This window comes from Nocardioides sp. Root151 (assembly GCF_001427925.1).
Taxonomy (GTDB): domain Bacteria; phylum Actinomycetota; class Actinomycetes; order Propionibacteriales; family Nocardioidaceae; genus Nocardioides.
On record NZ_LMGG01000001.1, the window covers coordinates 1 to 54,322 of the forward strand.

Genomic DNA, 54,322 nt, shown 5'->3' on the forward strand with positions numbered 1-54,322 from the left:
CGCACCCAGCCTCACGACCAAGCCCCGGGGCAACCTGACAAAACTTACCGGAGTGAGATTCGCACAGTCAAACTGAGCGGATCCAGCTTCGGTTCCTGATCCGGCGCACGAAGTGAGACTGATTTCTTTGGCCTCTCGGCACCTGGAAACCAGTCTCACGCAGACGTAGATCAGGGGGTGGCCGCCCGGTCCGGAGCCTCGCCTCTCGGCTTTGCTTCCCGGCGCTCGCTGGCGACAAAGAGAACATTATGCGAGGGCCAACAGACGGTCAAATCGAGACGACGTGACGGCGACCACATTAGCGTTTGTGCAGGTCAGAGGCCCTTTGGCGAAATAGGCGCTGCGGCGTCGACCGCTTCTGCCGGCGTACGGGCTCCCGCCAGGCGCAGCGCTTCGACCAGTTGCTCGGTCAGCGCCTCGTGCATCCGGTGCAGTTGTTCGGTGCCGCCGACCAGCGCCCACAGCGGCAGCCGACCGAGGAACGCACAGTCGGCGCCGAGCGAGAGGGCACCCATGATGTCGAGCCCGGAATGGACTCCCCCGTCGACGTACACCTGGGCGGAGCCGTCGCCGGCGGACCGCACGGCACGGGCGACGGCCGGCAGGGCCTGGGCCGTACTCACGGCTCGGTCCAGCTGGCGCCCACCATGGTTGGAGACCCAGACCGCGGCCGCTCCCGCCTCCACGCACGCCACCGCGTCGTCGGGGTGCAGCACGCCCTTGACCACCACCGGCAGCCCGGTCAGCTCACGTACGTGGGCGATGTCGTCGGTGCCGAGATTGCGGGCCTTGGCCGCGGCGGCCGCTTCATCCTGTCCGTCGGAGAAGTTCACCCGGAGCAGGGAGGGATCGAGTTCGTACCAGACCGTGGGTCCGTCGTCGTACTTCGTGCCGACCACCGGGGTGTCCAGGGTGAGCACGACCGCGGAGGCACCGGCGGAGACCGCGCGGGTCAGCAGCGGCTCCGCGAGCGCACGGTCCTCGGGCACGTACGCCTGCAGCCACCAACGCACCCCGGTCGCGCCGATGTCGTCGAACGGTGTACCGGCGTTGCTCGACACGACCATCAGGGAGCCGGCCTCGGCGGCGGCGCGTGCCATCGCCAGCTCACCGTCGGGATGCGCCGCGCGTTGCAGGGTTGTCGGTGCGACGGCGTACGGCACTGCGAGGTCAGCGCCGAGCACCGAGGTCGTCAGGTCGACCTCGCGGACGTCGCGCAGCACCCGTGGGACGAACCGGATCGACCGCCAGGCCTCCCGGGCCTCCGAGGCGGTCAGGCCCTCCCCCGCCCCTTGCTGGAAATAGCGGAAGACCGGAGCGGGCAGCGCCTGCCGTGCCGTCTCCTCGAGTCCGTCCAGCCAGCGCGCGTCCACTCCGGTCTCCATCAGCCGGGCCTCAGTCCCGCGCCTCGACGCCGACCATGGTCTTCTTGCCCCGTCGCAGGACCAGCCACGAGCCCCCGATGAAGTCGGACTCCACAGGGACGTAGTCGGGGTCCTCGATGCGCACGTTGTTGAGGTAGGCACCACCCTCGCCGATCGTGCGGCGCGCGTCCCCGTTGCTCTTGGCCAGCCCCGAGGTGACCATCAGCGCCACGACGTCTGGGACACCGTCTGCCCTCGAGAAGGAACCGGCCCCTGCCTCGCGCAACGCCGCGCCCAGCGTGGAAGGGCTCAGTGTCGTCAGGTCGCCGCGCCCGAACAGCGCCTGGGCCGCCGCCTTGGCGTGCTCGGTCTCCTCCGCACCGTGCACGAGGGTGGTGACTGCGTCGGCGAGGGCCTTCTGACCGGCGCGCAGGAACGGCTTCTCGGCCGTCTGCGCCTCGAGGTCCTCGATCTCCTGGCGGCTGAGGAAGGTGAAGATGCGCAGCAGCTCGCCGACCTTCTCGTCCTCGACGTTGAGCCAGAACTGGTGGAAGGCGTAGGGCGACATCATCGCCGGGTCGAGCCACAGGGCCCCACCCTCGGTCTTGCCGTATTTCGTGCCGTCGGCCTTGGTGATCAACGGCGTCGCGAAGGCGTGGGCGGTGGCCCCGTCGGAGCGGCGGATCAGCTCGACGCCGCCGGTGAGGTTGCCCCACTGGTCGGACCCGCCGAACTGGAGGGTGACGCCGTGCTGGCGGTGAAGGGTCAGGAAGTCCATCGACTGCAACAGGATGTAACTGAACTCGGTGTAGCTGATGCCCGACTCGAGGCGCCGCTTCACCGTCTCACGGGCCAGCATCCGGTTCACCGGGAAGTGCTTGCCGATGTCGCGCAGGAAGTCGATCACCGACATCGACTCGGTCCAGTCGTGGTTGTTCACCATCGTCGCTGCGTTCTCACCGTCGAAGGCGAGGAACGGCTCGATCTGGCGGCGTACCCGCTCGACCCACTCCTTGACGGTGTCGGCCGAGTTGAGGGTGCGCTCCCCCGAGTCGCGCGGGTCACCGATCATGCCGGTCGCGCCACCGACCAGGGCGTACGGCGTGTGGCCGGCGTCCTGGAGTCGCTTGGCAGTGATGATCTGCACCAGGTTGCCCATGTGGAGGCTCGGCGCGGTCGGGTCGAAGCCCACGTAGAACTTCACGCTCCCCGCGGAGAGCGCTTCACGCAGCGCGTCCGGGTCCGTCGAGTGGGCGATCAGTCCGCGCCACTCGAGGTCGTCGAGGAGGTTCGGGTCGGTGGGCAACGTGGTTCCTTCCGCAGGAAGTCGAGAAGTGGTCCGGGGCCAAGCCTGCCCCATCACCGGTGTCGTGGGGTAGCCGGTTTCACTCGTCGGTCCCTGCCCCCTCCTCGGAGGTGGAGCCTGCGCGCAGGTGTGCCACGGCCGCACGGTCGCCAGGCCCGTCGCGCTGCGCCAGCGCGTCGGCGATGCCCTGTCGTTGGGCGGCCGGCTTGTTGCCGCCGTACTTCTGCTTGGCCCGGACGTGGTCGATCCGGATTCGGAGCCCGCGGATTCCGGGCAGCTGCCGGCGGTCGGACTCGATCGTCGGGCTGGGCGTGACCCGCGTCGAGCCCGGCGGTTCGAAGTGCGCCAGCTGTCGGGCGAGGATGTCTGCCTTCGCCTCGGGGTCGTCGATCACCGTCGCATGCCCGTGCAGCTGGAGAGCCGAGTAGTAGGACGTCGGCACGCCGAGCGCGGGATCGTCGCCCGGGTCGGAGTTCATCGCGGCGTCGACGTAGGTCCAGTCGCCGATCAACGAGAGGACCACACGGTCATCGGACTCCAACGCCCGCCAGACCGGGTTCGGCCGGGCGAGGTGGAGCAGGACCTCGTCGCCCTCGACGATGAAGTGGGTCGGCACGATGACGGGCCAGCCGTCGACATGGCCGGCGGTGACGAGCTGGCCGAAGTCGTTGCCGGGCACGAGTCGGTGCCAGTCGTCGACGGAGTCCCAAGGATGGATCAGCATGGCTCGATCATGCCTTCCGTGCGCGGGGCTTGGCGGGGCGGTAGGCAGAGACGGTCGGATCGTCGGTCAACCAGAAGCGCCAGGGCCAGTCGGGGGCGAGCCGCAGCCCCACCCGAGGACCGGTGCTGATCGCCGAGGTCGGCGCGGCTGCTGACAGGGCCAGCGTGATCGGGCCGGTGGACAGGTCGTTGCCGTCGTCGTCCAGGCCGATGCCGAGCGCCGTGCACAGGCGGGCCGGTCCCCGGGCCAGGTCGCGGTCGCTGCTCCTCGGACGACGCGACCTCGCCACCTCGACACCACTGACCACCTCGCCGGCCCGCAACAGCACGGCCCCGGCGGTGCCCTCCTCACGACACACGACGTTGGCGCACACGTGCATGCCGTAGGTGAAGGAGCAGTAGAGGTGACCGGGTGGGCCGAACATCACCCCGTTGCGACGCGTCCGACCACCATAGGCGTGCGAGCCCGGGTCGTTCGCACCGTCGTACGCCTCGACCTCGGTGAGCCGCACGGCGACGTCGCCGTGCGAGACCACGGCGCCGAGCAGCAGCGGGGCCACCTCGAGCGGTGCCCCCGCGAGTACGTCGAGACCGGTCGGTCGGGACACGTTCCCGCGCTGCCCCTCAGGACTCGCCGAGCCGGCCGCGGTGCGCCGCCGCGGCCGCACCGAGCTCGGCCAGCTGCTCGCGCACCCGGTCGGGTGCGGTGCCGCCGCGGCCGTTGCGCGAGGCCACGGATCCCCCGGCGGTCAGCACGTCGCGGACCGCGGGAGTGAGGGTCGGGTGGATCTCGGCGAACTGCTCGTCGCTGAGCTCGTGCAGCTCGATGCCGAGCTCCTCGCAGCGGCGCACGCAGGCCCCTGCGACCTCGTGGGCGATGCGGAACGCAACGCCCTCCCGCACCAGCCACTCGGCGATGTCGGTGGCCAGCGAGAAGCCCTGCGGGGCCAGCTCGGCCATCCGCTCGGTGTTGAAGGTGAGCGTGGCGACCATGCCGGTGAAGGCCGGCAGCAGCACCTCGAGGGTGTCGACGGAGTCGAAGACAGGCTCTTTGTCCTCCTGCAGGTCGCGGTTGTAGGCCAGGGGCAGCGCCTTCAGCGTGGCCAGGAGCCCGCCCACGTTGCCGATCAGGCGACCGGCCTTGCCGCGCGCCAGCTCGGCGATGTCGGGGTTCTTCTTCTGCGGCATGATGCTCGACCCGGTCGACCACGAGTCGTGGAGCTTGACGAACTCGAACTCGCGCGTCGACCAGAGGATGACCTCCTCGGCCAGGCGGCTGACGTCGACCCCGATCATCGCGGTGAAGAAGGCGAACTCGGCCACGAAGTCGCGGGCCGCCGTGCCGTCGATCGAGTTGGCGGTGGAACCGCTGAAGCCCAGCTCCGCGGCCACGCGTTCGGGGTCGAGGCCCAGGCTCTGGCCGGCCAGTGCCCCCGAGCCGTACGGCGAGTCGGCGGCGACCCGGGCGTCCCAGTCGCGGATCCGCTCGACGTCGCGCAGCAGCGGCCAGGCGTGGGCCAGCAGGTGGTGGCTGAGCAGCACCGGCTGGGCGTGCTGGAGGTGCGTGCGGCCGGGCATGATCGCGCCCAGGTGGGCGTCGGCCTGGGCCTGCAGCGCGTCGACCAGGTCGAGCACCTGACCAGCGATCACCTTCGCGTGGTCACGGAGGAACACCTTGAACAGGGTGGCGATCTGGTCGTTGCGGGAGCGTCCGGCGCGCAGTCGTCCGCCGACGTCCGGCCCGACCTCTTCGAGCAGGAGCCGCTCGAGGGCGCCGTGCACGTCCTCGTCGCCGGGGTCGGGGGCGAGGTCGCCGGCGGCGTACTTCTCCCCGAGGGCGCCGAGTCCGCGCAGGAGCTCGGCGTGGTCGGCGTCGGTGAGGAACCCGGCGGCGTGCAGCACGTTGGCGTGCGCGCGCGACCCGGCCAGGTCATAGGGCGTCAGGCGCCAGTCGAAGTGGGTGGAGCGGGACAGGGCGTCGAGCTCGGGGCTCGGACCGCTCCCGAAGCGTCCGCCCCAGAGCTTGCCGGTGTTGGTGGTGCTGTCCTGGGTCACGGGAGTCCTCGGTGTCGGTCGGGGTGGGTGGCGGATGGGCGCGCAGTGTCTGTGGAGGTGGGCGGCGGTCACGCCGTACGGCTGTTGGCGAAGCCCAGGAAGCGTTGCGCCAGCGCATCGCCCCCGGTGGGGGTGCGGCCGATCACCAGCACGGTGTCGTCGCCGGCGATGGTGCCGAGCACGTCGCCGATCTCGGCCTTGTCGAACGCGGAGGCGAGGAACTGCGCGGCCCCCGGTGGGGTGCGAAGGACGACCAGGTTGGCGCTCGCCTCGGCACTGACCAGGAGCTCGGCGCACAGGCGTGCCAGTCGGGCGTTGGCCGCCGAGCTGTCGCGCGGGCTGGTCGGAGTGCGGTCGCCACCCTCGGCGGGCACGGCATAGACCAGGCCACCGTCGCGAGCGCGGACCTTGACCGCGTCGAGCTCGACGAGGTCGCGCGACAGCGTCGCCTGGGTCGCGTTGACGCCGCGGGCCGCGAGGAACTCGGCCAGCTCGACCTGGGACTTGACCTCCTGGTGTGCGAGCAGCTCGATGATCAGCTGCTGGCGCGCGTTCTTGGTCAACGGTGTGAGCGCCTGCTCGTTCATCGTCGGGCCTCCAACCACATCATCACGGCCTTCTGGGCGTGTCGACGGTTCTCCGCCTCCTGCCACACGACGCTGTCGGGGCCGTCGATCAGCTCGGCCTCGATCTCCTTGCCGCGGTACGCCGGCAGGCAGTGCATGGCGATCGCGTCGGACTTGGCGTGGGCCAGGAGCGCACTGGTCAGGGAGTACGGCGCGAGCGCGGCCAGGCGGTCGGCCGACTCAGCCTCCTTGCCCATCGAGACCCACGTGTCGGTGATGACGATGTCGGCTCCGGCGACCGCGGCGACCGGGTCGCGCTCGAGGCCGACCGATCCCCCGGTCTCGGCGGCGATCTTGGCCGCGTGGCCGACGATCGACTCGCTGGGCTCGTAGCCCTCCGGCGAGCTGACCACCACGTGCATGCCCGCCGTGGCGCCGGCGATCAACCACGAGTTGCCCATGTTGCAGGCCCCGTCGCCGACGAACGTCGCACGCAGCCCGGCCAGCGGCCCCTTGCGCTCGATCACGGTGAGCAGGTCGGCCAGCAGCTGGCAGGGGTGGAAGTCGTCGCTGAGCGCGTTGATCACCGGGATGCCGGCCCACGCTGCCATCGTCTCGAGCCGTGCGTGGTCGTTGGTGCGCCACACGACCTGCGCGACCTGCCCGGCCAGCACGCGGGCGACGTCCTCGACCGACTCGCGGACCCCGATCTGGGCGAGGTCTCCGTTGATCACCATCGCGTTGCCGCCGAGCTCGGCGATGCCGGCGGAGAACGACGTCTGGGTGCGCAGGGTCGGCTTGTCGAAGATCATCGCGACCGTGCGCGGACCGGCCAGCGGCTTGTGGTCGTAGGGCGCCGCCTTGAGCTCGACCGCGAGGGCCAGCACCTCGGCCTGCTCGGCCGGCGTCAGGTCGTCGTCGCGCAGCAGGTGGCGGGTCATGGCACGACTCCGACTCCGGCCGCGTCGAGAATCCCGGGCCAGGCTGCGAGGAACGAGTCGACGTCCGCATCTGTGAGCACCAGCGGCGGGGCGAGGCGGATCCGGTCCGGCGTCGGGTTGTTGATGATGAAGCCCTGCTCGAGGGCAGCGGCGGTCACCGCGGCCGAGGACTCCGAGCTGAGGGTGAGCCCGATCAGCAGGCCCGAACCCCGCACCTCGGTGACCCGCGGGTCGGCGGCCAGGCCGGCGCTCAGCTTGTCGCCGACCGCGGCGACCCGGGTGAGCAGGTCATCGGCCTCGATGGTGTGCAGCACGGCCAGTGCGGCCGCGGTCGCGACCGGGTTACCGCCGAAGGTGGTGCCGTGGTTGCCGGGCTCGAGCAGGGTGCCGGCCTCGCCGAGCGCGATCGTGGCGCCGATCGGGATGCCACCACCCAGTCCCTTGGCCAGCGTGATGATGTCGGGCGTGACACCGGAGTCGGCGTACGCGAACCAGGCGCCGGTGCGGGCGATGCCGGTCTGGATCTCGTCGAACCAGAGCAGGGCGCCGTGCTCGGTGGTGATCCTGCGGGCCTCGGCGAGGTAACCCTCGGGTGCCACGTTGACGCCGGCCTCACCCTGCATGGGCTCGAGGATCACCGCTGCCGTGCGGTCGGTGACGGCCGCGGCCAACGCCTCGGAGTCGCCGTACGGCACGAAAGTGACGTCGCCGGGCAACGGCTCGAACGGCTCGCGGTAGGCGGCCTTCGAGGTGAGCGCGAGGGCGCCCATCGTGCGGCCGTGGAAGGCGTTCTCGGCGGCCACCACGTGGGTACGGCCGGTGCGCCGGGTCAGCTTGAAGGCGGCTTCGTTGGCCTCGGCGCCGGAGTTGGAGAAGAACACCTTGCCGGTGGGGTCACCGGCAAGCTGGAGCAGCTTCTCGGCCAGCTCGATCTGGGGCTGGCTGGCGAAGAAGTTCGAGATGTGGCCGAGGGTCTTGAGCTGGTCGGTGACCGCCTCGACCAGGGCCGGGTGGCCATGGCCGAGCGCGTTGACGGCGATGCCGCCCAGCAGGTCGACGTACTCCTTGCCGTCGGCGTCCCACACGTGCGCGCCCTCCCCACGGGTCAGCACCAGCTTGGGCGGACCGAAGGTGTTCATGATGGAGGCGGCGTACCGCTCTGGCCACGTGGCGGTCATCAGGACTCCTTCTGCACGGGAGGGTTCTTGGCCTGCCGGATCACGGTGTCGACGCCGGGCAGCACCTGGGTGCCGATGCCCTCGTCTGTGAAGAGCTCGAGGAGTACGGCGTGCGGCTCGCGGCCGTCGACGACCGTCGCCCGCTTCACGCCGTCACGCACGGCCTGGAGGCAGGCCTGCATCTTCGGCACCATGCCGCTGGCCAGCGAGGGCATCAGGGTCTCGAGGCCCTCGGGGCTGATCTGGCCGATCACGTCGGAGCTGTTCGGCCAGTCGCGGTAGAGGCCCTCGACGTCGGTGAGCACGAGCAGCTTCTCGGCACCCAGGGCCGCGGCGAGCGCCGCCGCGGCGGTGTCCGCGTTGACGTTGTGCACCAGTCCGGCCTCGTCGGGTGCCACGCTGGAGATCACCGGCACCCGGCCGGCCTCGACCAGGTCGAGCACGGACTCGGGGCGCACCCTCGCCACCTCACCGACCAGGCCGAGATCGACCTCTTCGCCGTCGACGATGGTGTTGGTGGGCTCGGCGGTGAACAGGCCGGCGTCCTCACCGGAGAGGCCGACCGCGATCGGACCGTGCTGGTTGACCAGCCCGACCAGCTCGCGCTGGACCTGCCCGACGAGCACCATGCGTACGACGTCCATGGCCTCGGGCGTGGTGACCCGCAGGCCACCGCGGAACTCGGACTCGATGCCGAGGCGGTCGAGCATCTTGGAGATCTGGGGGCCGCCGCCGTGCACCACGACCGGCTTGAAGCCGGCGAACCGGAGGAAGGCGATGTCTTCGGCGAACGCCTTCTTCAAGGTGTCGTCGGTCATCGCGTTGCCGCCGTACTTGATGACGACGATCTTGCCGTTGTAGGCCTTCAGCCAGGGCAGGGCCCCGGCCAGCGTTGCGGCCTTGGCGGTCTCGGGACTCTGTTCGGTGTCTGTCATGAGGAGTACGCGCTGTTCTCGTGGACGTAGGCGTGGGTCAGGTCGTTGGTCCAGACCGTGGCCCGCTCGTTGCCTGACTTGAGGTCGATGGTGACGGTGACGTCGCGACCGGTGAGGTCGACGCCGGCGGGGTCCTCGGCAGGGGTGCTCTTGCGGCAGACCCACACGCCGTTCATCGCGACGTCGAGGTCGGCCGGGTCGAAGGCGGCCTGCGTGGTGCCGAGGCTGGCCAGCACGCGTCCCCAGTTGGGGTCGTTGCCGAAGACCGCGGCCTTGAACAGGTTGCTGCGCGCCACCGAGCGGCCCGCCTCGACGGCGTCGTCCTCGGAAGCCGCGTTGAGCACGGTGATCGCGATCTCGTGGTCGGCGCCCTCGGCGTCCTTGAGCAGCTGCATGGCGAGGTCGGTGCAGGCCTGGGTGATCGCGTCGGTGAAGTCAGCGAGGGTCGGCGTGATGCCGGAGGCTCCGCTGGCCATCACCGTGACGGTGTCGTTGGTGCTCATGCAGCCGTCGGAGTCGAGCCGGTCGAAGCTGACCCGGGTCGCGGCGCGCAGTGCCTGGTCGAGGTCCGCGGCGGGGACGACGGCGTCGGTGGTGAGCACCACGAGCATGGTGGCCAGCTGCGGTGCCAGCATGCCCGCGCCCTTGGCCATGCCGCCGATCTTCCAACCGGCGCCCTCGATGACGACCTTCTTGCTCACGCTGTCGGTGGTCATGATCGCCTCGGCCGCGTCGACGCCCCCGTCGACGGAGAGTGCGGCATGGGCCGCGTCGACACCGTCGAGGAGGTTCTGGCGCGGGTTGGCGAGACCGATCAGGCCGGTCGAGCAGACCACGACGTCGATCGCGCCGATGCCCAGCTTGCCGGCCACCTGCTCGGCGACCGCGTGGGTGGTCTGGAAGCCTTCGGTGCCGGTGTAGCAGTTGGCGCCGCCCGAGTTCAGCACGACGGCGCGCACGACGCCGTCCTTGACGACCTCCTGGCTCCACAGGATCGGGTTGGCCTTGCAGCGGTTGGCGGTGAAGACGGAGGCGGAGTCGTAGGTGGGGCCCTGGTTGACGACGAGGGCGAGGTCCTTGGCGCCGGTGGACTTGAGCCCGGCGGCGACGCCTGCGGCAGTGAATCCCTGGGGTGCGGTGACGGTCATTTCTTCTTGCTCTTTCGCGGAGGGGTGACGGGGACGGCGGCGGCAACGGTGTGCCCTCGTCGTCGCCATGCCTCGGTCGCGTCGTCGACCAAGCTCTGCGGCACCAGGATCCAGTCGGTGTCGAACGTGGAGATCGTGAAGACGCTGATCTCGGCCTCGGCCAGGGGCTGCAGCAGCTCGACCAGGACGCCGTACAGCTCGAAGTCGAGCGGGCCCTGGACGGCGAACGCGGTGAACGGCTTCTGGCTCTGCACCTTGGTCGGGACACTGCGGGTGGCGCAGACCAACGAGGTCTCGGTGGCCGTCGCGGTGATCGAGAGCAACGAGGAGGCCTCGGCCCAGTCGGGGATCTCGGCGCCCGGTGCCAGCCGGACTACGGCCAGCTTCTCGGGGAACTGCTGGAGGTTGAATGTCCGTGCGTCGGTCATGGGGCGAGTCCGATCGTGGGGAGTCCGGTGGTTTCCTCGAGTCCGAGCGCGAGGTTCATGCACTGTACGGCGGCGCCGGCCGTGCCCTTGGCTAGGTTGTCGACCGCACCGACGGCGATGAGCCGGCCGGCCGCCTCGTCGACGGTCACCTGCACGTGCACCATGTTGGAGCCGATCACCGACTTGGTCTGGGGCCACATGCCCTCGGGCAGCACGTGCACGAACGGCTCGTCGGCGTACGCCTCGGTGTAGAGGGCGTAGGCCTGCTCCGCGGTGAGGTCACCGGACAGGGGCGCCGAGACGGTGGCCAGGATGCCGCGCGGCATCGGCACCAGCATCGGGGTGAAGCTGACCTTCACCTCGGACTCGGTGAGCAGGTTGAGGTTCTGGATGATCTCGGGCGTGTGGCGGTGGACCCCGCCGACGCCGTACGCACTGGCGTTGCCCATCACCTCGCTGCCGAGCAGGTGCGTCTTGGCGGCCTTGCCGGCGCCGGTGGTGCCGCTGGCGGCGACCACGACGATGTCGTTCTGGATCACGCCGGCGCTGACCGCGGGGGCAATGGTCAGCGTCGAGACCGTCGGGTAGCAGCCGGGCACCGCGATGCGGCGGGCTCCGCGCAGCTCCTCGCGCTGCTGGGCGAGCTCGGGGATGCCGTAGGGCCAGGCCCCGGCGTGCGTGCCGCCGTAGAACTTCTCCCACACGCTTGCGTCGGTCAGCCGGAAGTCGGCCCCGCAGTCGATGACGACGACGTCGTCACCCAACGCGTTGGCCACCTCGGCGGAGGCGCCGTGCGGCAGGCCGAGGAAGACCACGTCGTGGCCGGCCAGCACCTCGGGGGTGGTGGGCTCGAGGGTGCGCCCGGCGAGCGGCACGAGGTGCGGCTGGAGACGGCCGAAGGACTCCCCCGCGTTGGAGCCGCCGGTGAGCGCCCCGATCTCGACGTTGGGATGGGCCAGCAGCAGGCGGAGGACTTCGCCGCCCGCATACCCGCTGGCCCCGGCTACTGCGACGGAGATCTTGTCGGACATGTGCATGACTATACACATGTATGCATGACATCGCATATTGGGTTTCGGGTCTGGCCGCGGACCCCTAGCGTGTGCGCCATGACGCGACTTTCGTACGACGCCTACCTCGACCACCTTCGCACGGATTCGGCTCGCTTCGCAGCGGTGCTCGCCGACGCCGACCCCACCGCACGTGTTCCTGCGTGCCCCGACTGGGACGCCGCCGACCTGCTCTGGCACCTCACCGGTGTCCAGGACTTCTGGGCGTGGATCATCGAGAACCGACCGGCCTCCCCCGACGACTACACCGAGCCCGAGCGGCCCGCGTCGTACGACGACCTGCTCGCGCTCTTCGACAAGCGGTCGGCCGCGCTGGTCACCGCCCTCGAGGCGGCCGACCCGGCGCACCCCGCCTGGACCTGGTCGACCGAGCAGACTGTCGCGTTCACGTTCCGCCGCCAGGCACACGAGGCGCTGATCCACCGGGTTGACGCCGAGCAGGCGGCCGGGCTGCCGAGCGACCTCGACGCGCGGCTGGCCGCCGACGGCGTGCAGGAGGTCCTCGACGTCATGTTCGGCGGCACTCCCCCGTGGGGCACGTTCACCGGGGGCGATCACCACGTGCGGGTCGACTCGATCGACACCGACCACCACGTGTGGGTGCAGCTGGGCCGGTTCACCGGCACCGACCCGGAGGGCACCAGCCACGACGAGGACGACATCAACGTGGTCGCCGATCCCGGGGTCGAGCCCGACGTCGTGGTGGCAGGGAAGGCGGCCGACCTCGATGCCTGGTTGTGGAGGCGCGCCGACGACTCGGCCATCACGGTGGCCGGCGAGCGGTCGACGTACGACCTTTTCCGCAGCTGCGTCAACCACCCGATCAACTGATGCTCGAGATGGTGACGGTTGGTCCCGAGCGGGCCATGTTGGTCAACATGCTCGAGATCAACCGGCAGTCGCTGATCGAGTGCGTGGAGGGGCTGTCCGAGGATGATGCGCGACGCCGGCTGGTCCCATCACTGACCACACCCCTGGCGTTGTTGAAGCACGTTGCCTGCGCCGAGCGCAGCTGGTTCCAGCGTCGGGTCGCGGCGCTGCCGGAGTCGGAGTGGGACGGCTACGGGTACGGCGACGACGCCAGCTTCGCGGTCACCGCCGACGACACGGTGGAGTCGGCGGTCGCCGAGCTGCGCGCGGCGGCCCGGCGGGGTCGCGAGATCGCCGATCCGCTGGACCTCGACTTCACGATCGAGCACGACCACTTCGGGGCGGTGAGCCTGCGCTGGATCTACCTGCACATGATCCGGGAGGTGGCCCGGCACGCAGGTCATGCCGACATCCTGCGCGAGCAGATCGAGGCCGCACCAGCCGGCAGTTCTTGATGCTCGAACCTGCAGTCCTTGCGTCGAGGCATGCGGGTTCGAGGCGCAACAACTGCAGGCTCGTGGGTCAGGCCCCGGAGATGCCGGTGCGGTGCCGTTGGGCCAGCTCGGCGTAGTACGGCGGGTTCGCCTCGACCCAGAACTCCGCCGAGGTGCCGGCGATCGGCTTCTTGACCTGTGCCGGTGATCCCGCCGCCAGTACGCCCTCGGGGATCGCGGTGCCCGGTGTCAGCAACGACCCCGCGGCCACCAGGGATCCGGCGCCCAGTGAGGTGCCGTCGAGCATCGTCGAGCCGTTGCCCAGCAACGCCTTCTCGCCGAGGGTGGCGCTGTGCACGATGCAGCTGTGCGCCACGGTCGCGCCCGCGCCGATCTCGACGACCGAGTCGGGAGTGCCGTGCACGACCGAGTTGTCCTGGATGTTGGCACCCTCGCGCACGACGATGCGGCAGTCGTCGGCGCGCAGCACCGCGCCGTACCAGACGCTGGCGCCCTTCTCGATGACGACGTCCCCGATCAGGGTGGCGGTCGGCGCGACGAACGCCTCGGGATGGACCTCCGGGCGCTTGCCCTCGAACTCGAACAATGGCATGCGCCGACCCTAAGGCTGGCCGCGTCGCGCGGCACGGTCAGGGCCGGGGCACACGTCAAGAATCCACGGTTCGGCCATCAAGAATCCACGGTTCGCGCATCAAGAGCACGCGGTTCGTGACGTCAGCGCTGGACGGCTCCGAGGCGTTCCGCGGCCAGGGCCACGGCGGCGTCGCGGGCGGCACCGGACTCACCCTCCTTGAGGGTGCGGTCGGGCGCCCGGAAGCGCAACGCAAAGGCCAGCGACTTCTTGCCCTCGCCGACCTGCTCGCCGGTGAACACGTCGAAGAGGCGCACCGACTCCAGGAGCTCGCCGGCACCCTCACGCAGCACCGCCTCGACGTCGGCGGACGGCACGGACGCGTCGACCACGAGGGCGACGTCCTCCTTGGCGACCGGGTACGACGCGAAGTGCGGGCTGGGCGTGACGACCTGGGCCAGGCGCAGCAACGCGTCGAGGTCGACCTCGGCCGCAGCGGACCGGGCCGGGACGCCGTACGCCTTGCAGACCTTGGGGTGCAGCTCGCCGGCGTGGCCGAGCACGGTCTCGCCGACGCGGATCTCGGCACAGCGGCCGGGGTGCCACGGAGCGAGCGCCGCGGCGGTCACCTCGACCTCGACACCCAGCGCACCCGCGACGTCGCGGACGGCGCCGATCGCGTCGGACCACGAGCCCTGACGCCCCTCGCCCCACCAGCCGGAGCACTCGCGCTGTCCGGTCAGTGCGAGCGCGAGGTGCTGGGGCTGGTGCGGGACGGCCTTCTCGATCGCGGCCCACTCCTCGTCGGTCGGGCGGCGGTCGACACCGAGGATCGGCGCGGCCTCCTCCCCCGTGGGCAGGAACACGAGTCCGGTCTCGAACAGGGAGGTGTCGGCGTTGCCGCGGGCCACGTTGAGGCCGAGCGACCGGAGCACGCCCGGCAGCAGCGTCGTCGCGAGCTGGGGCTCCTCGGCGTTGAGCGGGTTGGCCATGCGGATCGTGCGGCGCCGCTCGTCGTCGTCGGGCAGGCCCAGGTTGGCCCAGTCGGAGTCGCCGACGAACGGGTAGCTGATCGACTCGGTCCAGCCGGCGCCGGCGAGCACGAGGCCCACGCGTCGGCGCAGCTTCTGGGCGACGGGGAGCCCGCGGCCCGAGGGCGCCGGGGGCAGCACCGAGGGCACCTTGTCGTAGCCGACGATGCGGGCGACCTCCTCGACCAGGTCGAACGGGTCGCTCATGTCGGGGCGCCACGGCGGCACCGTCGCGGTGAGCGTGTCGCCGTCGACGACGACCTGGCAGCCCACCTTCTCGAGGTTGGCCACGGCGGTCCCGGCGCTGATCTCCATGCCGGTGACCCGCGCGGAGAGGTCGGTGGCGGCCGTGACGGTACGACGAGCAGGTGCCTCGCCCACGACCGTCACACCGGGGTCGGCGGTGGCGCCGCCGAGCTCGACCATCAGCTCGACCACACGGTCGGCGGCTGCGGCCGGCAGCTCGGGGTCGACCCCACGCTCGAAGCGCTTGGAGGCCTCGGAGGGCAGCTTGTGCCGACGCTCGGTGCGGAAGATGGACACCGCGTCGAAGTGGGCGGCCTCGATCACCACGTCGGTGGTGGTCCCGGACAGCTCGGTGGTCTCGCCGCCCATGGTGCCTGCGATGCCGATCGGCCCGGAGTCGTCGGTGATCAGCAGGTCTTCGGCGCTGAGCTTGCGCTTCTGGCCGTCGAGCGTGGTGAGCTTCTCGCCCTCGGTGGCACGGCGCACCCGGATCGCGCCGGACAGCTTCGACCGGTCGTAGCCGTGGATCGGCTGGCCGAGCTCGAGCATCACGTAGTTGGTGATGTCGACGCCCAGGGAGATCGGGCGCATGCCGGCCGCAGTGAGTCGCGTGACCATCCAGTCGGGGGTCGGCGCGGCCGGGTCGAAGCCGGTGACGCTGCGGGCCACGAAGACCGGGCAGCCGGCGACGTCGTCGACGACGACCGGGTACCCGTCGCCGTTGGCTGCGGGGACGTCCCGGTCGGCCGGGTCGCGGAACGGGACGTCGAACCCGATGCCGGTCTCACGCGCGATGCCGCGCAGCGACAGGGCGTAGGCCCGGTCGGGGTTGATCTCGAACTCGATGATCGAGTCGTTCATCGCGAGGACCTCGAACGCGTCGTCGCCGGGCTTGCCTGCCTCGGCGGGCAGCACGATGATGCCGTCGTGGTCTTCTCCGAGGCCTAGCTCGCGGGAGGAGCAGATCATGCCCGCGGAGATGTGGCCGTAGGTCTTGCGCGCGGAGATCTCGAAGTTGCCGGGCAGCACGGCGCCGGGCAGGCAGACGACCACCAGGTCGCCCTCGACGAAGTTGTGGGCTCCGCAGATGATGCCCTGCGGCTCACCCGTGCCGTTGGCGTCGGCCACGTCGACGGTGCACCAGTTGATCACCTTGCCGTTCTTCTGCGGCTCCTTCTCGATGGTCAGCACCCGGCCGACCACGAGGGGTCCGGTGATGGCGTCGGCAGGCGTCACCAGTGCTTCGAGCTTGAGGCCGAGCATGGTCAGCGTGGCGGCGAGCTCGTCGGACGTGACCGCGTCGGGCAGGTCGACGTACTCGCGGATCCAGGAAACAGGGGCCTTCATGGGTTCAGATCTCGATTCCGAAGGGCTGGGCGAAGCGGATGTCGCCCTCGAACACGTCGCGGAGGTCCTCGACGCCGTGGCGGAACATCAGGGTGCGGTCGATGCCCATGCCGAAGGCGAAGCCGGTGTACTTCTCCGGATCGACGCCACAGGCGATGAGCACGCGTGGGTTCACGACACCGCAGCCGCCCCACTCGATCCAGCCTTCACCGCGACACGTGCGGCACTCGTCGGAGTTCACGCCACGGCAGACGAAGCAGACCAGGTCGACTTCGGCCGACGGCTCGGTGAACGGGAAGTACGACGGCCGGAACCGGGTCGTGATGCCCTCGCCGAACATGGCGGTGGCGAAGTGGTCGAGCGAGCCCTTGAGGTGGGCCATGGTGATGCCCTCGTCGATGACCAAGCCCTCGACCTGGTGGAAGACCGGCGAGTGCGTCGCGTCGATCTCGTCGGTGCGGTAGACCCGGCCGGGGCACACCACGTAGATCGGGGGCTCGCGGGTCAGCATGGTGCGGGCCTGCACCGGCGACGTGTGCGTGCGGAGCACCAGTGCGGCCTCGGCGGGCTCGAGCCAGAAGGTGTCCTGCATGGTGCGGGCCGGGTGGTCGGCGCCCATGTTGAGCGCGTCGAAGTTGAGCCACTCTGCCTCGACCTGCGGACCCTCGGCGACCTCCCAGCCCATCGCGACGAACACGTCGGCGATGCGCTCGGACATCATCGTGATCGGGTGCCGGGCGCCGGTCAGGGCGCGGTCGGTCGGCAGGGTGACGTCGACGGTCTCCTCGACGAGCATGCGCTCCTCGTGCTCGGCCTCGAGCACGGCGAGGCGCTGGCCGAGGGCCTTGTTGACCTCGCCGCGGGCCTTGCCGACGCGGGCGCCGGCCTCCTTGCGAGCCTGGGGCGGCAGGGCGCCGATCTCTCGGTTGGCCAGGGCCAGCGGGGACCGGTCACCGGCGTGCTCGAGGCGCACCTGCTTGAGTGCCTCGAGGTCCGCGGCCGCGGCGATCGCGGCGAGCGCGGCGTCGCGCTGGGCTTCGACCTCGTCGGCACGCAACGGCGTGACCTCGACGGGGTCGTAATCGGTGTTCGGTCCCGACATGACTGCCTTCCGGGAAGGGGGATGTGCCAGGGCCAGTCTAGGAAGTACGCCGCGGGCGCCGCGACCGGGTTTGGCCTGGTCTCACCCAGCGTCAGAGCTGGCGCCTGTCGTCCTCGGGCCACGCGGTCGCGATCCGGGCTCCCCCGGCGGGTGAATCTCCGATGGTGAGCACACCGCCGTGGGCCCGGACGAGCCCGTTCACGATGTACATGCCGAGCCCGGAGCCACCGCGCTCGCCGTGCTTCCAGAACTTGGTGAACACGCGGCGCCGCATCTCTTCGGGGATGCCGCTGCCCTCGTCGTCCACGGTCAGGAGTACGCCGTCGAAGTCGGCTTCCTCGGCGATCGCGGACAGGGTCACCGAGACCACGCCGTCGCCGTGCCGGATGCCGTTCTCGATCAGGTTGGTGATCACCTGGGTGAACTTGTCGGGGTCGACGTGGGCCTCGGGAAGGCCGGGCCCGACGGCGAGCTCGACCGGCCGGGAGGTGCCGGCGCGCACCGAGTCGACGACGCGTTGGACGAGCACCTCGAGGTCGGCGGGCCTCGGGAACAGGGAGAGCCGACCGGTGTCGATGCGGGCCACGTCGAGCAGCTCCGCGATCAGGCGGCTCAGCCGGTCGGAGTCGGCGTTGACCGTGGTGAGCATCAGCTTCTTCTGGTCGTCGTTGAGCTTGTCCCACCTGTTCAGGAGGGCCTGCACGAAGCCCTTCACCCCGGTGAGTGGAGAACGGATCTCGTGGGCCACGGTGGCGACCAGGTCGGAACGCTCCCGGTCGAGCCGGGCGCGTCCGCGTCCCGACCGCAGGCTCACCACGACCCGCTCGATCGGCTCGGTGAGGCTCGGGCGCAGGATGCGCGCGTTGACCAGCACCTCGGTGCCGTTGGGCAGCACCCACGGCTGCTCGGGCACGCCGGTGCGGGTGGCGAGACCGAGGTACGGCTGGTTGCGGTCGCACCAGGTCTCACCGGACTGGTCCTGGAGGACGAGGGCGTCCTTCAGCTTCTGACCGACCAGATCATCTGCTGACGTCGCACCGAGCATGCGGACCGCCTCGGCGTTGGCCAGCTCCACGACCTCGTCGTCCCCTGCGACGACCACGCCGTCGGGCAACTGGTCGAGGGTCTCGCGGGCGGTCTGGTCCACAGGGCGAGGTTAGCGCCCGGGACGCGGTCGCGTGCGACGTTGCGTGGTGGGTGCGGGCTCAGCGTTGCGCGCGGGCGGACGCGTAGAGGCAGACCGCGGCGGCGGTGGAGAGGTTGAGGCTCTCGGCCCGGCCGGTGATCGGGATGCGCACTCGGTGGTCGGCGAGCGCGGCCAGCTCTTCGGGAAGTCCCCAGGCCTCGTTTCCGAACAGCCACGCGGTGGGCCCGGCAAGGAGCTCGTCGGCCTCGAACAGGTCGATCTCTCCGGCGCCGTCGGCGGCCAGGACGACGAGTCCGGCGGCCTGTGCCCGGCGTACGGCCTCGGCGGGGTCGTCGACGACCGCGAGGGGGACGTGGAAGAGGCTGCCGACCGTGGCCCGCACCGTCTTCGGGTTGTGGGCGTCGACCGAGTTGCCGGCCAGGAGTACGGCGTCTGCGCCGGCGGCGTCACTCGTGCGGATCACCGTGCCGGCGTTGCCGGGATCGCGGACGTCGGCGCAGATCGTGACCAGGCGAGGTCCGCCGTCGAGCACGTGGTCGGCGGGTCGGTCGACGAAACGGCAGACCGCGATCACACCGGCCGGGTTGACCGCGTCGGAGAGCGAGGCGAGGGCCCGCTCGTCGACGGGCGTCCAGTCGACTTCTGCGGAGCTCGCGGCGACCCGCAGGTCGGCGTACTTCTCGGTGGCCTCGGGAGTGGCGAACACCTCGACCGCGCAGCCGCTCAGGGCCAGCGCTCCCTCGACGGCCTTGGGGCCGTCGGCGAGGAAGAGCCGGTGCTCGGCCCGAAATGACCGACGGGCGAGCTTCCGCGCGTTCTTGACCCTCGCGTTCCCGCTGGTCAGCGGGGTGGGGTCGTCGCGGAAGCTCGCCACGTCAGATCGTCCTTGCTGTCTGTCGGTGTGGTTTCGAGACAGGCGCTGGCGCGCCTTCCTCAACCCAAGGGTTTCGAGACAGGNGCCACCGGTGAGACAGATCAGGCAGTCGCGTCTTCGCGGGGCGCGTTGACGTCCTCGGGGAGGTTGGCCTTGGCCAGCTCGACCAGGACGGCGAACGCCGGGGCGTCGTTGACGGCCAGGTCGGCGAGGATCTTGCGGTCCACCTCGACCTCGGCGGCCTTCAGGCCCTGGATGAAGCGGTTGTAGGTGAGACCGTTCGCGCGGGCAGCGGCGTTGATGCGCTGGATCCACAGCTTGCGGAACTCGCCCTTCTTGGCCTTGCGGTCACGGTAGCTGTAGACCAGCGAGTGGGTAACCTGCTCCTTGGCCTTGCGGTACAGGCGCGAGCGCTGGCCCCGGTAACCGGATGCGCGCTCGAGAACTACCCGGCGCTTCTTGTGGGCGTTTACCGCCCGCTTGACGCGTGCCACTGTCTTACTCCTTGTTGCTCGAAAAGTTTGGGGGTGCGGTGTCCGCCGATCGGGGCGAGGTCACCAGCAGGAAGTTGGTCTCAGAGACCCAGCATCTTCTTGGCGGACTTGACGTCAGCCTTGGCCAGCTCGACGGTGCCGGTCATGCGGCGGGTCACCTTGGACGGCTTCTTCTCGAGGTTGTGGCGCTTGCCGGCCTTCTCGCGAAGGATCTTGCCGGTGCCGGTCACGCGGAAGCGCTTCTTGGCACCGGAGTGCGTCTTGTTCTTCGGCATCTCTCTGCTCTCTATCTCTGGATCTGGTGAACGTGGGGGGCCTGGACTCAGGCTTCGATCTCGGGATCGAGGTTCTCGGAGCGCTTGCGCTCCTTCTTCTGGGCCACGGGCTTGGTGCCGGCGGATGCCTTGCGGAACGAGGACTCCTCGGCCTCGCCCGCGGCGCGCTCGGCGGCCTTGGACTCCTTCTCGGCCTGCATCTCGACCTTGGCGTCGGCCTTCTTGCGGTGCGGACCGAGCACCATGATCATGTTGCGGCCGTCCTGCTTGGGCGAGCTCTCGACGAAGCCCAGCTCCTCGACGTCCTCGGCCAGGCGCTGGAGCAGCCGGAAGCCGAGCTCGGGGCGGTGCTGCTCACGACCGCGGAACATGATCGTGATCTTGACCTTGTCACCGGCCTTGAGGAAGCGGACGACGTGACCCTTCTTGGTCTCGTAGTCGTGCGCGTCGATCTTGGGACGAAGCTTCATCTCCTTGATGATCACGTTCGTCTGGTTGCGTCGGGCTTCACGGGCCTTCTGGGCGTTCTCGTACTTGAACTTCCCGTAGTCCATGAGCTTGCAGACGGGCGGCTTGCCCTGCGGCGCGATCTCGACGAGGTCGAGGTCAGCCTCCTGGGCAAGGCGCAGCGCGTCAGCCGTCGGCACGATGCCGACGGTCTCGCCGTTGGGTCCAACGAGCCGGACCTCGGAAACCCGGATCCGGTCGTTGATGCGCAGCTCTGTGCTGATGGGTCCTCCTGGGGACGATGGTGCAAATCTGTGGATGGAACGAATTCGCCCTTGTGGAACGAAAATGGGCTTCCGCTCATTCCAAGCGGAAGCCCAGTCTCCAGATGCACAGGTGCACCACGCGTCTCCATGCCTGCACCACGGCGTACGCCGCGCAGACCTGGTTCTGCGGACCGGACCCGACGACCTCGCGGTCGATGCGGGTGGGAAGTCGAAACCTCCGCTTGTCTGATCCACTCCGCCATGGGGTCATGGCAATGCAGATCGGTCGAGGGACAGACTACGCGCCCTCCGCCCACTCCCCCAAATCGACTCAGTCGGCCTCGGGCTGCAGCCAGGCCGAGCGGCCGTCGACCTCGACCAGCTGCCACCCCGCCGCGAGTCCTCGCAGGTCGTCGCCCTCGACCACGAACGTCACCGGCCCGGCGACGTCGATGACCAGCGCCTCGGCCTCGTCCTGGAGCGCAGACTGGGCAGCGGCGATCGTGGGTACGGCGACCGGACGGGCCTCGGCGTTCCAGGCGGTGAGCTGCTCCGTGCCGGTGAAGGCCAGCAGGGCCATCCGGCCGTCGCCGCCCCGCATCAGCACCGCCGCCATGTCACTGGACTTGTCGTGGGCCAGGCCCTCGTCGTCGTACTCCACCTCGCCGAGCAGCGCGACCACGGGCACCAGCAGGCGCGAGGACTGCACGGCGGCCAACGCCTCGGCGTACCTGCTCCGATCCGCGGCGTACGCCGACAGGGCCTCGGCCACCTCGGGGAACTGCCCGCCGTCGTCGTCGGGAAAGGACGACTCGAGGATGCGGGCGCCCTCGAAGCGATCGGGATTGGGGTTCGTCATGGTGGCGTCAGGATAGGCGGGATCGTGATCGGTGACCCAACCGAGCCGCGTGGTCGACCGGCCGGGTGGGCCCACCGCGTGGGGAGTCCCTCTCGTCGCGCAGGGCCTGCCGGCCCGGCCACATGCCCAGGCCCAGTCCCACGAGGAGCATGACGAACACCGCACCGATGGAGGGAGCGCCCCACACCCCGGCGGCGCCGAGGAGGAGCGGAGAGGCGAGGCCGCTGAGCCGCGCCGACATGCCCATCGCCCCGAAGCACGCCCACGGCCGCGTGGAGTGACGCGCTGCCGCGTGCACGTTCAAGGCGGACACGATGATCGCCGAGGAGACCACCGGGCCGGTCAGGGCCACACCGGCGACGACCTGCCAGGGCGAGGTCGCGGTCAACGCGAGCAGTGCGCCGCCCGCGCACAGAACCACCGCGACCATGAACTCCACGTTGGCGCGGAGCCGTCCACGTCGCGCCAGCAGGGCAGCGCAGACGAGCGCGACGAGCTCCCGGGCGATCAGGCCGAGGCCGGCGGCCGCCGCGTCCGTGCCGTCCAGCGCCGGGAGCACCGACCCGGTGAGCACGAAGACCAGCGGCATCGACATGGCGGGGAGCAACCCCCAGAGCATCGTCCGGGAGCCGGCGGTCTCGCGCCACGCAGCGTGGGCGGCCGCGAGCAGGCGGACTCGGGGCTCGGCCTCACGCACGACGCCGGCGGGCAGCCGGGTGGCACCGAGTGCGAGTAGGGCGCCGCAGCCTCCGACCGCCCACCACAGCGCCGACGGCACCCCGCGGGCGAGTGAGAGGCCGACCACGACAGACGCCGCCAGTGCGCCCAGTCGCTGGACCAGCACGGACAGTCGTTGACCCCTCGCCTGTCGAGCGCCCAACAGGTGGGAGTAGTGGGCGAGGCCGGGGATGTAGATCAGGCTCGAGCACGCCGCGAGCACCAGTGCCACCGGCACGAGGGCCCAGCCGATGTCGCCCAGGGTCAGCATCGCGGCGGCGATCACCACCATGAGCGCGGCCGAGACGGCCACCACCGAGCGCAGGCCGCGATGCGTGGCGACGGACGCGGCGGCTGCGTCGAAGAGCAGCCCGGCTCCCATGTAGACGGTGACCGCCACGGAGGCGATGCCGGCGTCGTCCGCCGTCAGCGGCAGGGCGGTGATGACCAGGGTGTGGAAGGCGAAGTAGAACGAGATGGTGCTGACGACCGGCGCAAAGGTCGCCACGGCTCCCCCGATGCTCGCGTGCCTACCGCTCATGGGTCACGCGGCCGGCAACGTGCAGCGTCTCGGACATGTCCGGCGGAGCCTTTCGGAACAACAGGATCGAACGTGGTGGCCCGGGTCCGCAGGGGCCTGAAGGGCATGACTGGCCCTACACTCGAGCAATATCTGGACTAGGACAAGATCCAGTTTCAGCAATCCGACCAGTCCAGATGGGAGATCGGCATGCCGGCCTCGACGATTCTCGTGAGCGAGGTGTTCGACGGAGTCCCGTCGGTCTTCCCGCTGCACGTGCGGGTCCGCACGATGGTCGAGCAGCTGATCTTCACCGGGTCGTGGCGGGCTGGAGAGCGGATTCCCTCGAGCCGCATGCTGGCCGAGCAGCTCGGCGTCTCCCGCATGACCGTGCAGACCGCGATCGACGAATTGATCGCCGGGGGCTACCTGCGCAGCGCACCGCGCAGCGGCGTCTTCGTGAACACCCACGCGACGGTCGCCGACGCACCCACCGAGTCGGGCGGCGACGTCGCCTGGGCCCGCTGGATCCGGCAACCGGTCACCCCGGGAATCCCCCACCTGCAACGGGTTCCCGAGTGGTGGACCTACCCGTACCCCTTCATCACCGGGCAGCACGACGCCCGCTTCTTCCCCGATCGCCAGTGGCTCTCTGCCGTGCGCAAGTCGTTGGGCGACGACCACCGCCACGCCTCGCTCGACGACAACCTCATCGACGACATGCTCCTGATCGACGAGCTGCGCCGGTCGTTGCTGCCGAGCCGCGGCATCTTCGTCGAACGCGAGAACGTGCTGATCACCCTCGGCGCCCAGGAGGCCCTTGCCCTGTTGGCCGACACCCTGGTCCGGCGCGGCGACCACGTCGTGGTCGAGGATCCCGGCTACGTCGACGCCCGCCACGTGTTCGCGGCCCGTGGGGCCGAGCTGGTGCCGGTGCCCGTCGACGACCAGGGCCTGCGGGTCGACGACCTCACCCGCGAGACGTCCCTCTGCTACACGACGCCGTCACACCAGCACCCCAGCAACGTCACGCTGTCCCCCGACCGCCGACTCGACCTGATCCGGCGGGCCCGCGACGACGACTTCCTGGTCATCGAGGACGACTACGACAGCGAGCTCTGCTACCGCGGACGCCCGACGCCCGCGATCGCGTCCCACGACCCGCACCGGGTGATCTACCTCGGCTCGATGTCGAAGCTCCTCGCCCCGGGCATCAGGGTCGGCTTCGTGGTCGCGGACCCGGCGCTGATCAGGGCCCTGGCCTGGCGGCGCCGCTATGTCCACCGCCAGGTCCCCGGTGTCACCCAACGCGCACTGGCCCTCTTCATGCGGGACGGCTCGTTCACCAGGTCGCTGCACGCCTACCGGCGTGAGCTCGCCGTCCGTTGGGAGGTCGCGACCGGGACGCTGCACACCCGCTTCCCGGACCAGGTCTTCCCTCCCGGCGGTACGGCGCTGTGGCTGCGACTTCCCGACGGCGCGACGAGCGATCACGTCGTGACTGCCGCACGCGAGCGCGGCATCCTGATCGACCCCGGCGAGCTCTACTTCGCCGACGCCGCGACCGGCTCCGGGTTCGTGCGCGTGGGCTTCTCCTGCATCGACACCGAACACGTGCGGCCCGGCCTGCTGGCGTTGCTCGAGGTGATCGAGGAATGCCGCGGTTGAGGGCCCGCCGACGCAGTCGACGACGCCCGCCCGGCACCGTACCCACGCCGGATCACCGGACATGTGAAATGCTGGAGGCATGTCCGAAGTGAGCTGGCAGGCCCTCGCCCTGGCCCTGACCGTGTGCGGCGGCCTGTGGACCTGGTACGCCGCACGCAATCGTGGCGCCGCCTCGGCCACCCGCGGCGCCGCGCTGACGCTGCTGCCGGCCGCGGCGTACTTCACCGGCACCCTCGAGATGTTCGGCGAGATCACCTCGTCGGTGGCCGACTGGGCGACCGGCTTCGTGTTCAGCCCCCTGGTGTGGCTGGGCATCCTGCTGGCCGGCACCTCGGTCGTGCTGTTCGGTGTCTCCGGCTGGCTGTCCGCTCGCGGTGAGTCGAGTCCGGGCGAGGAAACGCCGGAGGTCAAGCCGAAGCGCAAGCAGCGCAAGGCCCTGCCGCCCTCGTCGCAGAAGGGCGCGCCTGCGATCGACGACGACCTGGCCGACATCGAGGCGATCCTGAAGAAGCGCGGCATCAACTGATGGACGACGGCATCGCCCGCCATCGTCTGCGGGCGCGACTCGACGCGGCCGTCGCCGACCTTCCCGGGCACCTGCGCACACCGGCCATGGTGGTCGACCTCGACGCCTTCGACGCCAACGCGGCCGACCTGGTCCGGCGGGCGTCCGGCACGGCGATCCGGGTGGCCTCCAAGTCCCTGCGGGTGCCCGCACTGCTGCAGCGGGCACTGGCTCGGCCGGGCTTCCACGGCGTGCTCGGCTACACACTGCGCGAGGCCCTGTGGCTGCACGAGAACGGCATCGCCGACGACATCGTGATGGGCTACCCGACCGTCGACCGCGACGCCCTCGGGCGGCTGGTCAGCTCACCGTCCGCAGCCTCGGCGATCACGCTCATGGTCGACTCGGTCGACCACCTCGAGATCATCGACTCGGTGCGCTCGTCGAAGGCGGTGGCGATCCGGATCGCGATCGACGTCGACGCCGGACTGAGGATCAGCGGCCAGCACGTCGGCCCCAAGCGCTCGCCGCTCTACGACACGGCCGCCGTGACCGCGCTGGGCCGGGCGATCGCCGACCGACCCGGATTCACGCTCGTCGGCGTGATGACCTACGAGGGACAGGTCGCCGGTGTGCCCGACGACGTACCGTCGCAGCGCGCGAAGTCGATGATCGTGCGCCGGCTGAAGTCGGCCTCGGTCGAGCAGCTGAAGGTGCGTCGCCACGAGATCAACGCGGCGCTGCGCCAGATCGCGCCGCTGGAGTTCTGGAACGCCGGCGGCTCGGGATCGGTGGAGTCCTCCGCCTCCGACCCGGTCGTCACCGAGGTGGCCGCCGGGTCCGGTCTGCTCGTGCCCGGCCTCTTCGACCACTACCAGTCGTTCACGCCACGTCCGGCGTCGTTCTTCGCGGTTCCCGTCGTACGACGACCGTCCGCGAACGTCGTGACCGTGGCCGGCGGGGGCTTCATCGCCTCCGGACCCACCGGCGCCGACCGTGCACCGATCCCGTGGGCGCCGCCCGGGCTGCACCTGACCGGGCTCGAAGGCGCCGGCGAGGTGCAGACCCCCTTGACCGGGCACCCCGCCTCGCGCCTGAAGATCGGCGAGCTGGTCTGGTTCCGGCACGCCAAGTCGGGCGAGCCGTTCGAGCACACCGACACCGTGCACCTGCTCTCCGGGTCCGCGATCACCGACTCCGTGCCGACCTACCGGGGCACCGGCAACGCCTTCTGATGACCGATGTCGTCGCGGCCGTCCTCGAGCACGCGCGGGCGCGACCGGGTCGGCTCGCCGGCGGTCGTCTGGTCTGCGTCGACGGCCCGGCCGGCTCCGGCAAGACCACGTTGGCGACCGCCCTCGCGGAGGCGGTGCCCGGCGCCGTCGTGCTGCACATGGACGACATGTACGACGGCTGGAGCGGCCTGAACGGCGATACCGGCGCGCGCCTGCACGACCAGGTCGTGGTGCCGCTGGCCGCCGGCGAGACGGGTCACTACCGGCGCTACGACTGGGTCCTGGGCGCCTTCGCGGAGCGACACGACGTGCCGCCGTCGCCGTTGTTGGTGCTGGAGGGTGTCGGCTCGGGCGACCGGGCGTTGGCGCCGTACCGCAGCACGCTGGTCTGGGTCTCCGCGCCCGACGACCTGCGGCTCGAGCGAGGCCTCGCCCGCGACCGTGCCCTGTATGCCCGGGAGGGCGAGCCGTGGGACGAGGCGGGGCACCGGGCGTTGTGGGCCGGCTTCATGGTCGACGAGGCGCGGTTCTTCGCGGCACACGGGCTGCCCGGCACTGCTGACCTGCGGGTCGACGGAACCAGAACCATAGGGTGAGTCCATGGTGATGCCTTCGGGGGAACAGTTCGAGATCAGCGGCGGTGGCTACCGGGCCGTGGTGACGGAGAGCGGTGGCGCGTTGCGGCACCTGTCGTACGACGGCACTGAGCTGGTCGACGGGTTCGACGAGTCGGAGACGGCCTCCGGTGGTCGCGGGCAGCTGCTGATGCCGTGGCCCAACCGGATCGAGGACGGGCAGTACTCCTTCGGCGGCCGGGACCACCAGCTCGCCCTGACCGAGCCCAGGCGCCACAACGCCTCCCACGGCCTGGCCCGGTGGGCGGCCTGGACCCTCGAGGAGCACTCGCCGAACTCGGTGTCGCTGACGCTGCGGGTGATGGCGCAGACCGGCTACCCGTGGGCGGTCGACCTGCACGTGCTCTACGACCTGTCCGCCGACGGGCTCACGGTCACCCAGACCGCCACGAACCTCTCCGACTCGCCCGCGCCCTATGCCTGCGGCGCGCACCCGTATCTGCTCGCGGGTGACGGGCCGATCGACGACTGGGAGCTGACCCTGCCCGCGGCCCGGCGCTCTCTCGTCTCCGCGGACCGCCTGCTGCCGGTCGGCAGCGAGGAGGTGGAGGGCACCGAGCTCGACTTCCGGGTCTCGCGGCCGATCCGGGCCACCGTGCTCAACGACTCATTCACCGACCTGGTGCGTGACGAGGCCGGCCGTGCGGTCGTCGTACTCCAGGGGCCGCAGCGGGGCGTGACCCTCTGGGTCGACGACAACGTGAGGTGGCTGCAGGTCTACTCGGCCGACGACGTGCCCGCGACGGCACGCCGCTCGCTGGCAGTCGAGCCGATGACCGCACAGGCCAACGCGTTCCGGTCGGGTGAGGACCTCACGACCCTCGCTCCGGACGGTGGCGAGCTCTCCGTCTCGTGGGGCATCCGGGCGCTCTGAGCCACTCAGGCACTCAGCCCAACAGGGAACGGATCTCTCGGACCGCCTGCTTGGCGCGGGCGCCGTCGCTGCCCTGGATCGCCATCACCGCACACGTGGTGCCGTCGGCCAGGTCGAGCGTGGCCCACGGTGCCCCGCGCGGCAGGTGGATCGCGACGATCTCGGCCCATTCGTAGAACCGGGTCCGGTAGCCGTTGACGACCAGCAGCCCCTCGCTGGTGGCGACCGCCCTGGCCCGGACCAGCGCGTGGACCAGCGACGCCACGAACAGTCCGAGCAGCAGCGCGGTGCCACGCTGGAACAGCGTGAACGTCTCGCGCACCTCGGAGTCGAAGAGGAACCAGGTCGCACCGCACAGCACCAGCAGCATGACGCCGCCAGCGATGCCGGCCATGCGGACGCCCAACGGCCGCCAGGTGTGCGGCAGTGTCAGCTCGGACACGGCCGCGCTCACACCCGACAGGCGTGGATGTCGGTCAGCAGGATGCCGCGGGCACCGATGTCGTAGAGCTCGTCCATCAGTCTCTGGGCGCCGTCGCGGGGCACCATCGCACGCACCGCGACCCACCCTTCGCGATGCAACGGGCTGACCGTCGGGCTCTCGATGCCGGGGGTCAGGTCGACCGCCTTCGAGACGTGCTCGCTGCGGATGTCGTAGTCCATCATCACGTAGGAGCGGGCCACGAGGACGCCCTGGAGACGACGCAGGAACACGTCGAACCCGGCCGGTCGGTCGCCACCGCGGGTGATCAGCACACCCTCGGACTCGAGCACGACCTCTCCGAACGTGGCGAGGCCGGCGGCACGCAGGGTGCTGCCGGTCTCGACGACGTCGGCGATCACGTCGGCGACGCCGAGCTGGATGCTGGTCTCGACGGCTCCGTCGAGGCGGGTCACGGTCGCGTTGATGCCGCGCTTGTCGAGGAACTGCTGCACCACACCGACGTACGACGTGGCGATGCGCTTGCCCTCGAGCTCGGAGGCGTCGGTGAACTGGCCGGCCGGGCCGGCGAAGAAGAACTTCGAACGGCCGAACCCGAGCTGGACCACCTCCTCGGCCTCGGCGCCGGAGTCGAGGAGCAGGTCGCGGCCGGTGATGCCGATGTCGAGCGTGCCCTCGCCGACGTACAACGCGATGTCACGCGGACGCAGGTAGAAGAACTCGACTCCGTTCTCGGCGTCGATGAGGGCGAGTTCCTTGGTGTCGCTGCGCTGGCGGTAGCCGGCCTCACGCAGGATCTCGGTCGCGGACTGGGACAGCGAGCCCTTGTTGGGCACCGCGATCCGGAGGAGCTTCTGGTTGGCGGTCTGCGTCATGTGGGGGTTCCTCAGAGGTGTGAGTAGACGTCGTCGAGAGTGATGCCGGTGGCGATCATGAGCACCTGGGCGTGGTAGAGCAGCTGGCTGATCTCCTCGGCTGCTGCGTCCTTGCCCTCATGCTCGGCGGCCATCCAGGACTCCGCGGCCTCCTCCACCAGCTTCTTGCCGATGGCATGGACGCCGGCGTCGAGCTGTCGCACCGTGCCGGATCCCTCAGGTCGGGTCTGGGCCTTCTCGTTGAGCTCGGCCCAGAGTTCCTCGAACGTCTTCACGGTCGACAAGCCTACGGCGTACGACGACCGCGTCCCGCGCCGGTCTCACGAGCGATCACTCGATGATGCCGCGGCGTACCTGCTTGAGGAGCTGGGCGGTGGCCAGCGCCGCGGACGTGGCCTCCCACCCCTTGTCCTCGCGGGAGTCGGCCAACCCCGCGCGGTCGAGGGCCTGCTGCTCGTCGTCACAGGTGAGCAGGCCGAAGCCGACCGCCGTACCGGTGTCGAGGGCGACCCGACCGAGCCCATCGGTGGCTGCGTTGCAGACGAAGTCGAAGTGCGGCGTGCCGCCGCGGATCACGACACCGAGCGCGATCACCGCGTCGTACGTCGTGGCCAGCGCGGCCGCCACCACGGGCAGCTCGAAGGCGCCGGGCACCCGCACGACGGTCGGCGCCTCCACCTGGTGCGCGCGCAGGGCACGGTCGGCACCCTCGAGGAGGCCGTTCATGACCTCCTCGTGCCAGCTCGAGGCGACCACGGCGACCCGCAGGTCGTGGCAGTCGATCGGCTTCTGGTCGGGGGCTCCCGCTCCACTCACAGCTCTTGTCCTTCCAACGTGTCGTGTCCGTCCAACGTGGGCGCCGGCTCGAGGTCCGGCAGCGCGTGGCCCATACGGTCGCGCTTGGTCATCAGGTAGGCGAGGTTGTGGTCGTTGGGGTGCGGCGTCAGCGGCACCCGCTCGGCCACGGTGATGCCGAAGTCCTCGAGGTTGTTGACCTTGTCGGGGTTGTTGGTCATCAATCGCACCGTGCCGACCCCGAGGTCGCGCAGGATCTGGGTGGCGGTGCCGTAGTGACGCGCGTCGGCGGGCAGCCCGAGGTCGAGGTTGGCGTCGACGGTGTCGCGCCCGCCGTCCTGCAACGCGTACGCCTGCAGCTTGGCGACCAGCCCGATGCCGCGGCCCTCGTGGCCGCGCAGGTAGACGACGATGCCGCGGCCCTCGGCCACGATCCGCTCGAGCGCCTCGTCGAGCTGCGGACCGCAGTCGCAGCGGTGGCTGCCGAACACGTCGCCGGTCAGGCACTCCGAGTGCACCCGGGTCAGCACCGGCGCGTCACCGCTGATGTCGCCGTACACCAGGGCGATGTGCTCGCTGTCGTCGATCGTGATGCGGTAGCCGTACCCAGTGAAGTCGCCGAACTTCGTGGGCAGGTCGGTCTCGGCGACGCGCTCGACGAGCACCTCCGTGCGGCGGCGGTAGCGCACGAGGTCCTCGATCGAGATCATCTTCAGGCCATGCTCGTCGGCAAAGGCGCGCAGCTCGGGGGCGCGCTTCATCGTGCCGTCGTCGTTGACCACCTCGACGAGCACGCCGGCCGGGGTCAACCCGGCCAGCTTGGCCAGGTCGACGGCGGCTTCGGTGTGGCCGCGACGGACCAGGGTGCCGCCCTCGCGGTAGCGCAGCGGGAAGACGTGGCCGGGACGGGTGATCTCCCACGGCTCGGTCGCGGAGTCGGCCAGCACGCGCGCGGTGTGCGCCCGGTCGGCGGCGGAGATGCCGGTGCTCACGCCGTCACGGGCGTCGACCGAGATGGTGTAGGCCGTCCGCAGCTTGTCCTTGTTGTGCGGCGTCATCAACGGGATCTCGAGGCGGTCGAGCATCTCGGCGGGCATCGGCACGCAGATCACGCCGCTCGAGTGGCGGATCGTGAACGCCATCAGCTCCGGGGTGGCCTTGCTGGCCGCGAAGATGATGTCGCCCTCGTTCTCGCGCTCCTCGTCGTCCACGACGACAACTGCCTTGCCGGCCGCGATGTCCGCGATGGCGTCCTCGACACTGTCGAGTCGCACCTTGTCACTCATTGCCTGGTCCTTCATTGGTGCTGTCTCCTTGGTTGATGTAGCCACTGGCCAGCAACTTCTCGACGTGCTTGGCAATGACGTCGGCCTCGAGGTTGACCCGGTCGCCGGGTCCCCGGAAGCCGAGGGTGGTACGCGCCAACGTCTCGGGGATGAGGCTGACGGTGAACGTGTCGCCGTGGGTCTCCACGACGGTGAGGGAGATGCCGTCGACCGTGATGGAGCCCTTGTCGACCAGGTAGCGGCCCATGCCCTCGGGCATCGAGATCTCGACGATCTCCCAGTGCTCGCTGGGGGTCCGGCGTACGACGGTGCCGACGCCGTCGACGTGGCCCTGCACGATGTGGCCGCCCAGGCGCTTCTCGACGGTGACCGCACGCTCGAGGTTCACCTTGTCGCCCGGCTGTACGCCGAGGAGCGAGGTCTTGTCGAGGGTCTCCTGCATGACGTCGGCGGTCCAGACGGCTTCGTCGTGCTCCACGACCGTCAGGCAGCAGCCGTTGACGGCGATCGAGTCACCGAGGCCGGTGCCGTCGAGCACGACGGCCGAGCGGATGGAGAGGCGAATCGCGTCACCCTGGGACTCGATCGCCTCGATCGTGCCGAGTTCCTCGACGATTCCGGTGAACATTCAGCTCTCCTCTGTGTGTGGTTTCGAGACGCTCGCTGGCGCTCGCTCCTCAACCAACGAACTCGGTGTCATGGTGAGGCGGATGTTGGTCTCGGCGCCGGTGCCGAGCACGGTCACGTCGTCGATCGCGAAGTGCAACGCGTCGGTGATCGTGCTGATTCCGAGGTCGGCCACGGCGTTGCGTCCGGCGCCGAGCAGCATCGGCGCGACGTAGGTGACGACCTCGTCGATCAGTCCGGCCTCGAGGAAGGCGGCGGCCAGGGTCGGCCCGCCCTCGAGGAAGACGTGACGGCGTCCGAGGTCGAAGACCTGCTGCAGCGCCTCGCGCGGATCGTGCGTGCGCAGGTGCAGGCTCTCCGCCAAGTCGTTGAAGATCCTCTTCGTCGCCGGGAGGTCGCGCAGCCCCATCACCACACGCAGCGGCTGCGCCTCCACGGGTTGGTCCAGCTCGTCGCGCACCGTCAGCTCGGGGTCGTCGACGTCGACCGTGTTGGCGCCGACCATCATCACGTCGCACTCACCGCGCAGGCGGTGCGTGTCACGCCGGGCCGGCAGTGACGACACCCAGCGGCTGGTGCCGTCGGCAGCGGCGCTGCGGCCGTCGAGGGTGGTCGCGAACTTCCAGGTCACGAAAGGACGCTGGTGCTCGACCGCGAACGTCCACGCCCGGTTGAGTCGTCGGGCGGCGTCCTCGTGAAGGCCGTGCGCGACGTCGACACCGGCTGCCCGCAACGTCTCCGCTCCCCCGGCAGCCACGGGATTCGGGTCGGACTGGGCGAAGACCACCCGACGTACGCCGGCGTCGATGAGGGCCTGGGCGCACGGACCGGTTCGACCGGTGTGGTTGCAGGGCTCGAGGGTGACCACGGCCGTCGTACCGCGGGCAAGGTCACCCGGCGCCTGGCCGGCGGCCTCGGCGAGTGCGGCCGCCTCGGCGTGCGGCGTGCCGGCTCCGCGGTGGAAGCCCTCGGCGACCTCGATGCCGTCGTCGTCGAGGAGCACGCATCCGACGCGTGGGTTCGGGCCGAGGGGCACGCCCGGGGTGGCCGCGATCTCGAGCGCACGCAGCATGGCGCGTTGCTCGGCGGCAGAGTATTCGACGGCAGAGTCTTCGGTGATCACCCTGGTCATCCGCTTGCCCTCTCGGTCCGGTCGCGGACTCTGGGGCTTGATGCGGGTCGATCGGCAGGGGGTCAACTCGTGCGTGCTGCGCGTCGGACGGCCTCACGCAGAGCATCAACCACTGCGTGCACTTCCCATCCGGACTTTGACCGTCGGTCCAGGAATCTCACCTGGTCAACCGGTCACTGGTTGTGACCGGGTCGCGGACTTCCGGGTGAAACCTCTTCACCCAGTCACCGCCGGCTCGGAATTGCACCGACCCCAGAGCACGCGAGTTGAAAACTCGACGGGAGCAATCCTGCCACACCACCCACGGCGCGCGGATGTGAGCCCGGCCACCAAGACTGCACCCGTCTCCCTTCCGCGACCCGTCGCCAGTTCTTGACGACCCGTCGCCAGTTCTGACTCTCGGGCCGAACTGGCGACAGGTCGACCCGAACTCACGACAGGTCGATCAGAACTGGCGACAGGTCGATGCGGACAGGGTGCAGGGTGAGCTAGCCGGCGGAGGCTTCGGCCTTCGCCTTGAGCTCGCGCACCATGGCGTCGGGGTCCTGGGCGGAGTAGACGGCCGACCCGGCGACGAACACGTCGGCACCGGCCTCGGCGCAACGCTCGATGGTCTCGAGCGAGACACCGCCGTCGATCTGGAGCCAGGTCTCGAGTCCGTGCTTGTCCATCAGCGCCCGCGCCTTGCGGATCTTGGGCAGGCAGAGGTCGAGGAACTTCTGGCCACCGAAGCCCGGCTCGACGGTCATGATCAGCAGCATGTCGAGCTCGGCGAGGAGGTCCTCGTAGGGCTCGATCGGCGTGGCCGGCTTGAGTGCCATCGACGCGCGGGCGCCCTGGGCCCTGATCTCACGAGCCAGGCGGACGGGTGCCTTGGCCGCTTCGACGTGGAAGGTCACCGAGCCGCAACCGGCTTCGGCGTACGCCGGAGCCCAGCGGTCGGGGTCCTCGATCATCAGGTGTGCGTCCATCGGCAACGGCGTCGACCTGGCCAGCGACTCCACGACCGGCAACCCGAGGGTCAGGTTCGGCACGAAGTGGTTGTCCATGACGTCGACGTGCACCCAGTCGGCACTGCCGATGCGGCGTACCTCGTTGGCCAGGTCGGCAAGGTCGGCGTTCAGGATGCTCGGCGTGATCTGGATACCCACGGGCGGGACTCTATCCCGCGCGCGTCCCCCGGCCCGCCACGGGAGCCCGGCCGCGCACTCGACCGGACGCCGCGCGGGTCGGGAGCGGGTGACCTACGCGTCGCCGACGCGCACCAAGAGCTTGCCGAAGTTGCGTCCGGTCAGGAGTCCGCGGAAGGCCTCGGGCGTCTGGTCGAGGCCGTCGACGACGTCCTCGCGGTAGCGCACCGAGCCGTCGGCGACCCACCCGGCCATGTCACGCAGGAAGTCCTCGTGATGCGTGGGCACGAACTCCTGCTGGATGAACCCGCGGATGGTCAGGCTGAGCGACAGCACCTTCCCCATGAAGGCTGGCAGCTGGTCGGGTCCCTCGGGCGCGGAGGTCGCGTTGTAGTTGGCGACCAGGCCGCACACCGGGATGCGGGCGAACGTGTTGAGGCGTCGGGCCACGGCAGCGGCCACCGGGCCCCCGACGTTCTCGAAATAGACGTCGATGCCGTCCGGGGTGGCCGCGGTGAGGTCGTCGACGAAGGTCGGCGAGCGGTGGTCGACGGCCGCGTCGAAGCCGAACTCCTCGAGCAGGGCCCGGCACTTCTCGGGTCCGCCTGCGATGCCGACCGCGCGGGCGCCCCTGACCTTCGCGATCTGGCCGACCGCGGAACCGACCGGACCGGTGGCCGCCGCGACGACGACCGTCTCCCCCGCCTTCGGCCTGCCGATCTCGAGGAGTCCGGCGTACGCCGTGAAGCCGGGCATGCCCAGGACGCCGAGCGCGGTCGAGACCGGTGCGGCCTCGGGGTCGAGACGGCGAGTCTGACCGGCGTCGACGACGGCGTGGGTCTGCCAGCCGGCGAAGGCGAGCACGAGGTCACCCGGCTGGAGTGCGGATGAACGCGACTCGAGCACCTCGCACACGGTGCCGCCGATCATCACGGCGCCGACCTCGACCGGCTCGGCGTACGACTTGGCGGCGCTCATCCGGCCGCGCATGTAGGGGTCGAGGGAGAGGTAGATCGTGCGCAGCAGGACCTGTCCTTCCTCGAGTGCCGGGAGCTCCTCGTCGACGAACGAGAAGTCGCTGTCCTGGGGCTCACCGACGGGTCGGGACGCAAGGCGGATCTGGGTGGTCTTCACCGTGGCGATGCTACTGACCCAGCAGAAGCAGGACTGCCTTCTCCACCGCGGATTGCGACGCGGATCGACTGGTGCCGATGACCTCGCCCTGTTCGTAGAGGTCGAGCACTCGCGGGTCGACGTACGACGTCCTCGCCACCGTGGGGGTGTTGCCGAGATACTCCGCGACCTCCTCCATGGCCGCACGCACCGCCCGCTTGCGTGAGGCCTTGCTCTCTCCCGGCTCCGGGCTCTGCGCCAGGGCCACCGCGGCCAGCACGGTCGCGTGCCAGGTGCGGAAGTCCTTGGCCGTCACCTCCACTCCCGAGACCTCACGGACGTAGTCGTTGATCGTGGCGGGCTCGAGCCGGTGCCATCGTCGACCGTGCTTGAACGCCATCAGCTCATCGGGCCCACCCCGGCGCGCCCGCAACGCCTTGATCGCCGCGACACACCTGGCGTCGTCGATGGTCACGACGTGCTCGACCCCGGACTTGCCGACGAAGTCGAACGTGGCGACCTCACCGGAGACCCGCACGTGTCGTCGCTCGAGCGTGGTGAGACCGAAGCTGCCGTACTCGTCGGTGTAGACGTCGTTGCCGATCCGGAAGTACCCGAGATCGAGGAGGCGAACGGCCACCGCACAGGCGCGCGCCTCGCTCATCTCGTCGTCCCGGAGATGGCGCGACACCGCCCTGCGCATCCGCGGCAGCACCCGTCCCAGGGACGTGGTGCGCTCGAACTTCTCGGCGTCACGACGGATCCGCCAGTCCGGGTGGTAGAGGTACTGCCGGCGACCCGCGGCGTCCGTGCCGACCGCCTGCAGGTGGCCGTTGACCACCGGGCAGATCCACACGTCCTGCCAGGCCGGCGGCACGGCGAGGTCCCGAATCCTCTGGGCGTCGTCGTCCGGGAGCCGTTCCCCCACCTCGTCGAGATAGACGAACCCGCGGCCGGCCCGGCGCCGGCTCCAGCCGGGATCGTGCGGTGACACCCGTCGCAGTCGCACCCTGGAATCCTCGCCGTCGGGACGTGGATCGCGGAGCCCTCGCACGGCGTACGGGAGGGCTCCGCGATCAGGAGCGGGCCGGGACTCGTTCGGCAGTGCCGCGCGCAAGCAGTGCAGAGTGAGGCGCCAGCCCGTGTGTTGCCTGGACGTCGAAGCCGGTCCGCACTGGCCGATCGGCCCCGACGCGAGAAGCCAGTACCCGGACCGTGCATGCTCATACCGCGCAGTTCCCGACAAATCCGGATCAAGCCGACACCAGTCCGACGAGCGTCATGATCTGGGCGGCCGGGGAACCTGCCGGTGCCAGGAAGGTCAGCTCGGCCCCGGCCCTCTTGGTGCGGGCCAGGAACTCGAAGAGCGACTGCACCCCCGGGCTCGCGAGGTGGGTGACCCCGCTGAGATCGACCGTGGCCGAGGCAGTGCCCGCCCGGGTCGCCTCGTGCAGCGCTGCGTCGAAGACCTCGATGGTCACGCCGTCGATCGGCCCCTTGGCGACCAGGCTCCCCCGCGCAGCGACCGTGTGGAGCTCTCCGTCATGGTCGTCGACCACGGGGGCGGCCCGCGGTTCCGGCTCGGACTGGAGCAGTTGCACGGGTCGGGCCAACTTCAGCCGCAGCTCGACCTCCGTTCCGCGCGGGCCCCGGCGGACGTCCATGCTGTCGGCCAGCGCGGCGGCCATCATCAGTCCCCGGCCGTCAGAGACCTCCTCGCGCCACCGGCCGGCGTCGGAGACCGTGACGGTCACCGTCCCGCTGTCGTCCAGCGCGGCGTCGACCCACAGCGGGCGCTCGGCATCTCGCGTGTCATCCGGGTAGGCATGTTGGGTCGCGTTCGTGACCAGCTCCGCGAGCGCATGGTCGAGTCCGATGTGGTCGAGGAGGCCCGCACCGATCGCGTCGAGCCAGTCACGCAGCCCGTCACGGACCGTCGACGCCGAGGCCGTGCTGGCCGACGCGCGGATGGAGTACGTCGCGGGGGCGGGGCTACGCGCTCCCACGATCAGCGCCACGTCGTCTCGTACGTCGCCGGCCGTGCCGGCACCGTTCAGGATGGCCCGGCACACCTCGTCCCCACGCTGGACCGCCGGGCCGGACATCGTCCGGTCGAGTGCCGTCGCCGCCACCTGCAGCAGCTGTGCGTTCGCCAGGTCCAACGACCGAGCGGGGGTGCGCACCAGGCCGTCCGTGTAGAGCACCAGCAGGTCGTCCGGCGCCAGCTTCGCCCACCCGGTGTGGAAGTCGCCCCCGGTCCCCAAGGGGCGCCCCTGCTCCGACGGCAGCATGCGTGCGGGCCGGAAGGGGGTGAGGATCATGGGCGGCAGATGACCGGCCGTGCCGTACTCGACATGCCCGTTGTCGAGGTCGAGGACGGCGACGCACATCGTGGTGGCGCAGGTCTCCGGATGGTGCTCGGCGTAGGCGTCGACGCTCTCGAGTGCACCGAGCAGCCCCGCGCCACCCGTGAGTCGCTCCCGCAGGATCGCCCGGACCTGGGTGACGGCCAGGGCTGCACCGAAGCCCTGGCCCACCACGTCGGCGACCATGAGCGCCACCCGTCGATGTGGCAGCACGATCGCGTCCATGGTGTCACCGCGGTTGAGCGGTGGGACGTCCGTGAGCAGGTAGCTGCCCGTGAGGACGACGCCGGGCAGGACGGGCAGCCCGGACGGAATCTGGACATCAGTGGGTGTGGTGGGCATGTCGCCCCCTCTGGCCGAGAACGTGCCACTCCATCCCCCTCACGGTATCCAACTGGGGCTTCGGCATGCCCGATCGTCAGGCCTCGATGTCCTCGCGCCCTTCCACGAGACCGCTGCGAAGGTCGCGCATGATGCGACTCAGCAGTCGGGACACCTGGGTCTGGGTGACCCCGAACTCGTCGGCGATCTCCTGCTGGGTGAGCTCGTCGAAGAAGCGCATCCGGAGCAGCTTGCGGTCTCGGGCGGACAGCCTGCGCACCACCGGACGCAGCATCACGCGCGCTTCCGCCGCGGCAGCCTCGTCGGCCTGCGGATCGGGCAGCATGTCGCCCAGACTGGCGCCCACGTCGTCGCCCACGGGGGCGTCGAGCGACGTCGGGGTGAAGCAACCCTCCGCGCGGAGGGCCTCGGACACCTCCTGCTCGGGCACGTCGAGAGCAGCCGCGATCTCGCCGTCGCTCGGCGTGCGCCGCCCCTCGCTGCCCAGGCGGTCCCGCTCCTCGATGACCCGCGACTGGAGCTCCTGGATGCGCCGCGGCGGGCGGACCACCCAGCCGTGGTCACGGAAGTAGCGACGGATCTCCCCCCTGATGCTCGGCACGGCATAGGCGAGGAAGTCGCTCTCGTGCTCCCCGTCGAACTTCTGGACGACGCGCACGAGGGCCGCGTTGGCCACCTGCTCGAGATCTTCGGACGCGATGCCGCGCGACTTGTAGCGCGAGGCGATGCTGCGTGCCACGCACACGTTGGCGAGCACGACGTCCTCGAGCAACCGCGCTCGTTCCTCCGGCGTACTGGCACGCGCGGCGCGCTGGAGAAGACTCGCGGTGAGCTTGCGCCGCTGGTCGCGGGGCAGGTCGTCGAAGGGATTCTTCTGGATATCAATGCTGGCCATGGCGGCCTCCCGGGGGAATTCGCTCGGGCCTCGCCGTTGACTTCAGCGAGAGGTGTAACCGTGGACCTCGTTGGCACTCGTGATGCTCCGGCAGATGATGCCGTCGCACCGCAACTTAGCGCACGACACCTCGGTTTTCCAGTCCCTGGTTCCGGCACGGCGGCACAGGAGTTTCCCCTGGCCTCATGGGCCCCGGAAGCGGTCGTTGATCAGTGCGGCGCTCGCGTCGGCGGCCGCGCGGCGCGACCGACGGGCCACCTTCTGCATGGCGGCGAGCTCCGCAGGGTGCGCACCGGCGGCGACGAGATGCGGACCCCGGGCGCGCTGCCGAGCCCGCCCGAGACATGCGCCGACCAGGCACCCAGCACCTGCTGCGACGAACGTTGCCCGCTTGCCCATCTCTGCACCTCTCGACCTTGACGACCAGTGGTCGCGGTACCCGAGGCAGCGGGTCCCATGCGAATGCCCGTGACCTTCGTCTGTCAGCAGACCTCACGGCATGCGCTGGACCGGATTGGGTAACGGAAACTGACACAGTCACCAAGCAGAGGATCCGCACATGCCCGCAGGGCAGCACTCCCCGATCGACACGGTCGTGTTCGACCTCGACGGCACCCTGGTCGACTCCGTCTACCAGCACGTCGTGGCCTGGATGGGCGCCTTCAGGGACGTCGGGTTGCAGGTCAGCGGGAGCGATGTGCACCGCTGCATCGGCATGGGCGGCGATCGCCTGGTCGCGCAGGTTGCCGGCGAGGCCGCCGAGTGGGCCGTCGGAGACGACGTACGCCGGGCCCACGACAGCCACTTCCGCGACCTCATGTCGCAGGTGCACGAGACACGTGGCGCCTCGGACCTCCTGAGCCGCCTCGCCTCGACACACCGACTCGTGCTGGCCAGCTCCGGCAGCCAGGAGGTCACCGAGGCACTGCTCTCCACCGTCGACGCCGCAGGATCCCTCACGGTGGTGCTGTCGGGAACCGAGGTCGCTCACAGCAAGCCGGCGCCAGACCTGATCCAGGCCGCGATGCATGCCGTCGACGCGGAGCGCGCGATCGTGGTCGGCGACTCCGTCTGGGACGCACAGGCCGCCCAGGCGTGCGGGGTTCCGACCATCGGCCTGCTCTGCGGCGGCATCGACGAAGCCTCGTTGCGGGGCGCCGGTGCGGGGTCCGTGTTCGCCCACCCCGCCGATCTCCTCGCGCAGTTGGGCCGGAGCCCGTTGTCGACCGGGCAGCCCGCGCTCAATGGTTCCTGAGGGCCTTGATCAGCTCGCTCTTGTTCATCTTCGACCGGCCGTCGATACCGATCTCCTTCGCCCGGGAGCGCAGGTCGGCGACCGTCCAGTCGTCGTACGACCCGGACTCCCCGCCCTTGCGCCCGACCTTGGAGCGAGAGCTGGCGGCCGCCTTGTTCGCGATCCGGGCCGACTTCTCCTTGCTCGCCCCCTCGTCGCGCAGCTCCTCGTAGAGCTCTGGGTCCTTGACGCTGGGACCAGGCTTGCGCTTCGGCATCGCGTCCACTTCCTTTCGTCTCACGGTGTCCGACGCGCGGTACCCACGTGCGGATCCCTCAGACCGGCAGGGCATCGATCCGGCCGGCACCCCTGACGCACGGGTGCCGCCACTCAGGACTCCTGGGCGACATCCTTGTAGCTGGCCGGCAACCCGCCCTGCTCGATCACCAGGGCTGCCACGTCGCGCAACTTCACGTTCGCGTGGCTGGAGTAGCGCTGGAGGGTCTCGAAGGCCTGCTCCTGGTCGAGCCCGTACCGCTGCAGCAGCACTCCCTGTGCCACACCGATCTCGTGGCGTCGCTCCACTGCTTCTCCCAATGTCGTCACCAGGTGGGAGGTCGCCAGGGCGTTGCCCGCGTGTACGCCGTACACGATGAGGCGCTGCAGGTCCTCCTCGGTGAACGTGTCGACCTTGGTCGCATAGAGGTTGATGGCGCCGAGCGGGTCGCGGTCGGGGTCGATGGCCGCCGCGGAGAGCTGCACGCTGATCAACGAGTGCACGCCCAGGTCCGCCACTTTGGGTCCCCACAGCGGGAAGCGCTGGTCATCGCTGGTCGAGAGGATCAGGTAGGGCTCGTCCTCGAGGGCCGACGCGATGCAGGGGCCTTCCTCGAACTCGTACTGCAGCTCGTCGCAGCGGAGGGCGATCTCGTCGGTGTGCGCCAGTGTCTCGAGCCGGCCCCGGCGTCGCCGCACCGTGATCGCACTGAAGGCCGCCGCCGGAACGACCTCCAACGATCGGTCGCAGATGCGCTGCAGGGTGCCTGCCACGTCATGGTCGGACATCAGCACCTTGCTGAGCTCCGCGAAATAGGGTCCGGTGTCGTTCCCGCCGGCAGTCGATTGGTCAGGCATGGGCTGAGACTACTGCTCGCTCCCGCATCACGCCGGGCCTTCGTGGCTGCCGAGCCCGGGCAGGACGTCCGAGCCGAACATGTCGATCGTCTCCGCCCGGCGCGGGTCCCAGTTGGCGACGTACACCTCCTCGGAGCGGGTTGCCATCTCAGACCGACCCGAGCTGATCGAGGAGCGCCTTGTTGAAGGCAGGCAGGTCGTCGGGCTTGCGGCTGGTGACCAAGTTGCCGTCGACCACGACCTCCTCGTCGACCCACTCGCCACCGGCGTTGCGGACATCTGTCTGGAGGCTCGGCCATGACGTGAGCCGTCGTCCCTCCAGGCCACCCGTCTCCACCAGGGTCCAGATGGCGTGGCAGATCGCGGCCACCGGTTTACCTGCCTCGAGGAAGTGCCGGACGAACTCGACGGACGTCTCGTCGGTGCGCAGTTGGTCGCCGTTCGCCACACCGCCGGGCAGTACGACGGCGGCGTACGCCCCCGGGTCGGCGTCACCGACCTTCTGGTCCACCGTGAAGCTGTCGGCGGGATCGAGGTGGTGGTAGGCCTGCACGTCCCCCGACTCGGGTGAGATCAGCACGGGCCGCCACCCCGCGGCCGCCAGGGCCTCCCACGGCCCGGTGAGCTCGGCCTGCTCGATGCCCTCGGCGCCGACCAGGACGGCGACCTTCGTCGTGCTCGATTCGTTGGTCATCGTGAGAGTCATCCCTTCCGTCGATGTCGGCGACCCCGGTACCCCGCACCGCGTACGGCAGTCGGTGCCCGTATGAAGGAATCGGATGCGGGTACTGCCCGGGCATGGCTACCGACACGGCGCTGCACTACACGGTTCCCGGTCTCGAGGAGGGCGCGGCCCAGAAGATCATCGACCTGCTGCAGTCACGCCTTCATGCCGCCAACGACCTCCAGCTCACCCTCAAGCACGTGCACTGGAACGTCGTGGGGCCGCACTTCATCGCCGTCCACGAGATGATCGACCCGCAGGTCGACGCAGTGCGCGCGATGGCCGACGCCCTCGCCGAGCGGATCGCCACGTTGGGTGGCGCACCGCGCGGCACCCCGGGTGCCCTCGTCAAGGAACGCGCGTGTGACGACTACAGCATCGGCCGGGCCACCACGCAGGAGCACCTCGCCGCCCTCGACATCACGTATCGGGGCGTGATCACCTCCTACCGGGAGGCGATCAAGGCCCTGGACGATCTCGACCTGGTGACCCAGGACGTGCTGATCGGGCAGGTCGAGCAGCTCGAGCTCTTCCACTGGTTCGTCCGCGCCCACCTGGAGGACCAGGGCGGGAAGCTGCAGACCGAGGGCGCCACGACCGAGGCTGGCGCGGCTCGTGACGCCAGCGGCTGAGCCGAAGGGCCGCGACGAGTCCACCGAGGAGCGCGCGGACCGCAACTGGGACGACCTGCTGCAGGAGTTCCGGGTGCTGCAGACCGGCGTACAGATCCTCGGCGGCTTCCTGTTGACGCTGCCGTTCCAGTCGGCGTTCTCCGACCTGGATGACTTCCAGCGGCACCTCTACCTGGTGCTGGTGCTGCTCGCGGCCACCACCACGACACTCCTGCTTTCGCCGATCGCCCTTCACCGCCGGGTCTTCCGGTGGCGGCGCAAGCAGCGCCTGGTGATGGCTGGTCATCACCTGGCGCAGGTCGTGATGTTCCTCATCGGACTGCTCGTCACCGGTCTGGCGGTGTTCGTCTTCGACGTCGTCGTCGATCGACAGACAGCCACGGTCGTCGGCCTTGGCATGGTGGTGCTCGCGACCGTCGCCCTGGTCGTGATTCCGCGTCTGGCCGGTGGCCGGGCACCCGAGCACCCGGAGTCGCCCTGAGCCCGTCAGGACCGTGAGCTGGTCGCCCAGTCGACGAGTTCGCGGGCCGGGCCCGCCGGCGGTCGCGCGCCGCCCTTCCACACGGCGTGCAGCGGCCGCGGCAGCTCCAGCCCGCTGATGGCGATCCGGACCAGCCGACCCGCGGCCAGGTCGTCGTGGACGGCGTGGACGCTGAGCGCCGCAGGCGCCGCACCCGCGGCCACGGCCGCGCGCACGGCCGCCGTACTGGAGAACTCGAGTGCCGGGTCGACGGCGGCCAGGTGCGCGAGCGCCCGTTCGAGCACGGTGCGCGTGCCGGAGCCGGCCTCGCGCACCACCAGGGGCGTGGCCGCCAGGGTGTGCACGCTGACCCGTCGGCTCGGTCGCTGCGCCCACGGATGACTCGGCGCCACCACCACGACGAGCTCATCGACCGCCACCACCTGGCGTCGCAGGCCGGCAGGCGCCTCGGGACCCTCGACGAACCCGAGCTCGGCCTCGCCGGCCCTGACCAGCTCGGCGACGTGATCGCTGTTGGTGGCGGTCAGTGTGAACTCGGTCGTCGCCACTCCGGAGCGCTGCTGCGCCGTGCGTACGCCGACCAGCCATGAGGGCAGCAGGTATTCCGCGATGGTCAGGCTGGCCGCGATGCCGAGCGGCCCGCGTCGGTCCTGGCGCAGGGCGGTGATGCCGGCGTCGAGCTGTTCGGCGGCGTCCAGCACCCGGCTCGCCCACTGCACGACGAGCTCGCCCGTCGGGGTGAGCTCGGACCCGCGCCGTGTGCGGGCCAGGAGCGTGGCACCGACCAACGACTCCATGGTGCGCACCCGTGAGGACGCGGCCTGCTGGCTGATGCCGAGCTCAACGGCGGCGGCGCTCAGGCTGGCGGTGCGGGCCACCACGACCAGCAGTTCGAGGGCGCGCAGCTCGGGCATGTGCGGGCTCAACATGGTCACAAGCCTACGTTGTGACCCCACAACGTGGACGTCGTTCCGCGGAGCGGACACGCCACCCAGACTGGTCTCATGACCCTTCGTGTAGCCATCATCGGCGGCGGCCCGGCCGGCATCTATGCCGCCGACCTGCTGACCAAGTCCGGGACCGACGTGAGCGTCGACGTGCTGGAACGGCTGCCTGCCCCGTTCGGCCTGGTCCGCTACGGCGTGGCCCCGGACCACCCGCGCATCAAGGAGATCGTCAAGGCGCTCCAGCGGGTGCTGTCCAAGCCCGAGGTCCGGTTCCTGGGCAACGTGACCTACGGCGTCGACTGCAAGCTCGACGACCTGCGTGCGTTCTACGACGCCGTCGTCATCGCCACGGGCGCGATGTCCGACCGCGACCTCGGCATCCCCGGCGAAGAGCTCCCGGGCTCCTACGGCGCAGCCGACTTCGTCTCCTGGTACGACGGCCACCCCGACGTGCCCCGCGACTGGCCTCTCGAGGCGCGCCACGTCGCCGTCGTCGGCGCCGGGAACGTCGCCCTCGACGTCGCCCGGGTGCTGGCCAAGACGGGCGAAGAGATGCTCGCCACCGACGTTCCGGCCAACGTCCACGCGGGCCTCGTGGCCAAGCAGGCGACCGACGTGCATGTCTTCGCGCGACGCGGTCCGGCGTACGCCAAGTTCTCCCCGCTCGAGCTGCGCGAGCTGGCCCACTCCCCCAACGTCGACGTGGTCGTGCATGCCGAGGGCTTCGAGGTCGACGACGCGAGCATGGAGCACATCGCCGCGAACAAGCAGGCGAAGATGGTGCTGAACACGCTGTCCAACTGGGTCGGTCGCGATCCCGGCGACAAGCCGCACCGCATCCACCTGCACTTCCTCGAGCAGCCGGTGGAGATCCTCGGCCAGGAGTCCGTGACCGGCTTCCGCACCGAGCGCACCCGCCTCGTCGGCGACGGCGGCGTCGAGGGCACCGGCGATTTCACCGACTGGGACGTGCAGGCGGTCTACCGCGCCGTCGGCTACCGCAGCACGCAGGTGGCCGACCTGCCCTTCGACACCCGGGCGGCGGTGATCCCGAACGACGAGGGTCGGGTCCTCGACCTCGACGGTGACCCGATCCCCGGCACCTACGTGACCGGCTGGATCAAGCGCGGTCCGGTCGGCCTGATCGGGCACACCAAGAGCGACGCCGCGCAGACCGTCGGGCACCTGGTCGAGGAGACCACGGCCACCGCTCCCGAGCGCGACCCTGCTGCGGTCAACGCCTACTTCGCCGAGCGCGGCGTCGACGTCGTCGAGTTCGAGAACTGGGAGCGGCTCGACGCCCACGAGATCGCCCTGGGCGAGGCCGAGGGCCGCACCCGGGTCAAGGTCGTCGAGCGCGAGGAGATGCTGCGCAGGGCTCGCTGAGCGCAGCACCTCCCCCGGTCAGAGCTTGACGACCTTCGCGGTCGGGATCGGGTGCGAGTCGGCCTTGATCCAGCGCATCGCCCAGGTGCCCTCACGATGTGAGTCGGTGTCGATCCAGTTGCCGTACCCGGGGTCCTTGGCTGCCACCACGATCGTCAGCGTGCCGTCGTCGTTGAGCTTCGCGGTGTGGTTGTTGAGGTAGATGTTCGCGCGGTCGTAGTCGAGTGACTCCACCCAGAAGTTCTGCAGGACGAAGTTGAAGTACTCGCAGTTCGGGACCTCGGTCTCGATCACCCATGCCTCGTCCTCGGCCAGCTTCCAGTAGCCGTGCAGGTAGAAGATGGTCGGGTCACCGCCGGCATCCTGGAAGTAGTCCTGACCCCAGTCGAAGATCTCGTTGGCGCGGGGCTGGAACTTGCGGGACCACTCGAGGAAGGTCTCCGACATGCCCTTCACGACCTCGACGGCCTTGGTGAGACGCTCCCCCACCGCGTCAGGGTCCAACGGCTTGAACTCCCCGTCAGGGTTGAGGCATTCGATGGACAGCTCACCGACGACCTCGTTGCGGCGGTCCTGGTGGGTCTGCCGGACCGAGATCAGGTTGCTGTCCGGTGACAACGGCAGCCAGGCGCCGTCCGCCGGCTCGTCCACGCTCGCGATGAACTCGAAGCGGCCGTGCTCGTCGACCTCGACGTCGTGGATGTGCAGGTCGCCGGTCTGAAGCATGGTGCCGTCGATGTGGTAGCGGTTGACGCGTGAACCGAACGTGATCAACGGAACCGTGCCGCGGGTCCCGGTGACCCGGTAGCGGTAGCTGCCCGAGACGTTGGCCCGCATGTAGACGTTGTCGGGGTTGTCGGCACCGATCTTCGTCATCATGTTGGGGTTGGGCGCGGAGGTGAAGCTCGGCCACCGCGGATCGGTGAACTCGACGCTGTTGATCGTGCCGTACCGGAGCAGCCGACTCAGGTAGCGGACTCCCTCGGCCTGGGTCAGCGGGTCCTGGGGGACGATGTCGTCCTCCAGGACCTTCCCGACCTCGAGCAGATCTGCACAGAACTTCTCCCAGGTGGCGTTCATTCGAGTGTCCCTGTTCTGGTTGACGGTTCGTTTCTCGGACAGTGCCGGCGAAGGTTCAGGAAGCGCCGGCGAACTTCGCCTCGACCTCGGCTGCGCTCACGCCGAACTCCTCGAGGGAGTAGCGGTGTGACGGACGGCGATGGTCGGAGAGGCTGGCTTCATGGGATGCCGTCACGGCCGCGCGGGCCGCGTCCGTGAAGGGCATGGCGAACTGCGCATAGATCTTCTCGACGGTGCCGACGGCATCGGAGACGAAGTCGTCGTAGTCGACGTCGATGAACTGCTCCGGGTCGTACCGCAGCCGCGCCTCGTTGAAGTTCGCGTTGCCGCGCGCCCACAGGTCGAGCTGGGTGCGCCCGATGGCGGGGCGGTCGAAGGACTTCGACATACCGTGTCCGCCCTGCTCCGAGAGGCTGAAGGTCGACGCCATCGACGTGAGCGGGTCCCGGAACGTGCGCACGAACAACGCGTCCGGATAGACCTTCATGATCTCGTCGATCGCGAAGACATGGCTGGGGCTCTTGAGCACCCATCGCCGGTCGGCGGCATGCAGCCCGATCAGCTGAAGGTTCTTCCTGTGGCGCGCGTACGTCTCGGTCCAGTCCTGGCCCGACAGCCACGTGCTGTACGACGGAACGTAGGACACGGTCTCGAACGAGGTCGAGAGCATCGTCTGCTGCAGCAGCCGCCAGCACTCCTCGACCTCCTCCGCGCCCATGAAGTGCACCTTCATCAGGTCGGCCTCGGCCGCCTGGCGGGCCCGGTAGAAGGCGTCCGAACGCCGGAAGTCCTCGTTCTCCGCCCACGTGTCGCGCTCGGGTCGTGGCTGCGGCCGCTCGGCGAGCCACATCTCGACCCCCTGGTGCGCCGGGTCAGCGCCGAGCAGGCGGTGCAGTGCGGTGCTGCCGGTTCGGGTCAGGCCGACGACGAAGATCGGCTGCTCGATCGGGACGTCGACATGCTCGGGGTGTCTCGCGAATCCGGCCTCGCTGGCCAGGCGCCCCGTGAGCGCTCCGGTGATCAGCTTGCGGGCGATCACCTTTCCCTGAGGGGTGAGGTCGGCCTCTCGCTCGAACGACTCGAGCAGGACCTGGAGCCCCTCGAGGTAGTCGTCCGTGCCGAAGTCGTCGTACCCGGACGCCTCGCGCGCGGCGGCCTGCAGGCCCTCGATGGAACCAATGCCGTCGTGGTCGTGGGTCATCGGTCAGTCCTTCCCTGAGTGGTGCCCTGGTGGGTCTGGGTCACGAGATGACGCCGCGGGCGCGGAGCAGGCCCACGATCTGGTCGCTCGCCTGCTCCGGCGAGACGGACGTGGTGTCGATCCGCAGCTCCGGCGCGAGAGGTGGCTCGTACGGCGAGTCGATGCCGGTGAAGTTGGCCAGCTCACCGCGACGCGCCTTCTTGTAGAGCCCCTTGGGGTCCCGCCCTTCGGCGACGTCGATGGGGGTGTCCACGAAGACCTCGCAGAACTGGTCGGCCCCGACCAGCTCCCTGGCCGCCTCGCGCTCGGCGCGGAACGGCGAGATGAAGGACGCGATCACGACCAGTCCGGCGTCGGCCATCAGCCGGGCCACCTCGGTGACCCGCCGGATGTTCTCCACCCGGTCGGCCTCGGTGAACCCGAGGTCCCGGTTCAGGCCGTGGCGGATGTTGTCGCCGTCCAGGAGATAGGTGTGCGCGCCGAGTGCGTGCAGCCGTCGCTCGAGGTGATTGGCGATCGTCGACTTGCCGGAGCCGGAGAGACCGGTCAGCCAGAGCACCTGCGGACGGTGTCCGTTCAGCGCCTCGCGGGCCCGCTCGTCGACGTCCACGACCTGCCAGTGAATGTTGTCCGAGCGACGCAGCGAGTGCGCGATCATGCCGGCACCCACCGTGGAGTTGGTCAGCCGGTCGATCAGGATGAACCCGCCGGTGTCGCGGTTCGCGGCGTACGGGTCGAACGGCACGGGGCGGTCGAAGCTGAGGTTGCAGACGCCGATCTCGTTGAGGGCGAGCGTGTTGGTCGCCGTCTTCTCGAGTGTGTTGACGTTGACCTTGTGCTTGGGCTTGGTGATCCGCGCCTGCACCGTCATCGTGCCGATCTGGCAGAGGTAGGGCCGCTCGGGCAGCATCTCCTCCTCGCCCATCCAGACCACGTGTGCCTCGAACTGGTCGGCGACATCGGGCAGGTCGTCGGCGATGGCGAGCACGTCGCCCCGACTGATGTCGATCTCGTCGGCCAGGGTGATCGTGACGGACTGGCCGGCGATCGCCTCCGCCAGGTCGCCGTCCATCGTGACGATCCGCGAGACCGACGACTCGCGGCCGCTGGGCAGGACGCGTACCCGGTCACCGGGCCGCACCACGCCGCTGACGATCTGGCCGGAGAAGCCACGGAAGTCGAGATCGGGCCGGTTCACCCACTGCACGGGCATCCGGAACGGGTTGGTGAGCAGCTCGTCGTCGATCTGCACCGTCTCGAGGTGCCCGATCAGCGTCGGGCCGTCGTACCAAGGCGTGTTGGCACTGCGCTCGGTCAGGTTGTCGCCGACGTACGCCGACATCGGGATGGCCACGACGTCGTCGAGGCCGATCTCCTTCGCGAAGCCGCTGTAGTCGGCGACGATCTGGTCGAAGACCTCCTGCGAGTAGTCGACCAGGTCGAGCTTGTTGACCGCGAGCACCACGTGGCGAATCCCCAGCAGGGACACGAGAAACGAGTGCCGTCGGGTCTGGGTCAGCACACCCTTGCGGGCATCGACGAGGATCACCGCGAGGTCCGCGGTGGAGGCTCCGGTGACCATGTTCCGGGTGTACTGCTCATGGCCCGGGGTGTCGGCGACGACGAACTTGCGCTGCTCGGTGGAGAAGTAGCGGTAGGCCACGTCGATCGTGATGCCCTGCTCGCGTTCGGCGGCCAGGCCGTCGACCAGCAACGCGAAGTCGAGGCCCTCGCCCTGGGTGCCCACCTTGCGCGAGTCGGTCTCGAGTGCCGTGAGCTGGTCCTCGAAGACCAGCTTCGATTCGTAGAGCAGCCGGCCGATGAGCGTGGACTTGCCGTCGTCGACACTGCCACAGGTGATGAAGCGGAGCATGGTCTTGTTCGCGTGCCGCTCGAGGTACTGCTCGATGTCGTCAGCGATCAGGTCGGTCGAGTGGGTCATCAGAAGTAGCCTTCCTGCTTCTTCTTCTCCATGGACGCGGTGCTGTCGTGGTCGATCACTCGCCCCTGTCGCTCGGAGGTGGTGGTCAGCAACATTTCCTGGATGATGTCGGTCAGGGTCGTGGCGACGCTCTCGACGGCGCCGGTCAGCGGATAGCAGCCGAGGGTCCGGAAGCGCACGCTCTTGAGCTCGGGTTCCTCGCCCGACAGCAACGGCATCCGCTCGTCGTCGACCATGATCAACGCGCCGTCACGCTCGACGACCGGCCGCTTCGCCGCGAAGTAGAGGGGCACGATCGGGATCTCCTCCTGCCGGATGTACTCCCAGACGTCGAGCTCGGTCCAGTTGGAGAGCGGGAAGACGCGCAGGCTCTCGCCGGGCGACTTGCGCACGTTGTACATCCGCCACAGCTCGGGGCGCTGCTGCTTCGGGTCCCACCGGTGCTCGGCAGAGCGGATCGAGAAGATGCGCTCCTTGGCCCGCGACTTCTCCTCGTCGCGGCGGGCACCACCGAAGGCCGCGTCGAACTTGTGGAGGTCGAGGGCCTGCTTGAGCCCTTCGGTCTTCCACATGTCGGTGTGGGTGGCAGACCCGTGGGTGAACGGGTTGATCGACTTCTCGACGCACTCGGGGTTCTGGTGGACCAGCAGGTCCAGGTCGCCCGCCGCTGCGGTCGCGTCCCGCAGCTCGTACATCTCGCGGAACTTCCACGTGGTGTCGACGTGGAGCAGCGGGAACGGGAGCCGTGACGGGTAGAACGCCTTGCGGGCCAGGTGCAGCATCACCGCACTGTCCTTGCCGACCGAGTAGAGCATCACGGGGTTCTCGCTCTCGGCGACTGCCGCCCGCATGATGTGGATGCTCTCAGCCTCCAGACGTTCCAGGTGCGTCAGGACGGGGTGCGTGGTGCTCATCGTGCCGGTACCTCCCAGGGATGGACGGCCCGCCGTCGCCCACCCACTCGGGGCGGCGTCAGCGACTGCCATGACAAAATGAACATTGTTCATTCTGGGTCCGTCGTGGTTAAGGTGTCCCAGTGAACGGGATGAACGCCAGGTCGATCCACGGCGACGCAGAGGCCCGGCGCCGCGGCACCCTCGATGCCGCCGCAGCGCTGCTGGACGAGGGCGGGTACGCCGCACTGACGATCCGCGCGGTCGCCCAAAGGGCCGGTACCAGCACCGGCCTGATCTACCAGTACTTCACCGACAAGCAGGACATCTTCGTCGCACTGCTCGAGGAGAGCCAGGCCGAGTCCGCCGACTTCGTCGCCTCCCTGCCGCGCACCGACGGCGTCGCGGCCCTGATCGAGGCACTGATCCCCGAGTCGGCCCGACAGTGGAGGCGCGTCGTCCGGATGACCGCCGCCTGGCGCGACACCACCGGCGCCACCGAACGCGACCGGAGCGAGTCCGTGAGCCGGCTGCGCGAGAGCTTCGGTCGCTACGACGACGCGCTGCGCCATGCGCTGGTCGAGGCAGCACGCATCGAGGGACGGAGCCTCACCGACGACCCGGCGATGCTCCGCTTCGTGCACTCGGGCCTGGCCGGCGTGTCCGACGCCCTCGTCAACGACTGGGGAGACCTCGACCCGGCCGAGCTCGTCACGTTCGCCGCGCACGCGATCACCCGGGGGATCACAAGCTAGGCCTTGCCACGCACTCGGCCCGCTGCCACTCTGAGCAGGGCGGAAGGGGCAGGAATGTTCAACAGGAACCGGGTACCCAAGGAGCGCATCGACGTGCTGCGACAGGTCCCCTTCTTCGAGGGTCTGTCGACCAAGGTGCTCGCGCGGATCGACCAGCACCTCGACGACGTGAACGTCGCCGCCGGCAAGGTGCTCACCTCCCAGGGCGAGGGCGCCTACGAGACGTTCATCATCGCCTCCGGGGTGGCCGAGATCGAGGTCGACGGCAAGCCCGTCCGCGACACCGAGATCGGTGAGCTGGTCGGCGAGATGGGCGTGCTCAAGCACACCGTGCGCGCGGCGACCGTCACCGCGAAGACGCCGATGCGGCTGTTGGTGCTGAACTCACGCGAGATGAGCGCCCTGCTCCGGGAGGACAAGCTGGTCGCCCAGCGCGTGCAGGAGAACCTCACCCGCCACCAGGAAGGCCGGTAGCCCGGCACAGCCCCCGGAACCGGTGGTCGATCAGGGCGACGAACGGGCCCGCCCATGGAGACCGCTGCGCTCTTGACAACCGGAATCTCCTCTCCACAGATGTCGAGAATCCCTTGCCAGGGTTGAAGATTCTCGATAGACTCGAACACATGTTCGAAGCCTCGGAAGTCACCCCGCCCCAGGAGCCCACCGCGGCCCCTGGAGTGGTGCTGGACGCCTCGACAGTGACCGCGTGGACCTCAGCCCTGCAGAACGTCTCCGAGGCGGTGGGCGACGACGACGCCCGCATCGATGTGATCGGGGCACTGGAAACGCTCAAGTCGGCCATCGCCGCAGCCCAGGCCGAGCTGTCGGTCGACTTCGACCAGTCGATGCGCGCCAAGGCCGCCGCCTCCGGGGTCGGGAAGCGCCGCCAGGGTCGCGGCATCCCCGAGCAGCTCGCGTTGGCGCGCCGGGAGTCGCCCTACCGCGGGAAACGTCACCTCGGGTTGGCGAAGCTGCTCCGCAAGGAGTTGCCGCACACCCGGGNCCTCGCCAAGGAGACCGCCTGCCTGGAGGTCGACGACCGCGCGAAGGTCGACAAGGAGATCGCCGGCGACCTCGAGACGGTCGCGAAGTTGTCGGAGAAGCAGGTCGGTGACCAGGCCCGCAAACTCGCCGCGAAGCTCGACCCCGCCTCGGTCGCGCACCGCCGCGCGAAGGCGGAGAAGGACCGCCGGGTCACCATCCGCCCGGCACCCGACACCATGACCTACCTCACCGGGCACCTCCCGGTCGGGCAAGGCGTACAGGTGTACGCCGCGTTGAAGAAGGCCGCCGACACCCTGATCGCCGGTGGTGACGAACGCTCCCGGGCACAGATCATGGCCGACACCCTCGTCGAACGCGTCACCGGCAAGACCCAGGCCCCCGCGGTGCCGGTGATGATCAACCTCGTCGTCTCCGACAAGACCCTCCTCGGCACCAGTCACGACCCCGCGCACCTCGACGGACACGGCACCATCCCCGCAGACCTGGCCCGCCACCTCGTCGCCACCGCGCTCGAACACGAAATCCAGACCTGGCTACGCAAGGTCTACGCTTCACCCCACGGCGGCCTCACGGCGATGGACTCGCGTGCCCGGATCGTCCCGCACGGACTCGCCACCCTCATCCGGACCCGCGACGGCGGCATCTGCCGCACCCTCTACTGCGACGCACCCATCAGACACATCGACCACGCCACCGGCATCGCCAACGGCGGTGAAACCGTCGAGGAAGACCTCCAAGGACTGTGCGAGGGCTGCAACTACGCCAAACAAGCCCCCGGCTGGACCGCCCACGGCGCCCACCCACCCGACGGTCGACATCAGGTCACCACGACCACACCGACCGGCCACACCTACGTCTCCACCGCACCGCCCCTGCCCGGCTGGGCCGACCCGCCTCGCCACCTGGCCGTGGTCGAACCGCAGGACCCGAGCGACCTCCTCGCCGAGTACGAGCTCATCGACGTGGAAGCCGCCTGAACGGCGCAGTCGCTGTCATGGCACGGGTCGAGTTGGGTACCGCTGGTCATGACCAACTCACCGAACGAACCCGGGCCTGCACCGTCCGACAAGAACCGGCACATCGAGCCGGAAGACGTGCCGGCCGAGGAACACATGGAGACGGCCGACATCTCCCAGCGCGTCGACCTCGACCCTGAGGAGCAGGTCAATCGGCCGGACCAGACCGACGACTCGATCGCCGACGCCGAGACGCCCGAGGACCGCTGAGCAACTGGCCGTCCGCCGCCCAAACGGGTCAGCGCGCGAGGATGACCGAGGACCCGTGGCCGAACAGGCCCTGGTTGGCGGTGATCCCGACCCGGGCACCCTCCACCTGACGACCCTCGGCCTGACCACGCAGCTGCCAGGTGAGCTCACAGACCTGGGCCAACGCCTGCGCCGGCACCGCCTCACCGAAGCAGGCCAACCCACCCGAGGGGTTCACCGGGATGCGGCCACCGATCGTGGTGTCCCCGGCCCGCAACAGGTGCTCGGCCTCACCGCGCTTGCACAGGCCGAGATCCTCCATCCAGTCCAGCTCGAGAGCGGTCGACAGGTCGTAGACCTCCGCCACATCGACGTCCTCCGGGCCAAGGTCGGCTTCGGCGTACGCCGCGTCGGCGATCGACTCCTTGAAGGTCCGTTCGGCACTGGACCCGGCGTCTGTGGACATCAGGGGCATGTCGATCGTGGTCTGCGGGAACCTCGGCGTCACCGTCGAGATCGCCTTGACCGTGACCGGGTCGGTGAGCCCGTGCTTGCGGGCGTACTCCACCGAGGTCAGTACTACGGCCGCGCCACCGTCGCTGGTGGCGCAGATGTCGAGCAGGTGCAAGGGATCGCAGACCACGGCCGAGTTGAGGACGTCGTCGGCACTGACCTCCTTGCGATAGCGGGCATTCGGGTTCGCCAACCCGTGCCGCGAGTTCTTGACCTTGACGGCCGCGAAGTCCTCCGCCGTGGCGCCGTACAGGTCCATCCGACGACGGGCATAGAGCGCGAAGTACGCCGGGTTGGTCATGCCGAGCAACCGGAACCGCAACCAGTCCGGGTCA

At 69.7% G+C, this 54,322-nt stretch carries 59 protein-coding genes and 1 riboswitch; of the genes, 15 read left to right on the plus strand and 44 right to left on the minus strand.

Going from position 1 to position 54,322, the window contains the following annotated elements; translation table 11 throughout:
- Window positions 1-314: 314 nt before the first annotated feature.
- The 12 genes from ASD66_RS00005 to argC form a co-directional block, all read right to left on the minus strand.
- A complete protein-coding gene (locus tag ASD66_RS00005; RefSeq protein WP_056889683.1) occupies window positions 315-1,385 on the minus strand; it encodes an alpha-hydroxy acid oxidase in 1,071 nt (356 codons plus the stop codon).
- A 10-nt stretch (window positions 1,386-1,395) separates the two neighbouring features.
- Window positions 1,396-2,670 carry a tyrosine--tRNA ligase gene (gene tyrS / locus ASD66_RS00010; RefSeq protein WP_056889684.1) on the minus strand — a complete coding sequence of 425 codons (1,275 nt, stop codon included), beginning with the start codon at window positions 2,668-2,670 and terminating at the stop codon, window positions 1,396-1,398.
- Between the two features lie 79 nt (window positions 2,671-2,749).
- The gene (locus tag ASD66_RS00015) at window positions 2,750-3,394 is read right to left on the minus strand and encodes an FMN-binding negative transcriptional regulator (protein WP_056889685.1); all 645 of its coding nucleotides are present in this window, start codon (window positions 3,392-3,394) and stop codon (window positions 2,750-2,752) included.
- Between the two features lie 7 nt (window positions 3,395-3,401).
- Window positions 3,402-4,001 (minus strand): DNA-3-methyladenine glycosylase, encoded by a 600-nt coding sequence (locus tag ASD66_RS00020; protein WP_056890509.1) that lies wholly within the window; start codon window positions 3,999-4,001, stop codon window positions 3,402-3,404.
- A gap of 16 nt (window positions 4,002-4,017) precedes the next feature.
- A complete protein-coding gene (gene argH, locus ASD66_RS00025; RefSeq protein WP_056686837.1) occupies window positions 4,018-5,448 on the minus strand; it encodes an argininosuccinate lyase in 1,431 nt (476 codons plus the stop codon).
- A 68-nt stretch (window positions 5,449-5,516) separates the two neighbouring features.
- Window positions 5,517-6,035, minus strand: coding sequence for an arginine repressor (locus tag ASD66_RS00030; RefSeq protein WP_056686840.1), 519 nt, complete (start codon window positions 6,033-6,035; stop codon window positions 5,517-5,519).
- A complete protein-coding gene (gene argF / locus ASD66_RS00035) occupies window positions 6,032-6,955 on the minus strand; it encodes an ornithine carbamoyltransferase (protein WP_056686844.1) in 924 nt (307 codons plus the stop codon). The genes ASD66_RS00030 and argF overlap by 4 nt, the downstream gene beginning before the upstream one ends.
- On the minus strand, window positions 6,952-8,133 hold the full coding sequence (locus ASD66_RS00040; RefSeq protein ID WP_056889686.1) for an acetylornithine transaminase: 1,182 nt from the start codon (window positions 8,131-8,133) through the stop codon (window positions 6,952-6,954). The genes argF and ASD66_RS00040 overlap by 4 nt, the downstream gene beginning before the upstream one ends.
- Window positions 8,133-9,068 carry an acetylglutamate kinase gene (argB, locus tag ASD66_RS00045; protein ID WP_056889687.1) on the minus strand — a complete coding sequence of 312 codons (936 nt, stop codon included), beginning with the start codon at window positions 9,066-9,068 and terminating at the stop codon, window positions 8,133-8,135. Before argB ends, ASD66_RS00040 begins: the two co-directional genes overlap by 1 nt.
- Complete coding sequence (argJ, locus tag ASD66_RS00050; RefSeq protein ID WP_056889688.1) at window positions 9,065-10,216, minus strand: bifunctional glutamate N-acetyltransferase/amino-acid acetyltransferase ArgJ; 1,152 nt, start codon at window positions 10,214-10,216, stop codon at window positions 9,065-9,067. Before argJ ends, argB begins: the two co-directional genes overlap by 4 nt.
- Window positions 10,213-10,644 carry an ACT domain-containing protein gene (locus ASD66_RS00055; protein ID WP_056686856.1) on the minus strand — a complete coding sequence of 144 codons (432 nt, stop codon included), beginning with the start codon at window positions 10,642-10,644 and terminating at the stop codon, window positions 10,213-10,215. The genes argJ and ASD66_RS00055 overlap by 4 nt, the downstream gene beginning before the upstream one ends.
- A complete protein-coding gene (argC, locus tag ASD66_RS00060) occupies window positions 10,641-11,681 on the minus strand; it encodes an N-acetyl-gamma-glutamyl-phosphate reductase (protein WP_056686858.1) in 1,041 nt (346 codons plus the stop codon). Before argC ends, ASD66_RS00055 begins: the two co-directional genes overlap by 4 nt.
- 72 nt (window positions 11,682-11,753) lie before the next feature.
- Between argC and ASD66_RS00065 the strand changes: the two genes are divergently transcribed.
- Window positions 11,754-12,545: a maleylpyruvate isomerase family mycothiol-dependent enzyme gene (locus tag ASD66_RS00065; protein ID WP_056686861.1), complete on the plus strand. Its 792-nt coding sequence runs from the start codon at window positions 11,754-11,756 to the stop codon at window positions 12,543-12,545.
- Window positions 12,545-13,039: a DinB family protein gene (locus ASD66_RS00070; RefSeq protein WP_056686864.1), complete on the plus strand. Its 495-nt coding sequence runs from the start codon at window positions 12,545-12,547 to the stop codon at window positions 13,037-13,039. Before ASD66_RS00065 ends, ASD66_RS00070 begins: the two co-directional genes overlap by 1 nt.
- A 67-nt stretch (window positions 13,040-13,106) precedes the next feature.
- On the opposite strand, the gene ASD66_RS00075 is transcribed toward ASD66_RS00070, so the two are convergent.
- The 10 genes from ASD66_RS00075 to ASD66_RS00120 all read right to left on the minus strand — a co-directional run bounded on the left by ASD66_RS00075 (window position 13,107) and on the right by ASD66_RS00120 (window position 22,956).
- The gene (locus tag ASD66_RS00075) at window positions 13,107-13,631 is read right to left on the minus strand and encodes a gamma carbonic anhydrase family protein (protein ID WP_056889689.1); all 525 of its coding nucleotides are present in this window, start codon (window positions 13,629-13,631) and stop codon (window positions 13,107-13,109) included.
- Between the two features lie 122 nt (window positions 13,632-13,753).
- Window positions 13,754-16,234, minus strand: coding sequence for a phenylalanine--tRNA ligase subunit beta (gene pheT / locus ASD66_RS00080; RefSeq protein ID WP_056889690.1), 2,481 nt, complete (start codon window positions 16,232-16,234; stop codon window positions 13,754-13,756).
- Between the two features lie 4 nt (window positions 16,235-16,238).
- Window positions 16,239-17,336: a phenylalanine--tRNA ligase subunit alpha gene (gene pheS, locus ASD66_RS00085; RefSeq protein ID WP_056686872.1), complete on the minus strand. Its 1,098-nt coding sequence runs from the start codon at window positions 17,334-17,336 to the stop codon at window positions 16,239-16,241.
- Window positions 17,337-17,427: 91 nt separating this feature from the next.
- Entirely contained in the window at window positions 17,428-18,483 is a 1,056-nt protein-coding gene (locus ASD66_RS00090) for an ATP-binding protein (protein ID WP_056686875.1), read from the minus strand.
- 58 nt (window positions 18,484-18,541) lie between these two features.
- Complete coding sequence (locus ASD66_RS00095; protein ID WP_056686878.1) at window positions 18,542-19,357, minus strand: TrmH family RNA methyltransferase; 816 nt, start codon at window positions 19,355-19,357, stop codon at window positions 18,542-18,544.
- 101 nt (window positions 19,358-19,458) lie between these two features.
- Entirely contained in the window at window positions 19,459-19,851 is a 393-nt protein-coding gene (rplT, locus tag ASD66_RS00100; protein WP_056686880.1) for a 50S ribosomal protein L20, read from the minus strand.
- Between the two features lie 80 nt (window positions 19,852-19,931).
- The gene (rpmI, locus tag ASD66_RS00105) at window positions 19,932-20,126 is read right to left on the minus strand and encodes a 50S ribosomal protein L35 (protein WP_056686884.1); all 195 of its coding nucleotides are present in this window, start codon (window positions 20,124-20,126) and stop codon (window positions 19,932-19,934) included.
- Between the two features lie 47 nt (window positions 20,127-20,173).
- Entirely contained in the window at window positions 20,174-20,923 is a 750-nt protein-coding gene (infC, locus tag ASD66_RS00110) for a translation initiation factor IF-3 (protein ID WP_321163498.1), read from the minus strand.
- A gap of 247 nt (window positions 20,924-21,170) precedes the next feature.
- Entirely contained in the window at window positions 21,171-21,698 is a 528-nt protein-coding gene (locus ASD66_RS00115; protein ID WP_056889691.1) for an SseB family protein, read from the minus strand.
- Window positions 21,699-21,705: 7 nt separating this feature from the next.
- The gene (locus ASD66_RS00120) at window positions 21,706-22,956 is read right to left on the minus strand and encodes a hypothetical protein (RefSeq protein WP_156388481.1); all 1,251 of its coding nucleotides are present in this window, start codon (window positions 22,954-22,956) and stop codon (window positions 21,706-21,708) included.
- Between the two features lie 189 nt (window positions 22,957-23,145).
- Between ASD66_RS00120 and ASD66_RS00125 the strand changes: the two genes are divergently transcribed.
- The 5 genes from ASD66_RS00125 to ASD66_RS00145 all read left to right on the plus strand — a co-directional run bounded on the left by ASD66_RS00125 (window position 23,146) and on the right by ASD66_RS00145 (window position 27,852).
- Window positions 23,146-24,603 carry a PLP-dependent aminotransferase family protein gene (locus ASD66_RS00125; RefSeq protein WP_056889693.1) on the plus strand — a complete coding sequence of 486 codons (1,458 nt, stop codon included), beginning with the start codon at window positions 23,146-23,148 and terminating at the stop codon, window positions 24,601-24,603.
- Window positions 24,604-24,682: 79 nt separating this feature from the next.
- A complete protein-coding gene (locus ASD66_RS00130; protein WP_056889694.1) occupies window positions 24,683-25,129 on the plus strand; it encodes a hypothetical protein in 447 nt (148 codons plus the stop codon).
- Entirely contained in the window at window positions 25,129-26,343 is a 1,215-nt protein-coding gene (locus ASD66_RS00135; protein WP_082599259.1) for an amino acid deaminase/aldolase, read from the plus strand. Before ASD66_RS00130 ends, ASD66_RS00135 begins: the two co-directional genes overlap by 1 nt.
- Window positions 26,343-26,939 carry a uridine kinase gene (locus ASD66_RS00140; RefSeq protein ID WP_056889695.1) on the plus strand — a complete coding sequence of 199 codons (597 nt, stop codon included), beginning with the start codon at window positions 26,343-26,345 and terminating at the stop codon, window positions 26,937-26,939. Before ASD66_RS00135 ends, ASD66_RS00140 begins: the two co-directional genes overlap by 1 nt.
- Window positions 26,940-26,943: 4 nt before the next feature.
- Window positions 26,944-27,852, plus strand: coding sequence for an aldose 1-epimerase family protein (locus ASD66_RS00145; RefSeq protein ID WP_056889696.1), 909 nt, complete (start codon window positions 26,944-26,946; stop codon window positions 27,850-27,852).
- A 13-nt stretch (window positions 27,853-27,865) separates the two neighbouring features.
- Here ASD66_RS00145 and ASD66_RS00150 read toward each other — a convergent pair whose 3' ends face one another.
- From ASD66_RS00150 to ASD66_RS24325, 13 genes are all read right to left on the minus strand, one after another.
- Entirely contained in the window at window positions 27,866-28,294 is a 429-nt protein-coding gene (locus tag ASD66_RS00150) for a PH domain-containing protein (protein WP_235529911.1), read from the minus strand.
- A gap of 8 nt (window positions 28,295-28,302) precedes the next feature.
- Window positions 28,303-29,169, minus strand: coding sequence for an ATP phosphoribosyltransferase (gene hisG / locus ASD66_RS00155; RefSeq protein ID WP_056889697.1), 867 nt, complete (start codon window positions 29,167-29,169; stop codon window positions 28,303-28,305).
- An 11-nt stretch (window positions 29,170-29,180) separates the two neighbouring features.
- Window positions 29,181-29,444, minus strand: a complete 264-nt coding sequence (locus tag ASD66_RS00160; RefSeq protein WP_056687390.1) for a phosphoribosyl-ATP diphosphatase — start codon at window positions 29,442-29,444, stop codon at window positions 29,181-29,183.
- A 55-nt stretch (window positions 29,445-29,499) separates the two neighbouring features.
- Window positions 29,500-29,985 carry a 6,7-dimethyl-8-ribityllumazine synthase gene (gene ribH, locus ASD66_RS00165; protein WP_056686912.1) on the minus strand — a complete coding sequence of 162 codons (486 nt, stop codon included), beginning with the start codon at window positions 29,983-29,985 and terminating at the stop codon, window positions 29,500-29,502.
- Entirely contained in the window at window positions 29,982-31,250 is a 1,269-nt protein-coding gene (locus tag ASD66_RS00170) for a bifunctional 3,4-dihydroxy-2-butanone-4-phosphate synthase/GTP cyclohydrolase II (RefSeq protein ID WP_056686916.1), read from the minus strand. The genes ribH and ASD66_RS00170 overlap by 4 nt, the downstream gene beginning before the upstream one ends.
- Window positions 31,243-31,878 carry a riboflavin synthase gene (locus tag ASD66_RS00175; protein WP_056889698.1) on the minus strand — a complete coding sequence of 212 codons (636 nt, stop codon included), beginning with the start codon at window positions 31,876-31,878 and terminating at the stop codon, window positions 31,243-31,245. The genes ASD66_RS00170 and ASD66_RS00175 overlap by 8 nt, the downstream gene beginning before the upstream one ends.
- The gene (gene ribD / locus ASD66_RS00180) at window positions 31,879-33,009 is read right to left on the minus strand and encodes a bifunctional diaminohydroxyphosphoribosylaminopyrimidine deaminase/5-amino-6-(5-phosphoribosylamino)uracil reductase RibD (protein WP_235529912.1); all 1,131 of its coding nucleotides are present in this window, start codon (window positions 33,007-33,009) and stop codon (window positions 31,879-31,881) included.
- Between the two features lie 112 nt (window positions 33,010-33,121).
- A riboswitch (FMN riboswitch) is annotated at window positions 33,122-33,274 on the minus strand.
- 223 nt (window positions 33,275-33,497) lie between these two features.
- Window positions 33,498-34,160, minus strand: coding sequence for a ribulose-phosphate 3-epimerase (rpe, locus tag ASD66_RS00185; RefSeq protein ID WP_056686924.1), 663 nt, complete (start codon window positions 34,158-34,160; stop codon window positions 33,498-33,500).
- Between the two features lie 93 nt (window positions 34,161-34,253).
- Window positions 34,254-35,273 (minus strand): NADP-dependent oxidoreductase, encoded by a 1,020-nt coding sequence (locus tag ASD66_RS00190; protein WP_235529913.1) that lies wholly within the window; start codon window positions 35,271-35,273, stop codon window positions 34,254-34,256.
- 10 nt (window positions 35,274-35,283) lie between these two features.
- Window positions 35,284-36,261, minus strand: a complete 978-nt coding sequence (locus ASD66_RS00195) for a DNA topoisomerase IB (RefSeq protein ID WP_056889699.1) — start codon at window positions 36,259-36,261, stop codon at window positions 35,284-35,286.
- Between the two features lie 244 nt (window positions 36,262-36,505).
- Window positions 36,506-37,960, minus strand: coding sequence for a SpoIIE family protein phosphatase (locus tag ASD66_RS00200; protein WP_056889700.1), 1,455 nt, complete (start codon window positions 37,958-37,960; stop codon window positions 36,506-36,508).
- Window positions 37,961-38,036: 76 nt separating this feature from the next.
- The gene (locus ASD66_RS00205; protein ID WP_056686939.1) at window positions 38,037-38,855 is read right to left on the minus strand and encodes a sigma-70 family RNA polymerase sigma factor; all 819 of its coding nucleotides are present in this window, start codon (window positions 38,853-38,855) and stop codon (window positions 38,037-38,039) included.
- 183 nt (window positions 38,856-39,038) lie between these two features.
- The gene (locus ASD66_RS24325; protein ID WP_056686942.1) at window positions 39,039-39,254 is read right to left on the minus strand and encodes a hypothetical protein; all 216 of its coding nucleotides are present in this window, start codon (window positions 39,252-39,254) and stop codon (window positions 39,039-39,041) included.
- A 160-nt stretch (window positions 39,255-39,414) separates the two neighbouring features.
- Here ASD66_RS24325 and ASD66_RS00210 point away from each other — a divergent pair, with 160 nt between their 5' ends.
- Window positions 39,415-40,110 (plus strand): HAD family hydrolase, encoded by a 696-nt coding sequence (locus ASD66_RS00210; protein ID WP_056889701.1) that lies wholly within the window; start codon window positions 39,415-39,417, stop codon window positions 40,108-40,110.
- Here the strand turns inward: ASD66_RS00210 and ASD66_RS00215 are convergent.
- The 3 genes from ASD66_RS00215 to ASD66_RS00225 form a co-directional block, all read right to left on the minus strand.
- Entirely contained in the window at window positions 40,097-40,366 is a 270-nt protein-coding gene (locus ASD66_RS00215; protein WP_056687392.1) for a Rho termination factor N-terminal domain-containing protein, read from the minus strand. The two genes, ASD66_RS00210 and ASD66_RS00215, sit on opposite strands and share 14 nt — an antisense overlap.
- A gap of 113 nt (window positions 40,367-40,479) precedes the next feature.
- Window positions 40,480-41,223 carry a GAF and ANTAR domain-containing protein gene (locus ASD66_RS00220; protein ID WP_056889702.1) on the minus strand — a complete coding sequence of 248 codons (744 nt, stop codon included), beginning with the start codon at window positions 41,221-41,223 and terminating at the stop codon, window positions 40,480-40,482.
- A 148-nt stretch (window positions 41,224-41,371) separates the two neighbouring features.
- Window positions 41,372-41,917 (minus strand): type 1 glutamine amidotransferase domain-containing protein, encoded by a 546-nt coding sequence (locus tag ASD66_RS00225; protein ID WP_056889703.1) that lies wholly within the window; start codon window positions 41,915-41,917, stop codon window positions 41,372-41,374.
- Window positions 41,918-42,021: 104 nt separating this feature from the next.
- Between ASD66_RS00225 and ASD66_RS00230 the strand changes: the two genes are divergently transcribed.
- Together ASD66_RS00230 and ASD66_RS00235 are read left to right on the plus strand one after the other, a co-directional pair.
- Window positions 42,022-42,579: a Dps family protein gene (locus ASD66_RS00230; RefSeq protein WP_056889704.1), complete on the plus strand. Its 558-nt coding sequence runs from the start codon at window positions 42,022-42,024 to the stop codon at window positions 42,577-42,579.
- The gene (locus ASD66_RS00235) at window positions 42,563-43,060 is read left to right on the plus strand and encodes a DUF6328 family protein (protein ID WP_056889705.1); all 498 of its coding nucleotides are present in this window, start codon (window positions 42,563-42,565) and stop codon (window positions 43,058-43,060) included. The genes ASD66_RS00230 and ASD66_RS00235 overlap by 17 nt, the downstream gene beginning before the upstream one ends.
- A gap of 5 nt (window positions 43,061-43,065) precedes the next feature.
- Here the strand turns inward: ASD66_RS00235 and ASD66_RS00240 are convergent, their stop codons facing one another.
- Window positions 43,066-43,989 carry a LysR family transcriptional regulator gene (locus ASD66_RS00240; protein WP_056889706.1) on the minus strand — a complete coding sequence of 308 codons (924 nt, stop codon included), beginning with the start codon at window positions 43,987-43,989 and terminating at the stop codon, window positions 43,066-43,068.
- Between the two features lie 75 nt (window positions 43,990-44,064).
- Here ASD66_RS00240 and ASD66_RS00245 point away from each other — a divergent pair, with 75 nt between their 5' ends.
- On the plus strand, window positions 44,065-45,393 hold the full coding sequence (locus ASD66_RS00245; RefSeq protein WP_056889707.1) for an FAD-dependent oxidoreductase: 1,329 nt from the start codon (window positions 44,065-44,067) through the stop codon (window positions 45,391-45,393).
- Window positions 45,394-45,411: 18 nt separating this feature from the next.
- Here the strand turns inward: ASD66_RS00245 and ASD66_RS00250 are convergent, their stop codons facing one another.
- From ASD66_RS00250 to cysD, 4 genes are read right to left on the minus strand one after another with little or no spacing between them, the layout of a single operon-like run.
- The gene (locus tag ASD66_RS00250) at window positions 45,412-46,473 is read right to left on the minus strand and encodes a DUF1214 domain-containing protein (RefSeq protein ID WP_056889708.1); all 1,062 of its coding nucleotides are present in this window, start codon (window positions 46,471-46,473) and stop codon (window positions 45,412-45,414) included.
- A 55-nt stretch (window positions 46,474-46,528) separates the two neighbouring features.
- Entirely contained in the window at window positions 46,529-47,674 is a 1,146-nt protein-coding gene (locus ASD66_RS00255; protein ID WP_056889709.1) for a sulfotransferase family protein, read from the minus strand.
- 40 nt (window positions 47,675-47,714) lie between these two features.
- Window positions 47,715-49,616 (minus strand): sulfate adenylyltransferase subunit CysN, encoded by a 1,902-nt coding sequence (cysN, locus tag ASD66_RS00260; RefSeq protein WP_056889710.1) that lies wholly within the window; start codon window positions 49,614-49,616, stop codon window positions 47,715-47,717.
- Window positions 49,616-50,530, minus strand: a complete 915-nt coding sequence (gene cysD / locus ASD66_RS00265; RefSeq protein ID WP_056889711.1) for a sulfate adenylyltransferase subunit CysD — start codon at window positions 50,528-50,530, stop codon at window positions 49,616-49,618. The genes cysN and cysD overlap by 1 nt, the downstream gene beginning before the upstream one ends.
- Window positions 50,531-50,661: 131 nt before the next feature.
- Here cysD and ASD66_RS00270 point away from each other — a divergent pair, with 131 nt between their 5' ends.
- The 4 genes from ASD66_RS00270 to ASD66_RS00285 all read left to right on the plus strand — a co-directional run bounded on the left by ASD66_RS00270 (window position 50,662) and on the right by ASD66_RS00285 (window position 53,495).
- Window positions 50,662-51,264, plus strand: coding sequence for a TetR/AcrR family transcriptional regulator (locus ASD66_RS00270; protein WP_235529990.1), 603 nt, complete (start codon window positions 50,662-50,664; stop codon window positions 51,262-51,264).
- Between the two features lie 54 nt (window positions 51,265-51,318).
- The gene (locus ASD66_RS00275) at window positions 51,319-51,738 is read left to right on the plus strand and encodes a cyclic nucleotide-binding domain-containing protein (protein WP_056889713.1); all 420 of its coding nucleotides are present in this window, start codon (window positions 51,319-51,321) and stop codon (window positions 51,736-51,738) included.
- A gap of 551 nt (window positions 51,739-52,289) precedes the next feature.
- Window positions 52,290-53,246 carry a DUF222 domain-containing protein gene (locus ASD66_RS25665; protein WP_414858564.1) on the plus strand — a complete coding sequence of 319 codons (957 nt, stop codon included), beginning with the start codon at window positions 52,290-52,292 and terminating at the stop codon, window positions 53,244-53,246.
- A gap of 48 nt (window positions 53,247-53,294) precedes the next feature.
- Window positions 53,295-53,495, plus strand: a complete 201-nt coding sequence (locus ASD66_RS00285) for a hypothetical protein (RefSeq protein WP_056889715.1) — start codon at window positions 53,295-53,297, stop codon at window positions 53,493-53,495.
- Window positions 53,496-53,523: 28 nt separating this feature from the next.
- On the opposite strand, the gene ASD66_RS00290 is transcribed toward ASD66_RS00285, so the two are convergent.
- The coding region (locus ASD66_RS00290; RefSeq protein WP_235529914.1) for a lipid-transfer protein at window positions 53,524-54,322 on the minus strand (799 nt) is incomplete at its 5' end.

Coding starts and splice junctions, on each gene's coding strand:
- ASD66_RS00240 (WP_056889706.1), bottom strand. CDS start 43,989: ATGTTGAGCCCGCACATGCCCGAGCTGCGCGCCCTCGAACTGCTGGTC.
- ASD66_RS00275 (WP_056889713.1), top strand. CDS start 51,319: ATGTTCAACAGGAACCGGGTACCCAAGGAGCGCATCGACGTGCTGCGA.
- ASD66_RS00015 (WP_056889685.1), bottom strand. CDS start 3,394: ATGCTGATCCATCCTTGGGACTCCGTCGACGACTGGCACCGACTCGTG.
- ASD66_RS00070 (WP_056686864.1), top strand. CDS start 12,545: ATGCTCGAGATGGTGACGGTTGGTCCCGAGCGGGCCATGTTGGTCAAC.
- cysD (WP_056889711.1), bottom strand. CDS start 50,530: ATGAGCACCACGCACCCCGTCCTGACGCACCTGGAACGTCTGGAGGCT.
- ASD66_RS00135 (WP_082599259.1), top strand. CDS start 25,129: ATGGACGACGGCATCGCCCGCCATCGTCTGCGGGCGCGACTCGACGCG.
- argJ (WP_056889688.1), bottom strand. CDS start 10,216: ATGACCGTCACCGCACCCCAGGGATTCACTGCCGCAGGCGTCGCCGCC.
- argB (WP_056889687.1), bottom strand. CDS start 9,068: ATGACAGACACCGAACAGAGTCCCGAGACCGCCAAGGCCGCAACGCTG.
- pheS (WP_056686872.1), bottom strand. CDS start 17,336: ATGTCGGGACCGAACACCGATTACGACCCCGTCGAGGTCACGCCGTTG.
- ASD66_RS00200 (WP_056889700.1), bottom strand. CDS start 37,960: ATGCCCACCACACCCACTGATGTCCAGATTCCGTCCGGGCTGCCCGTC.
- ASD66_RS00255 (WP_056889709.1), bottom strand. CDS start 47,674: ATGACCCACGACCACGACGGCATTGGTTCCATCGAGGGCCTGCAGGCC.
- ASD66_RS00115 (WP_056889691.1), bottom strand. CDS start 21,698: ATGACGAACCCCAATCCCGATCGCTTCGAGGGCGCCCGCATCCTCGAG.
- argC (WP_056686858.1), bottom strand. CDS start 11,681: ATGCACATGTCCGACAAGATCTCCGTCGCAGTAGCCGGGGCCAGCGGG.
- ASD66_RS00145 (WP_056889696.1), top strand. CDS start 26,944: ATGGTGATGCCTTCGGGGGAACAGTTCGAGATCAGCGGCGGTGGCTAC.
- hisG (WP_056889697.1), bottom strand. CDS start 29,169: ATGACGCAGACCGCCAACCAGAAGCTCCTCCGGATCGCGGTGCCCAAC.
- ASD66_RS00285 (WP_056889715.1), top strand. CDS start 53,295: ATGACCAACTCACCGAACGAACCCGGGCCTGCACCGTCCGACAAGAAC.
- ASD66_RS00040 (WP_056889686.1), bottom strand. CDS start 8,133: ATGACCGCCACGTGGCCAGAGCGGTACGCCGCCTCCATCATGAACACC.
- argF (WP_056686844.1), bottom strand. CDS start 6,955: ATGACCCGCCACCTGCTGCGCGACGACGACCTGACGCCGGCCGAGCAG.
- ASD66_RS00245 (WP_056889707.1), top strand. CDS start 44,065: ATGACCCTTCGTGTAGCCATCATCGGCGGCGGCCCGGCCGGCATCTAT.
- ASD66_RS00230 (WP_056889704.1), top strand. CDS start 42,022: ATGGCTACCGACACGGCGCTGCACTACACGGTTCCCGGTCTCGAGGAG.
- ASD66_RS00005 (WP_056889683.1), bottom strand. CDS start 1,385: ATGGAGACCGGAGTGGACGCGCGCTGGCTGGACGGACTCGAGGAGACG.
- pheT (WP_056889690.1), bottom strand. CDS start 16,234: ATGAAGGCCCCTGTTTCCTGGATCCGCGAGTACGTCGACCTGCCCGAC.
- ASD66_RS00205 (WP_056686939.1), bottom strand. CDS start 38,855: ATGGCCAGCATTGATATCCAGAAGAATCCCTTCGACGACCTGCCCCGC.
- ASD66_RS00125 (WP_056889693.1), top strand. CDS start 23,146: ATGCCGGCCTCGACGATTCTCGTGAGCGAGGTGTTCGACGGAGTCCCG.
- ASD66_RS00075 (WP_056889689.1), bottom strand. CDS start 13,631: ATGCCATTGTTCGAGTTCGAGGGCAAGCGCCCGGAGGTCCATCCCGAG.
- ribD (WP_235529912.1), bottom strand. CDS start 33,009: ATGACCAGGGTGATCACCGAAGACTCTGCCGTCGAATACTCTGCCGCC.
- ASD66_RS00225 (WP_056889703.1), bottom strand. CDS start 41,917: ATGACCAACGAATCGAGCACGACGAAGGTCGCCGTCCTGGTCGGCGCC.
- ASD66_RS00170 (WP_056686916.1), bottom strand. CDS start 31,250: ATGAGTGACAAGGTGCGACTCGACAGTGTCGAGGACGCCATCGCGGAC.
- ASD66_RS00055 (WP_056686856.1), bottom strand. CDS start 10,644: ATGACCGACGCACGGACATTCAACCTCCAGCAGTTCCCCGAGAAGCTG.
- ASD66_RS00220 (WP_056889702.1), bottom strand. CDS start 41,223: ATGCCTGACCAATCGACTGCCGGCGGGAACGACACCGGACCCTATTTC.
- ASD66_RS00065 (WP_056686861.1), top strand. CDS start 11,754: ATGACGCGACTTTCGTACGACGCCTACCTCGACCACCTTCGCACGGAT.
- ASD66_RS00030 (WP_056686840.1), bottom strand. CDS start 6,035: ATGAACGAGCAGGCGCTCACACCGTTGACCAAGAACGCGCGCCAGCAG.
- ASD66_RS00140 (WP_056889695.1), top strand. CDS start 26,343: ATGACCGATGTCGTCGCGGCCGTCCTCGAGCACGCGCGGGCGCGACCG.
- ASD66_RS00270 (WP_235529990.1), top strand. CDS start 50,662: ATGAACGCCAGGTCGATCCACGGCGACGCAGAGGCCCGGCGCCGCGGC.
- cysN (WP_056889710.1), bottom strand. CDS start 49,616: ATGACCCACTCGACCGACCTGATCGCTGACGACATCGAGCAGTACCTC.
- ASD66_RS00175 (WP_056889698.1), bottom strand. CDS start 31,878: ATGTTCACCGGAATCGTCGAGGAACTCGGCACGATCGAGGCGATCGAG.
- ASD66_RS00130 (WP_056889694.1), top strand. CDS start 24,683: ATGTCCGAAGTGAGCTGGCAGGCCCTCGCCCTGGCCCTGACCGTGTGC.
- ASD66_RS00120 (WP_156388481.1), bottom strand. CDS start 22,956: ATGAGCGGTAGGCACGCGAGCATCGGGGGAGCCGTGGCGACCTTTGCG.
- rpmI (WP_056686884.1), bottom strand. CDS start 20,126: ATGCCGAAGAACAAGACGCACTCCGGTGCCAAGAAGCGCTTCCGCGTG.
- ASD66_RS00210 (WP_056889701.1), top strand. CDS start 39,415: ATGCCCGCAGGGCAGCACTCCCCGATCGACACGGTCGTGTTCGACCTC.
- ASD66_RS24325 (WP_056686942.1), bottom strand. CDS start 39,254: ATGGGCAAGCGGGCAACGTTCGTCGCAGCAGGTGCTGGGTGCCTGGTC.
- ASD66_RS00215 (WP_056687392.1), bottom strand. CDS start 40,366: ATGCCGAAGCGCAAGCCTGGTCCCAGCGTCAAGGACCCAGAGCTCTAC.
- ASD66_RS00250 (WP_056889708.1), bottom strand. CDS start 46,473: ATGAACGCCACCTGGGAGAAGTTCTGTGCAGATCTGCTCGAGGTCGGG.